This window comes from Gordonia alkaliphila (genome assembly GCF_039542465.1).
In the GTDB taxonomy this organism is placed as follows: domain Bacteria; phylum Actinomycetota; class Actinomycetes; order Mycobacteriales; family Mycobacteriaceae; genus Gordonia; species Gordonia alkaliphila.
In genome coordinates this window covers 1-57,671 of the sequence record NZ_BAABIE010000011.1, presented here as the reverse complement: position 1 = coordinate 57,671, position 57,671 = coordinate 1, and the positions used below count along the sequence as shown (strand labels likewise).

General features: G+C 67.0%; 52 protein-coding genes and 1 rRNA gene (1 of these 53 running past the window's edge). 28 read left to right on the top strand and 25 right to left on the bottom strand.

The features are described from left to right. Positions 1-264, bottom strand: the start of a protein-coding gene (locus ABD989_RS12390) for an aminoglycoside phosphotransferase family protein (RefSeq protein WP_345313787.1). 702 nt of this gene lie to the left of the window's left edge; only the first 264 of its 966 coding nucleotides appear in the window; the start codon lies at positions 262-264; the stop codon falls past the left edge of the window. Positions 265-277: 13 nt separating this feature from the next. On the opposite strand from ABD989_RS12390, the gene ABD989_RS12385 reads away from it, so the two are divergent. The 8 genes from ABD989_RS12385 to ABD989_RS12350 all read left to right on the top strand — a co-directional run bounded on the left by ABD989_RS12385 (position 278) and on the right by ABD989_RS12350 (position 9,191). Continuing rightward, the gene (locus ABD989_RS12385; protein ID WP_345313711.1) at positions 278-886 is read left to right on the top strand and encodes a phosphoribosylanthranilate isomerase; all 609 of its coding nucleotides are present in this window, start codon (positions 278-280) and stop codon (positions 884-886) included. Positions 887-930: 44 nt separating this feature from the next. Next, positions 931-3,159 carry an MMPL family transporter gene (locus ABD989_RS12380; RefSeq protein ID WP_246994522.1) on the top strand — a complete coding sequence of 743 codons (2,229 nt, stop codon included), beginning with the start codon at positions 931-933 and terminating at the stop codon, positions 3,157-3,159. Then, positions 3,156-3,746, top strand: a complete 591-nt coding sequence (locus ABD989_RS12375) for a TetR/AcrR family transcriptional regulator (protein WP_246994520.1) — start codon at positions 3,156-3,158, stop codon at positions 3,744-3,746. The genes ABD989_RS12380 and ABD989_RS12375 overlap by 4 nt, the downstream gene beginning before the upstream one ends. An 11-nt stretch (positions 3,747-3,757) precedes the next feature. Then, positions 3,758-5,251, top strand: coding sequence for a serine/threonine-protein kinase (locus ABD989_RS12370; protein WP_345313710.1), 1,494 nt, complete (start codon positions 3,758-3,760; stop codon positions 5,249-5,251). A 170-nt stretch (positions 5,252-5,421) separates the two neighbouring features. Then, the gene (locus ABD989_RS12365) at positions 5,422-5,583 is read left to right on the top strand and encodes a hypothetical protein (protein WP_246994516.1); all 162 of its coding nucleotides are present in this window, start codon (positions 5,422-5,424) and stop codon (positions 5,581-5,583) included. Between the two features lie 106 nt (positions 5,584-5,689). Next, positions 5,690-6,436, top strand: a complete 747-nt coding sequence (locus tag ABD989_RS12360) for an SDR family NAD(P)-dependent oxidoreductase (RefSeq protein ID WP_345313709.1) — start codon at positions 5,690-5,692, stop codon at positions 6,434-6,436. Positions 6,437-6,449: 13 nt separating this feature from the next. Continuing rightward, complete coding sequence (locus ABD989_RS12355) at positions 6,450-8,231, top strand: acyl-CoA dehydrogenase (protein ID WP_345313708.1); 1,782 nt, start codon at positions 6,450-6,452, stop codon at positions 8,229-8,231. A 123-nt stretch (positions 8,232-8,354) separates the two neighbouring features. Beyond that, on the top strand, positions 8,355-9,191 hold the full coding sequence (locus ABD989_RS12350; protein WP_345313707.1) for a hypothetical protein: 837 nt from the start codon (positions 8,355-8,357) through the stop codon (positions 9,189-9,191). A gap of 104 nt (positions 9,192-9,295) precedes the next feature. Here ABD989_RS12350 and ABD989_RS12345 read toward each other — a convergent pair whose 3' ends face one another. The 3 genes from ABD989_RS12345 to ABD989_RS12335 all read right to left on the bottom strand — a co-directional run bounded on the left by ABD989_RS12345 (position 9,296) and on the right by ABD989_RS12335 (position 11,402). Continuing rightward, positions 9,296-10,120 carry an alpha/beta hydrolase gene (locus tag ABD989_RS12345; RefSeq protein WP_345313706.1) on the bottom strand — a complete coding sequence of 275 codons (825 nt, stop codon included), beginning with the start codon at positions 10,118-10,120 and terminating at the stop codon, positions 9,296-9,298. Positions 10,121-10,134: 14 nt separating this feature from the next. Next, positions 10,135-10,923, bottom strand: a complete 789-nt coding sequence (gene aqpZ, locus ABD989_RS12340; RefSeq protein ID WP_246994505.1) for an aquaporin Z — start codon at positions 10,921-10,923, stop codon at positions 10,135-10,137. Between the two features lie 68 nt (positions 10,924-10,991). Further along, entirely contained in the window at positions 10,992-11,402 is a 411-nt protein-coding gene (locus ABD989_RS12335) for a hypothetical protein (protein ID WP_246994504.1), read from the bottom strand. Positions 11,403-11,494: 92 nt separating this feature from the next. Between ABD989_RS12335 and ABD989_RS12330 the strand changes: the two genes are divergently transcribed. From ABD989_RS12330 to ABD989_RS12315, 4 genes are read left to right on the top strand one after another with little or no spacing between them, the layout of a single operon-like run. After that, positions 11,495-12,469 (top strand): pirin family protein, encoded by a 975-nt coding sequence (locus ABD989_RS12330; RefSeq protein WP_246994502.1) that lies wholly within the window; start codon positions 11,495-11,497, stop codon positions 12,467-12,469. Beyond that, positions 12,466-12,927, top strand: coding sequence for a MarR family winged helix-turn-helix transcriptional regulator (locus ABD989_RS12325; protein ID WP_246994499.1), 462 nt, complete (start codon positions 12,466-12,468; stop codon positions 12,925-12,927). Before ABD989_RS12330 ends, ABD989_RS12325 begins: the two co-directional genes overlap by 4 nt. A gap of 3 nt (positions 12,928-12,930) precedes the next feature. Beyond that, positions 12,931-13,665: a pirin family protein gene (locus tag ABD989_RS12320; protein ID WP_345313705.1), complete on the top strand. Its 735-nt coding sequence runs from the start codon at positions 12,931-12,933 to the stop codon at positions 13,663-13,665. A 10-nt stretch (positions 13,666-13,675) separates the two neighbouring features. Beyond that, positions 13,676-15,010, top strand: a complete 1,335-nt coding sequence (locus ABD989_RS12315; RefSeq protein WP_345313704.1) for a dipeptidase — start codon at positions 13,676-13,678, stop codon at positions 15,008-15,010. A gap of 117 nt (positions 15,011-15,127) precedes the next feature. Here the strand turns inward: ABD989_RS12315 and ABD989_RS12310 are convergent, their stop codons facing one another. Then, on the bottom strand, positions 15,128-16,009 hold the full coding sequence (locus ABD989_RS12310) for a serine hydrolase (protein WP_425556531.1): 882 nt from the start codon (positions 16,007-16,009) through the stop codon (positions 15,128-15,130). A gap of 301 nt (positions 16,010-16,310) precedes the next feature. Here ABD989_RS12310 and ABD989_RS12305 point away from each other — a divergent pair, with 301 nt between their 5' ends. Together ABD989_RS12305 and ABD989_RS12300 are read left to right on the top strand one after the other, a co-directional pair. Further along, on the top strand, positions 16,311-16,880 hold the full coding sequence (locus tag ABD989_RS12305; protein WP_345313703.1) for a hypothetical protein: 570 nt from the start codon (positions 16,311-16,313) through the stop codon (positions 16,878-16,880). Between the two features lie 50 nt (positions 16,881-16,930). Next, positions 16,931-17,722, top strand: a complete 792-nt coding sequence (locus ABD989_RS12300; protein ID WP_345313702.1) for an N-acetylmuramoyl-L-alanine amidase family protein — start codon at positions 16,931-16,933, stop codon at positions 17,720-17,722. 6 nt (positions 17,723-17,728) lie between these two features. Here the strand turns inward: ABD989_RS12300 and ABD989_RS12295 are convergent, their stop codons facing one another. Together ABD989_RS12295 and ABD989_RS12290 are read right to left on the bottom strand one after the other, a co-directional pair. Beyond that, positions 17,729-19,144, bottom strand: a complete 1,416-nt coding sequence (locus ABD989_RS12295) for a serine/threonine-protein kinase (protein WP_345313701.1) — start codon at positions 19,142-19,144, stop codon at positions 17,729-17,731. Then, positions 19,137-19,862, bottom strand: a complete 726-nt coding sequence (locus ABD989_RS12290) for a TetR family transcriptional regulator (protein ID WP_425556530.1) — start codon at positions 19,860-19,862, stop codon at positions 19,137-19,139. The genes ABD989_RS12295 and ABD989_RS12290 overlap by 8 nt, the downstream gene beginning before the upstream one ends. A gap of 48 nt (positions 19,863-19,910) precedes the next feature. Here ABD989_RS12290 and ABD989_RS12285 point away from each other — a divergent pair, with 48 nt between their 5' ends. The 5 genes from ABD989_RS12285 (at position 19,911) to ABD989_RS12265 (ending at position 24,984) form a co-directional block, all read left to right on the top strand. Next, positions 19,911-20,987: a ferredoxin reductase gene (locus ABD989_RS12285; protein WP_246994481.1), complete on the top strand. Its 1,077-nt coding sequence runs from the start codon at positions 19,911-19,913 to the stop codon at positions 20,985-20,987. 31 nt (positions 20,988-21,018) lie between these two features. Then, the gene (locus tag ABD989_RS12280) at positions 21,019-22,200 is read left to right on the top strand and encodes a fatty acid desaturase family protein (RefSeq protein ID WP_345313699.1); all 1,182 of its coding nucleotides are present in this window, start codon (positions 21,019-21,021) and stop codon (positions 22,198-22,200) included. Positions 22,201-22,269: 69 nt separating this feature from the next. Next, positions 22,270-22,479 (top strand): hypothetical protein, encoded by a 210-nt coding sequence (locus tag ABD989_RS12275; protein ID WP_246994478.1) that lies wholly within the window; start codon positions 22,270-22,272, stop codon positions 22,477-22,479. A gap of 7 nt (positions 22,480-22,486) precedes the next feature. After that, on the top strand, positions 22,487-24,310 hold the full coding sequence (gene recQ, locus ABD989_RS12270; protein WP_345313698.1) for a DNA helicase RecQ: 1,824 nt from the start codon (positions 22,487-22,489) through the stop codon (positions 24,308-24,310). A 155-nt stretch (positions 24,311-24,465) separates the two neighbouring features. Next, the gene (locus ABD989_RS12265) at positions 24,466-24,984 is read left to right on the top strand and encodes a DUF4395 domain-containing protein (protein ID WP_425556533.1); all 519 of its coding nucleotides are present in this window, start codon (positions 24,466-24,468) and stop codon (positions 24,982-24,984) included. On the opposite strand, the gene ABD989_RS12260 is transcribed toward ABD989_RS12265, so the two are convergent. The 8 genes from ABD989_RS12260 to ABD989_RS12225 form a co-directional block, all read right to left on the bottom strand. Further along, the gene (locus tag ABD989_RS12260) at positions 24,981-25,967 is read right to left on the bottom strand and encodes an ABC transporter ATP-binding protein (RefSeq protein WP_345313696.1); all 987 of its coding nucleotides are present in this window, start codon (positions 25,965-25,967) and stop codon (positions 24,981-24,983) included. The two genes, ABD989_RS12265 and ABD989_RS12260, sit on opposite strands and share 4 nt — an antisense overlap. Continuing rightward, a complete protein-coding gene (locus tag ABD989_RS12255; RefSeq protein WP_345313695.1) occupies positions 25,964-27,415 on the bottom strand; it encodes an ABC transporter permease in 1,452 nt (483 codons plus the stop codon). The genes ABD989_RS12260 and ABD989_RS12255 overlap by 4 nt, the downstream gene beginning before the upstream one ends. Positions 27,416-27,474: 59 nt before the next feature. Continuing rightward, a complete protein-coding gene (locus ABD989_RS12250) occupies positions 27,475-28,485 on the bottom strand; it encodes an extracellular solute-binding protein (RefSeq protein ID WP_246994469.1) in 1,011 nt (336 codons plus the stop codon). Positions 28,486-28,542: 57 nt separating this feature from the next. Further along, positions 28,543-29,475 (bottom strand): Ppx/GppA phosphatase family protein, encoded by a 933-nt coding sequence (locus tag ABD989_RS12245; RefSeq protein WP_345313694.1) that lies wholly within the window; start codon positions 29,473-29,475, stop codon positions 28,543-28,545. 4 nt (positions 29,476-29,479) lie between these two features. Further along, entirely contained in the window at positions 29,480-30,007 is a 528-nt protein-coding gene (locus tag ABD989_RS12240; RefSeq protein ID WP_345313693.1) for a DUF501 domain-containing protein, read from the bottom strand. Beyond that, the gene (locus ABD989_RS12235) at positions 30,004-30,474 is read right to left on the bottom strand and encodes an FtsB family cell division protein (protein WP_345313692.1); all 471 of its coding nucleotides are present in this window, start codon (positions 30,472-30,474) and stop codon (positions 30,004-30,006) included. Before ABD989_RS12235 ends, ABD989_RS12240 begins: the two co-directional genes overlap by 4 nt. Positions 30,475-30,636: 162 nt before the next feature. Continuing rightward, on the bottom strand, positions 30,637-31,914 hold the full coding sequence (gene eno / locus ABD989_RS12230; RefSeq protein ID WP_345313691.1) for a phosphopyruvate hydratase: 1,278 nt from the start codon (positions 31,912-31,914) through the stop codon (positions 30,637-30,639). 75 nt (positions 31,915-31,989) lie between these two features. Next, the gene (locus ABD989_RS12225) at positions 31,990-32,730 is read right to left on the bottom strand and encodes a lytic transglycosylase domain-containing protein (protein ID WP_345313690.1); all 741 of its coding nucleotides are present in this window, start codon (positions 32,728-32,730) and stop codon (positions 31,990-31,992) included. 246 nt (positions 32,731-32,976) lie between these two features. Between ABD989_RS12225 and efeU the strand changes: the two genes are divergently transcribed. The 4 genes from efeU to ABD989_RS12205 all read left to right on the top strand — a co-directional run bounded on the left by efeU (position 32,977) and on the right by ABD989_RS12205 (position 37,706). Next, positions 32,977-33,855: an iron uptake transporter permease EfeU gene (gene efeU / locus ABD989_RS12220; RefSeq protein WP_345313689.1), complete on the top strand. Its 879-nt coding sequence runs from the start codon at positions 32,977-32,979 to the stop codon at positions 33,853-33,855. Further along, positions 33,839-35,050, top strand: a complete 1,212-nt coding sequence (gene efeO / locus ABD989_RS12215; protein ID WP_345313688.1) for an iron uptake system protein EfeO — start codon at positions 33,839-33,841, stop codon at positions 35,048-35,050. The genes efeU and efeO overlap by 17 nt, the downstream gene beginning before the upstream one ends. A gap of 61 nt (positions 35,051-35,111) precedes the next feature. Then, positions 35,112-36,377 (top strand): iron uptake transporter deferrochelatase/peroxidase subunit, encoded by a 1,266-nt coding sequence (gene efeB / locus ABD989_RS12210; RefSeq protein WP_345313687.1) that lies wholly within the window; start codon positions 35,112-35,114, stop codon positions 36,375-36,377. 129 nt (positions 36,378-36,506) lie between these two features. Further along, complete coding sequence (locus tag ABD989_RS12205; protein ID WP_345313686.1) at positions 36,507-37,706, top strand: Fic family protein; 1,200 nt, start codon at positions 36,507-36,509, stop codon at positions 37,704-37,706. Between the two features lie 102 nt (positions 37,707-37,808). Here the strand turns inward: ABD989_RS12205 and ABD989_RS12200 are convergent, their stop codons facing one another. Next, positions 37,809-38,300: a hypothetical protein gene (locus ABD989_RS12200; RefSeq protein WP_345313685.1), complete on the bottom strand. Its 492-nt coding sequence runs from the start codon at positions 38,298-38,300 to the stop codon at positions 37,809-37,811. Positions 38,301-38,599: 299 nt separating this feature from the next. Here ABD989_RS12200 and ABD989_RS12195 point away from each other — a divergent pair, with 299 nt between their 5' ends. From ABD989_RS12195 to ABD989_RS12175, 5 genes are all read left to right on the top strand, one after another. Beyond that, positions 38,600-39,463, top strand: a complete 864-nt coding sequence (locus tag ABD989_RS12195) for an ABC transporter substrate-binding protein (RefSeq protein ID WP_345313684.1) — start codon at positions 38,600-38,602, stop codon at positions 39,461-39,463. Next, entirely contained in the window at positions 39,463-40,431 is a 969-nt protein-coding gene (locus ABD989_RS12190) for an alpha/beta hydrolase family protein (RefSeq protein WP_345313683.1), read from the top strand. The genes ABD989_RS12195 and ABD989_RS12190 overlap by 1 nt, the downstream gene beginning before the upstream one ends. A gap of 502 nt (positions 40,432-40,933) precedes the next feature. Then, positions 40,934-42,451: an ATP-binding protein gene (locus ABD989_RS12185; protein ID WP_345313785.1), complete on the top strand. Its 1,518-nt coding sequence runs from the start codon at positions 40,934-40,936 to the stop codon at positions 42,449-42,451. Then, positions 42,451-43,434 (top strand): PD-(D/E)XK motif protein, encoded by a 984-nt coding sequence (locus ABD989_RS12180; RefSeq protein WP_345313682.1) that lies wholly within the window; start codon positions 42,451-42,453, stop codon positions 43,432-43,434. Before ABD989_RS12185 ends, ABD989_RS12180 begins: the two co-directional genes overlap by 1 nt. Before the next feature lie 6 nt (positions 43,435-43,440). Further along, positions 43,441-46,413 carry a Z1 domain-containing protein gene (locus tag ABD989_RS12175; protein WP_345313681.1) on the top strand — a complete coding sequence of 991 codons (2,973 nt, stop codon included), beginning with the start codon at positions 43,441-43,443 and terminating at the stop codon, positions 46,411-46,413. A 718-nt stretch (positions 46,414-47,131) separates the two neighbouring features. Here the strand turns inward: ABD989_RS12175 and ABD989_RS12170 are convergent. From ABD989_RS12170 to rrf, 9 genes are all read right to left on the bottom strand, one after another. Next, positions 47,132-48,328, bottom strand: a complete 1,197-nt coding sequence (locus ABD989_RS12170) for a DNA cytosine methyltransferase (RefSeq protein ID WP_345313680.1) — start codon at positions 48,326-48,328, stop codon at positions 47,132-47,134. A gap of 132 nt (positions 48,329-48,460) precedes the next feature. After that, entirely contained in the window at positions 48,461-49,984 is a 1,524-nt protein-coding gene (locus tag ABD989_RS12165) for a nucleoside triphosphate pyrophosphohydrolase (RefSeq protein ID WP_345313679.1), read from the bottom strand. Between the two features lie 147 nt (positions 49,985-50,131). Then, positions 50,132-50,461: a hypothetical protein gene (locus ABD989_RS12160; protein WP_345313678.1), complete on the bottom strand. Its 330-nt coding sequence runs from the start codon at positions 50,459-50,461 to the stop codon at positions 50,132-50,134. A 24-nt stretch (positions 50,462-50,485) separates the two neighbouring features. Continuing rightward, a complete protein-coding gene (gene mfd / locus ABD989_RS12155; protein WP_345313677.1) occupies positions 50,486-54,043 on the bottom strand; it encodes a transcription-repair coupling factor in 3,558 nt (1,185 codons plus the stop codon). A gap of 21 nt (positions 54,044-54,064) precedes the next feature. Next, a complete protein-coding gene (locus tag ABD989_RS12150; RefSeq protein ID WP_345313676.1) occupies positions 54,065-55,282 on the bottom strand; it encodes a Dyp-type peroxidase in 1,218 nt (405 codons plus the stop codon). Then, the gene (locus ABD989_RS12145; RefSeq protein WP_246994424.1) at positions 55,279-55,800 is read right to left on the bottom strand and encodes a copper chaperone PCu(A)C; all 522 of its coding nucleotides are present in this window, start codon (positions 55,798-55,800) and stop codon (positions 55,279-55,281) included. Before ABD989_RS12145 ends, ABD989_RS12150 begins: the two co-directional genes overlap by 4 nt. Positions 55,801-55,875: 75 nt before the next feature. Next, entirely contained in the window at positions 55,876-56,409 is a 534-nt protein-coding gene (locus ABD989_RS12140) for a hypothetical protein (protein ID WP_345313675.1), read from the bottom strand. A 55-nt stretch (positions 56,410-56,464) separates the two neighbouring features. Continuing rightward, the gene (locus ABD989_RS12135) at positions 56,465-57,154 is read right to left on the bottom strand and encodes a TetR/AcrR family transcriptional regulator (RefSeq protein WP_246994420.1); all 690 of its coding nucleotides are present in this window, start codon (positions 57,152-57,154) and stop codon (positions 56,465-56,467) included. Positions 57,155-57,552: 398 nt separating this feature from the next. After that, positions 57,553-57,669, bottom strand: a 5S ribosomal RNA gene (gene rrf, locus ABD989_RS12130). Positions 57,670-57,671: the final 2 nt, after the last annotated feature.

The window sequence follows — 57,671 nt, the reverse complement described above, 5'->3', positions numbered from 1 at the left end:
GCTGCCGTCGAAGCCCACTTTCAGCACCGAGGCGCGGCCGTCGGACTCCCGCACCGGCACGACGATCGACGCGAATCCCTGCATGGGATCGCCGGTGGGCGTCAGCTCCCACTCCGCCACCAGGTCGTCGCATCGCCGTCCGAGTCCGTCCAGCCACGCCGCCCAATCCGGTCCCAACGCACGCTGTTTCGCTAGGCCCGCCGGAATCTCCACGACGACAGCGTAGTGCTGCCACAGGCCGCTGTCGGATCGCGGCACCGGCATTAGAATCGGTCCCATGCTGGCAAAGGTGTGCGGACTGACCGCGGTCGACGACGTCGAGGTGGCGGTGGGCGCCGGGGCGGACGCCATCGGTGTGGTGATGAATCGCACCAGCCCGCGCGCGGTGGACGCGGACCTGGCCCGGCGCATCATCGCCGCGGCCGACGGCGCCGTGGACACCGTGCTCGTGGTGAACGACATGCCGTCGGCCGACGCGGCCCGCCTCGCCCAGGAGATCGGCGCGTCGATCCTGCAATTGCACGGCACCTACACCGAAGCGGACTTCGCCGCGGCCGCTGCGATCTTCCCGCGGCTGTGGCGTGCCACGTCGCTCGCCCACTCCCCTGACCTGCGCGTCGGCGCCTACGGCGAGGAGGCGTTACTGCTCGATGCCCCGCGCCCGGGCTCCGGTGAGCAGTGGGACCTCTCCGCGCTCACCGGCCGCGCACCGGACGGCCACTGGCTCCTCGCCGGCGGCCTGCGACCGGACAACGTGGCCGCGGCCATCGCCGCCGTCGTCCCCTGGGGCGTCGACGTCTCCAGCGGCGTCGAGTCGTCGCCCGGCGTCAAGGACCACGGACTGATCCGCGCTTTCCTGGCCGAGGTGTGCGCGGCCTCACGCTGAATTCTCCTTGCCGACAAAAGTGTTAGTCAGTAACACTTGTTGGCATGTCCTCTGCACTCTTTCGGCTCGGCCGCTTCTCGTTCCGCCACAAATGGTGGGTGATCGGCACCTGGGTGGCGCTGCTCGCCATCATGGGTGGCCTGGTCGCCGGGCTCAATCCCAAGTTCGCCAAAGACTTCGAACTGCCCGGCACCGACGGCGGCATCGCCATGGAGCAGATGCAGGAGAAGTTCCCGGCATTGTCCGAACAGCAGATGAAGGCGCGCACCACCGTCGTCATCGCCGCCGACGACGGCCTCGCCGCGCACACCGCGCAGATCGAGACTCTGACCACAGAGCTCGCCGCCCTGCCGTCGGTGACCGATCCGAAGCAGATCGTCGATCCGGTCCTCGTCGCCCAGTCCGATCCGGCGATGGCCTCGCAGGTGCTGTCCGACGACGGCAAGATCGGCCTCATCAGTGTCGGCCAGGACATCGACCTAATGGAGCTCGAACCCGCCGACAAACAGGCCCTGCTCGACGTCCTCGAACGCAACAGCGGCAACGGCCTGCAGGTGGAGGCCACCAGCGGCGTCATGGGCGCCATGAGCGGCGGCGGTACCGCTGAAGCACTGGGCTTCGGCGTCGCCTTCGTGGTGATGATCGTCGCCTTCGGTGCGCTGATCGCGGCCTTCATCCCGCTGATCACCGGCATCGTCGGTGTCGGCCTCACCATGCTGATGCTGATGGTCTCCGCGTCGTTCATGACTGTGAACCAGGCGGCCACCGGCATCGTCCTGATGCTCGGCATCGCCGTCTCGATCGACTACGCGCTGTTCATCGTGTCCCGCTTCCGCAATGAGGTGCAGCGCGGCGGCTCACCCGCCGACGCGGCCGGACGCGCGGTCGGTACCGCCGGTACGGCGGTGGTCTTCGCCGGCCTCACCGTGATCATCGCGGTCGTCGCCCTGATGGTGATCGGGATTCCGCTGATCACGCAGATGGGCATGGGCGCCGCCGTCGCGGTCCTGGTGGCTGTGCTGTCGGCCATCACGCTGATCCCGGCCATCCTCGGCGCCGTCGGACGCTTCGCGTTCACGCCGCGGATCCCGTGGATCCGCCACGCCGAACCGTCCGACGACGTCGACACCCTCGGCGTGAAGTTCGGCCGCGCGATCGTCGCCAAACCGATCCCGTTCATCGTCGTGGGCCTCGCGATCCTGGTGGCCGCGGCCATCCCGGTCAAGGGCATGGAGCTGGGCCTGGATATGACCGCCGACGACGAGATCGCCGCGCAGCAGCTGGTCAAGAAGGGCTTCGGCGAGGGCATCAACGGACAGCTGTTCGTGGTGGTCGCCGCCGACGACGACGCCGACGTGGCACCTGCCGCCGAGCGCACCGTGGCCGACATCAAGAAGCTGCCCGACGTCTACCAGCCCGAGTCCGTGGCCTGGATGGGCAACGGCACCGACCCGGCCAATCCCAACGCCGGCGCGAACACCGCGCTCATCGTGGTGACGCCGCTCAGCTCGCCGTCGTCCACCGAAACGCACGACCTGATGGAGTCCATTCGCGCACTGAGCCCGACTCTGGAGCAGCAGCGCGCGCAGCTGCACGTGGGCGGACAGACCGCGATCATGTCCGACCTGTCGACCAAGCTCGACAAGGCGCTGATCCCGTACATCGCAGTGGTCGTGGGCCTGGCGTTCCTGATCATGATCGCCGTGTTCCGCTCCATCTGGGTGCCGCTGATCGGCACCATCGGATTCGTCTTCTCCGTGCTGGCCACGTTCGGCATCACCACCGCGGTGTTCACCGACGGATGGCTGGGCCTGATCGAGAATCCGCGTCCGCTGCTGAGCTTCCTGCCGATCTTCCTGGTCGGCGTGGTCTTCGGCCTCGCCATGGACTATCAGGTGTTCCTGGTGACACGTATGCGTGAAGAATTCCTGCACGGCATGTCGCCCAAGGACGCGATCGTGGCCGGTTACCGCCACGGCGGTCGCGTGGTGACGTCGGCCGCGATCATCATGATCAGCGTCTTCGCCGCCTTCATGCTGTCCCCGGAGACCACCAACAAGATGCTCGGCTTCGCGCTCGCCATCGCCGTGTTCTTCGACGCCTTCATCATCCGCATGATCGTGGTGCCCGCGGTGATCTCGCTGCTCGGCGAGAAGGCCTGGGGTCTGCCGCGCTGGCTCGACAAGCTGGTCCTCAACTTCGACGTCGAGGGCAGTTCCGTCCGCCACCGCGGTGTCGGCACCACGGCCGAAGAAGAGGTCGCCCTGACATGACCGGAGAATCCCGGCTCGGGGTGCGCGCCCAGAACAAGGCGCGCACCCGGAGCGCGATCCGTTTCGCCGCCCTCGACCTGGTGACCAAACAGGGCTATCACGCGACGACGGTGGCGCAGATCGCCGAGGCTGCCGGCGTCTCGCATACCACCCTGTTCCGCTACTTCGAGTCCAAAGAGCAGGTGCTGATCAGCGACGACCTGGTCGAAGCACGGTTGGAGATCTTCGAGAACGCACCCGCCGGCCTCAGCCACTTCGATCTGCTACGGCACATCCTGCGCGAGCTGTTCGCCATCGGAATGGCCGACGAGTGGGCGGCGAACCCCGATCGCGCACACCTGCTACGCAGCGAACCCACGCTCCGGATGGCCAACCAGCTCGCCCTGGACGGCATGCTCCAGGAAGGCATCGCCCTCATCGCCGCATACACCGGCACCGATGAGTCGAGCCTGTCGCTGCGGGTCTTCATCGCCGCCGTCTCCGGGGTGCTGATGCACATCGTCGAGCGTGCCACCCTCCCCGACGAGGAGACCCTCGCCGAGCTCCTGGAGGCCATGGACCTCCTGGAGCGGGGGCTGCCGCTGTAACCTCACTCAGCATGACCGTTCCGGGGGATCGCAGTGGCACCATGCTGGGCCCGTACCGCCTCGTCCGACTGCTCGGGCGCGGCGGTATGGGCGAGGTGTACGAGGCGGTCGACACCGCCAAAGACCGCACTGTGGCACTCAAGCTGCTGCCACCGCAGCTGGCGCACGACGACGAGTACCGGACCCGCTTCCTGCGCGAATCGCAGACCGCGGCGCGCCTCAGCGATCCGCACGTCATCCCGATCCATGGCTTCGGGGAGATCGACGGCCAGCTGTTTCTGGACATGCGGATCGTCGACGGCCAGGACCTGCGCGCCCTGATCCGGCAGGGCCCGGTGCCCGCCGACCAGGCGGTCGCGATCATCGAGCAGATCGCCGGTGCGCTCGACACCGCCCACCAGGCCGGGCTGACACACCGCGACGTGAAGCCGGAGAACATCCTGCTCGACCGCCGCGGGTTCGCCTACCTCGTCGACTTCGGGCTCGTGCAATCGGCCGGGCAGACGTCGCTGACCTCCACCGGTTCGGCGATCGGCTCGTTCAACTACATGGCGCCCGAGCGCTTCGGCACCGGCGCGCCGGTGGGCCCGCCCGCCGACGTCTACGCGCTCACCTGCGTGCTGTACGAATGCCTCACCGGAGCGAAGCCGTTCGGCGACGACAGCATGGAACAGATCATCGCCGGGCACCTGCACCGGCCGTTGCCGCCGACCGGCGGACCGCTGGACGCGGTGATCGCCCACGGCACCGCGAAGGATCCGGCGCAGCGCTTCGCCTCGGCCGGCGCGCTCGCCACCGCCGCGCGCCAGACCCTGAACGGCCGGCCGCCCGTCCTCCCGCACGCGACGACCCAGGTGGCGCCGGTCGGCGCCCTGGGTACGCTGCCGCCGCAGCCGCCGATTTCGCCGCAGCCGGTCCCGCCGCAGGGGTCGAACCGCTCGATGAACCTCGTTCTGGCCGGCATCGCCGCGGTCGCCGTGTTCGCCGCCGTCGGAACTGCGATCGCGTTGTGGCCCAGTGGAAACGACGACGATCCAGACCTCGCCGCCACATCGGTCACCACCACGATCGAGGCGAAGACCACCACGATCACCGAATCGGCGGCCGACGAACCGTCGACCACCGCAACCAGCGCACCGAGCAGGACGACGACCACGCTCACCCCGACGTCGACGCGCGGCACCGGCGACCTCGGCCTGTCGACGCCGATCACCACGCCGAGTTGCACGGGCGAGACCGTCACCTTCGTCTACAACGCGATCACGCCGGGCGCGTACGCACAGGAGGTCGCCGCGGCGCTGCAGCAGTACCCGGGAGCGTCGTACTTGCGCACCGACCAGGCCTGCGCGTCGCTCAAGCAGTCCCAGGACGGTAACCCGATCTACGCCGTCTACTACCCCGGCGCCACGGTGTCGGAGACGTGCGCCATCAAGTCCCGTATCGGCGGCGGCAGCTACTCGCGGCGACTGGATCACTCCACCGCGGTCGGCACCGAGATCTGCTGACCGGGCAGCGGCGCCGGGCGAGCTCGATTCCGACTGTGATGTTGGCAACTCCGAGCCCGGACAGCCTGGCCCGGTCGGCCCTGAAATGCCGGGTGGCAGCACTGATGTCTTCAACCCAACGCTGAGGCGAACGGTCCGAATCGTTCACCTTGAGGCGCTACCATCCAGTCGTGCTGGAAAACCTGAACAAGAAGGCCAAGAGTGTCGGCCTGCACATCGCCGATGCGAAGAAGCCGAAGCTGTACACGATCCGCAAGATCAAGAACGGCAAACTGGTCGCGAAGAACGTGTCCGGAGACGAGGCACTGCAGATCATCAAGAAGTACAAGTGATCCCAGGCGCCAGGTTCGTCGCGCAGGCTGCGTTGCGACCCGCGCGATTCCTACTCGACCTTCCCGACGGTTCACGTCCCAGCACCGTGACCTGACCGGCCACCTCGTGGTGATCACCGGCGCCTCCTCGGGCATCGACGAAGCCGCCGCCCATCAATTCGCCGACGCGGGCGCCGAGGTGATCGCCGTCGCGCGCGACCTCGACCGACTCACCGCCGTCTGCGATGCGCTCACTCGGACCGGTGCCACCGCCCACCCGATGACCGCGGACCTGTCCGACGTCGACGCCGCCGCCGACCTCGCCGCGCAGATCCAGGCTCGCTTCGGTACCCCGGACGTGCTCGTGAACAACGCCGGCCGTTCCATCCGCCGCTCGGTCCTCGACACCGTCGACCGCTTTCACGACTACGAGCGCACCATGGCGCTGAACTACTTCGGCGCGGTCCGCCTGACCACCGCGCTCCTGCCCGCGATGCAGAATCGGGGCCGCGGCCGCATCATCAATGTCGTGACCTGGGGCGTCGCCGCCGGTTCCATGCCCAAGTTCAGCGCCTACCACGCATCCAAGGCCGCACTCGCCGCCTTCGGCCGCAGCCTCGACGACGAGTGCCGCGGCACCGGCGTCACCGTCAGCAACGTGGGCTTTCCCCTGGTCCGTACCCCGATGATCGCTCCCACCGCCGACTACGACGACGCCGTCGCGCTGTCCGCGGAGGAGGCGGCGAGCTGGATCGTGCAGACGGCGAAGACCGGCGAGGCCGAAATCTATCCGCGCTACGCGGTGGCCCTGCGCGCCGTCGCCGAGGTGTCGCCCCGCTGGGCGGGCGATCTGATCCGACGCGCGGGAATCTGACACACTAGCGGGCATGGCCGACTTCATGTCCCGCGCAGACCTCGACTTCCTCCTCCACGACTGGCTGGACGTCGCCGCACTCACCGAACGGCCGCGCTTCGCCGAACACTCGCGCGAAACCTTCGACGCGGTCCTCGACCTCAGCCACGACATGGCCGCCAAGCTGTACGCGCCGCACAACAAGAAGTCGGACCAGACCGAACCGCAGATCGGACCGGACGGCAAGGTAGTCCTGCTCGACGAGATCGCGACCGCGGTGCACGCGTTCGCCGAGGCCGGCCTCAACGCCGGCTCGTTCGACGAGGAGCTGGGCGGAATGCAGTTGCCGCACACCATTTCTCGCGCGTCTATGGTGAACTTCCAGGCCGCAAACGCGGCGACGTCGTCGTACAGCTTCCTCACCGTCGGCAACGCGAACCTGCTGGCCAAGTACGGCTCACCCGAGCAGATCGACACCTGGGTGCGCCCCATGCTCGAAGGCCGTTTCTCGGGCACCATGTGCCTGTCCGAGCCGCAGGCCGGATCGTCGCTCGCCGACATCACCACCCGCGCGGTCCCCCAGGGCGACGGCACCTACGCGATCACCGGCACCAAGATGTGGATCTCGGCCGGCGACCACGAGATCACCGAGAACATCGTGCACCTCGTCCTTGCCAAGGCACCCGGCGGCGGCCCCGGCACCAAGGGCATCTCGCTGTTCGTGGTCCCCAAGTTCCTCACCGACGGCACCCGCAACGACGTCGCACTGGTCGGCCTCAACCACAAGATGGGCAATCGCGGCACCACCAACGCGCTGCTCAACTTCGGCGACGGTAGTTTCCCGGTCGACGGCGTCACCGGTGCCGTCGGCTATCTGGTCGGCGAGGAGCACAACGGCCTCCGGTACATGTTCAACATGATGAACGAGGCCCGGATCGGCGTCGGCTTCCTCGCCACCGCCCTCGGTTACGCCGGCTACCTGCAGTCGGTGGAGTACGCGAAGACCCGCGAGCAGGGCCGTCCCGTCGACGCCAAGGGGCCGGACGTGGCACCGGTGCCGATCATCGAGCACGCCGACGTGAAGCGAATGCTGTTGGCGCAGAAGGCCTACGCCGAAGGTGCACTGGCACTCGGTCTGTACGCGTCCCGGTTGGTCGACGACGAGATGACCGCACCGGACGAGGCCGACCGCGCGCGGGCACACACCCTCCTGGAAGTCCTCACCCCGATCGTGAAGAGCTGGCCCAGCCAGTGGTGCCTGGAGGCCAACAGCCTCGCGATCCAGGTGCACGGCGGGTACGGCTACACCCGCGAGTTCGATGTGGAGCAGTACTACCGCGACAACCGCCTCAACCCGATTCATGAAGGCGCACACGGGATTCACGGGCTCGACCTGCTGGGCCGCAAGGTGATCATGAACTCCGGTGAAGGCTTCGCCGTGCTGGCCGACGCCGTCGGCGCCACGGTGGCGCGCGCTGCCGAGGCGGGCGGGGACGCCGCGGTCTACGGCGACGCTCTCGCCGCGTCGCTCGCGCGCCTCGCCGAGGTGACCGCGGCGGCGTGGGCGTCGGGCGACCCGGCACTGGCCCTGGCGAACGCCACCGCGTACCTCGAGGCCGCGGGGCACATCGTGATCGCGTGGATGTGGTTGGAGCAGCTGCTGGCCGTCGGCGACCGCGCGGGCGACTTCTTCAGCGGCAAGCGTGCCGCGGCCCGGTACTTCTTCACCTACGAGCTCCCGAAGACCGGCCCGCAGCTCGACCTGGTGGCCGCCGGCGACCGCACCACGCTCGACGCCGACCCCGCCTGGTTCTGAGGTCGTTCGAACGGTTGAACCTGTGTCCTCCATAACGGGGAAACGCTCGGTATCCGCACCGACCGGCCGCAACCCTGAACATAACCTGAGCGCGCATTAACAACTTCTGAGCATTGGAGACACATGCACGCTCTTCGCCCCACCCTCCGCCAGACCGCGGCCGCGGTCGGCACCGCCTCCGTCGGCGCCGCGATCATCGCCGGCAGCACGCTGGCACCCCTGCCCACGGAAGCGCCGGCTTCAGCACCCGCCGTCGTCGAAGCCTCCCCCGAACTGTCCGCGGCCTTCGGCATTCTCGGTGGCGAGGCCTACGACACCAGCAAGGTCCTCAACGTTCCGGCGGGGACCGACCTGGCGATCGCGCTCGGGCCGGGCGGAGCCAGCGCGGTCGGCACCAAGGGCTCGGTCAGTCTCGCCTTCGCGCTCGGAGGTCTAGCAACTGCGACTTCCGTGGAGATCCCGGAGTACAACCTGAAGCTGGCGAATTCGGCATGCGTTGGAATGCTGACCTTTGCGGTCGCCTCCGGCGGGGCCGGTTGCTTCAACGTGCTCGGCCTCGGCGCGAACCTCAATGTCCCCGCGAGCACCCTGGCGCTGAACCTGTTCAACCCGCTGGCCCTCATTCCGACCCTGCTCGGCATGGATCCGATCGAAGGCATGAAGCCCAACATCGCCACCGTCACGCTGGGCGGCGACAAGGGCATCGAGTTCAGTTCGGACTACTTCGGCAAGAAGGACACGGCCGCGCCGACCCAGCTCGCCGGCGGCGACACGACGAGCCGCAACGCCCTCAGTTTCGGGGTTACCGACACCGACACCGGCACCAACGCCGACACTAACATCAACATCAACATCAACACCAACACCAACGCCGACACCGACACCACGACGGCGATCGAACTGCCCGCGTCTGGCACCACCAGCAGCCAGAGCAGCAGCAACAATCTCGACCTCGAGTGATCTCACCGAGATCGTAAAGAAAAGGGTTTCGACTCGCTGCCATGCACGCAGCGAGTCGAACCTTTTTCGATGGTAGACCCGGTCGGTGAAGCTGACCGGCCCGGTCAGTGCTCGGCGAGCCAGGCCATCACGTCGTCGAGCACCTGCTCCTGCTCGGGCTCGTTGAAGATCTCGTGATAGAGCTCCGGGTAGATCTTGGTGGTCACGTCCGAGCCGCCGCCGAGTTCCCCGATCAGTCGGGTGCCGTCGGCGTTGGCCAGGACATCGCTGCCGCCGTGCAGGGCCAGCGTCGGGACGCTCAGCGTGGGCAGACGTTCGGGGAACGACGCCATGGCGCCGACCAGCGCGCCGCCGAGGCCGGCCGGAATCTTGCCGTGCCACACCAGCGGATCGGCCTCGTACGCGGCGACCACCTGCGGATCGCGGCTCACCCCGGAGGCGGGCAGCGCAGTGGCGGGCAGCCCCGGCAGCAGTCGGCCCAGCACCGGCGCGAGCTTCACCATCACCGGCGGCAGATCGTCGCCCGGGACCACGGCGGGCCCGGACAGGACCAGCCCGGTGAGCTGATCGGGGTGGTTGAGGGCGTAGTCGAGCGCGATGGCGCCGCCCATGCTGTGGCCGAGCATGTACAGCGGCAGGCCGTCGCGCTGCACGCTCGCGATGACCCGTTCCAGATCGGCGCCGAAGTCACTGAAGTCGCTGACGCCCAGTCGCTTGCCGCCCGAGCGCCCGTGACCCGCGTGGTCGGGGGCGATCACCACGTAGCCGGCGGCGGTCAGCCGGTCGATCACGTGGCCGTAGCGGCCCGCGTGCTCGCCGAGACCGTGCACCAGCGCGACGACGCCGATCGGGTCGTTCTCCGGGCGATGCACGTCGTAGACGATGGTGCGTCCGCGACGCCCCTGCAACGAACGCTCTTCGGAAATCATGCGACTGCTCCTTCTTACTGTTCTGCCGCGGTGGGCTCGGGGCCGCCGACGATGTCGGGGCGGGCGAACGGAAGCCGTTCCCACATCAGCGGGAACAACACTCCGGCCAGCAGACCGCCGATCAGCGGCGCCAGCCAGAAGACCCACAGCTGCGGCAGTGCGCCGTCGCCGTTGAAGAACGCGACCGCCGTCGACCGTGCCGGATTCACCGACGTGTTGGAGATCGGAATCGAGATGAGGTGGACCAGCGTCAGCGCGAACCCGATCGCCAGACCCGCGAAACCGATCGGTGCCCGACCGTGGGTGGCGCCCAGAACGATGAGCACGAAGAATCCGGTCAGGATCACCTCGGCGACGATCACCGACCCTAGGGAGTACAGTCCGGGCGAATGGTCGCCGTAGCCGTTTGCCGCCATGTTGCCGGTCGCACTGAAACCGGGCTTGCCGTTGGCGATCAGGAACAGCGCGGCACCGGCCAGCAGTCCGCCGATCACCTGGGACAGCCAGTAGCCGGGCAGATCCTTCCAGGGGAAGCGCCCGCTGACCGCGGCGCCCAGGGTCACGGCCGGGTTGAAGTGGCCGCCGGAGATCCAGCCCACGGCGTAGATCATGGTCAGCACCGAGAGACCGAAGGCCAGCGAGACGCCGAGGAAGCCGATGCCGAGTTGGACCTTGCCTACTGCACCGTCCTTGTCGACCAGGAAGGTGGCCGCGAAGATGGCGCTGCCACAACCGCCGAATACCAGCCAGAACGTGCCAAATGCCTCGGCCAACCACTTGGCGGGCTTGGAGTCAGAACTCACACAGGCTCCTCAATCGATGAATGCTCTTCGTCAATCGTAGGAGACAAGCCTCGTCGGACGGCGGACGGTCAAGCCCTGCTCCGGTCCGGCTTGTCGCCGAAGCCCAGCAGACCCACCACGCCGCGGCCGGCCGACTCGATCACCCCGAGCGGGCGCATCGCGACCTCGCCCAGCGCCACCAACTGCTCCACCTGGCCGACGACCCGTTCCAGACGCGTCACCACACCGGCCATACGGTTGACCGTCGTGTCGACTTTGTCCAGGGAGGTGTTGAGCCGTTCCAGGGTGGTCTCGAGATTCTCGATCGCGCCGTCGAGCTCGCCGATGGTGCCGGTCAGCCCCGCCAGCACCGGGCCCATGTCGCCGAGAATGCCCTCGACCTGATCCACCGTCTGGTCCGCGTTCATCGCCGCCTGTGCGAGCTTGCGCAGTCGTTGCCGCTCGCGGGCAGGTCGGTCATTCATGGGATTGATGGCCATACCGTTGATTATGACCGGCCGGGAATAGGTTTCGGTTGCGTTCGGTTACACGGGTTGCGATACTTCAAATCTGAACTAGCTGGAGGAACCCCATGCCCGCCGTGACCGCAGACACCCTGTCCCTGCCCCGCCTGACCGAGGCCGGCCCTGCCGACTCCGAGCGCACCGTCGTCTCGGTGACCAGCGGGCCGCGCTCCTACGAAGGCGAAGGCTTCCCCGTGGTGCGCGCCTTCGCCGGCGTCTCGGCGGCCGCCCTCGACCCGTTCATCCATATGGACCAGATGGGCGAGGTGGAGTACGAGCCGGGCGAACCGAAGGGCACCTCCTGGCACCCGCACCGTGGTTTCGAGACCGTCACCTACATGATCGACGGCCTGTTCCAGCACCAGGACTCCGCCGGTGGCGGTGGCCTGATCACCGACGGTGCGACGCAGTGGATGACCGCCGGATCGGGCATCCTGCACATCGAGACCCCGCCGGCCGAGCTCGTGGAGTCCGGCGGCACGTTCCATGGCATTCAGCTGTGGGTCAACCTGCCGGCCAAGGACAAGTTCCTCACGCCGCAGTACCAGAACCTCGAGGGCGGACAGTCGGCACTGGTCTCCTCGTCCGACGGCGGCGCCCTGCTCCGCGTCATCGCCGGCGACATCGACGGCCACGCCGGTCCGGGATCCACCCACACGCCGATCGCGTTCGCGCACGCCACCATCGCACCGGGCGCTCAGCTGTCGGTGCCGTGGCGCGAGGACTTCAACGGGCTCGTCTACGTGCTCTCGGGCAACGGCACCGTCGGCGCCGAGCAGCGCCCGATCACCGGCGGACAGCTCGCCGTGCTGGGCAAGGGCGACCGCATCACCGTCGCCGCCGACGCGCACGGGCAGGATTCGCACCGCCCCGCGATGGAGGTCCTGCTGCTGGGCGGACAGCCCATCCGCGAGCCCGTCGCCGCCTACGGACCGTTCGTGATGAACACCCGCGAGCAGTTGGTCCAGGCCATCGAGGACTACCAGGCCGGCCGTCTCGGCGTGATCCCCGACGACGCGCTGATGCCGCACGTCATGCGATGAACCTGACCATCGACGACGCCGATCCGCGGAGTCGGGCGTGGCGCCTGTTCATCGAGACCAGCGCACGCCTGACCACCGCGATCGACGAGCAACTCCGCAGCGAATCGGAGATGACCCTCTCCGACTTCCACGTGATGCTGATCCTGTCCGAGGCGCCCGACCAGCGCCTTCGGATGAAGGAGATCGCGCAGCGGATGGTGTTCACCGCCTCCCGTCTGACCTATCAGGTGGACAGTTTGTGCAAGCGAGGGTGGGTGCGCCGCGAAAAGGTCCCCGAGGACGGCCGGGGCAGCTACGCGATCCTCACCGACGAGGGACGCGCAGCCTTCGAGGCCGCCGCCCGCGGCCACCGCGACCTGGTGAACCACCTGTTCTTCACTCCCCTCTCCCGCAATGACGGTCAGGAGCTGGTCGACATCATGACCCGGCTCGCTGAACCTCTCGACCGAATGGAATAGAGCATGTCCGTCGAACTACGCCCCGCCGCCGACCGCCACTACTGGGCCAACGAATGGCTCACGTCCTGGCAGAGCTTCCCGGCCACCGGCAACTACGACCTGTTCGGCAATGCGCACGGCGTCCTGGTGGTGCACAACGACGACGTGGTGGCCGCCGGCGAAGGCTTGGACGCGCACCAGCACCAGAACATGGAGATCCTCACCTGGGTCCTCGAAGGCGCTGTGCGACATAAGGATTCCCGCGGCCACGAGTTGGTCATGCAGCCGGGCACGCTCGGCTACATGCGCGCCGGTAGCGGCATCACGCACTCGGAGAAGAACGCCGACACCAGCCACCGCGGCGAGCGGCTGCGCGTGGTGCAGATGTGGGTGGCCCCGCACAGCGACGGACTGGAGCCGTCGCACGCCGAACGCGACCTCGCCGCGGCGCTGGCCTCCGGCGAGCCCGTGGTGGCCGCGTCCGGTCGGGCCGAGCATCGCGACTCGGGCGCCATCGAGATCGCCAACCGCTTCGCCGCGCTGCACCTGGCCCAGCCGCGCGCCGGGCAGACCATCGAGTTGCCGGCCGCGCCGTTCGGCCACCTGTACGTGGCACGCGGGCAGGTCTCGGTGAACGGCGCCGAGCCGATCGTCGAGGGCGACGCGCTGCGCACCACCGACGCCGGTCCGCTGACCGTGACCGCCGTCGACGACGCGGAAATCGTCTACTGGGAGATGCACGCGGCCTTCGACGTGTGACAGTGGAGGTATGACCCAATCGCCTCTCGCCGACCACGTCGACGCCCAGATGCCCCTCGCCCGCACCGACCTGGCCGAACTCGTGAGCTTCGCGTCGGTGCACGGCGACGCCACCCGCGTCGACGCCAACCGGTCCAGCGCCGAGTGGGTGGCGGCGCAGTTCGCCGAGCTCGGCTTCGACTGCGAGGTGGTCGACACCTCGGACGGATCGCAGGCGATCGTCGGCCACCGGCCGGGGCCGGCCGGCAGTCGTACCGTGGCGCTCTACAGCCACCACGACGTGCAGCCCGCGGGCGACGAATCCCTCTGGACCACACCGCCTTTCGCACTGACCGAACGCGACGGCCGCTGGTACGGGCGCGGCGCCGCCGACTGCAAGGGCAACCTGGTGGCCCACCTGACTGCGTTGCGCGCGGTCGGCGCCGACGCCTCGTGTGGAGTCCGCATCATCATCGAGGGGTCGGAGGAGTCCGGCGGCGAGGGCCTGGAGGATCTGGTCCGGACGCGACCGGAACTGTTCGACGCCGACCTCATCGTGATCGGCGACGCCGGGAACATCGAGGTCGGCGTCCCGACGCTCACCACCAGCCTGCGCGGCGTCGTGAACGTCCGCGTACAGATCGACGCCCTGCACACCGCGGTGCACTCCGGCCAGTTCGGCGGCCCCGCACCCGACGCGATGGCGGCCCTGATCGCTCTGCTCGCCACCCTCCGCGACGCCGATGGCAACACGACGATCGACGGACTGCCCGCCGACCAGCGGTGGACCGGCGCCGAGTACCCGCCCGAGCGGTTCCGCCCGGACGCCGGCGTGCGGGACAGCGTCGACCTCCTGGGATCGGGCACCCCGGCCGACATGGCCTGGGCGCGACCGGCGGTCACCGTCATCGGCGTCGACGCCCCGAGCATCGACGAGTGCGCGGCCGCGATCATCCCGTCGGCCGCCGCGCTGCTCAACCTGCGGATCCCGCCCGGCATCGAGCCGGCCCAGGCCTACGACGCGCTGGTCGCCCACCTCGAGCGCCACGTGCCCTGGCACTGCTCCATCGCGATCAGCTCCGACGCCGCAGGCTCACCGTTCGCCGCGCGCACCGACGGACCGGGCTACGCGGCCCTGACCGCGGCGATGACCCAGGCGTACGACGGCGCGACCGTGGTGCATTCGGGTCAGGGCGGCTCCATCCCCCTGTGCAACGTGCTGTCCGAGACGGTGCCGCGCGCGGAGATCGCACTGCTCGGCGTGGAGGAACCGCAGTGCCGGATCCACGCCCCCAACGAGAGCGTCGACCCGGCGGAGATCCGTCGGACCGCGCTCGCTGAAGCCATCCTGCTGACCAGCTTCTAGTCTCCGTCGTCGCGGCGTCCGCTCCGCCGTACAGGCGGCAGTCCCACACATCCGCGGCAGTCGGCTCCACAGGCTGCAGCCGGGGCTGCCTCCTCTGGGGCGGACTGCCGCCTTCGGCTAGCAGCGCCCGGCGGGGAACTTGTCGAGGTTGCGCAGCAGCCACTTGCCCACGCGCGTGACCATCGCGGTGCCGTCGCTGAACGATCCGCTGCGCGGTAGGGCCGCCACACTCACGCCGTACTGACCGCGCGGGGTGGTGATCACCGCGAGTTGGCGGACCACCTCCCGGCCGTCGGTGTCCGACGACGGACCCCACCCGCCCTTGACCGCGGCCCGCACTCCGCGCGTGCGGGGCTTCGCGACGCCCCACTGCTGGTTGGGCGCCACGTGGCTCATGTAGTTCAGCACCTGCCCGCTATCGGGCAGGCACGGCAGGTGCGCGGCGAAGATCGACTGATCGGTGAGTGCCCACGGCGTATGGCCGGGGTAACTGCGCGGGCGGTCCACCTCGGACGACACCTGGGTGATCAGGTCATGCCCCTCGCGCAGCACCACGGTGACCGCATCCACGGACCGCTGACCGCCGCCGAGCACGGCCCACAGGTCCTCGGCGGCGGCGTTGTCGGAGAACTCGATGGCCTTCAGTTCCTGCGGAAGCGCCTCCGCGCCGACGTGGCGCTGCGCCGCGATGGACACCGGCACCTTCAACGTCGACCACGCCCGCGCGGTCTTCAACGAGCCGAACGAGATCGGCACGTCCCCGCCCACCGGGGTGATCGCGACGCCGACCTTCCCTGGCAACGACTTGGCCATCGACTTAGTGAGACTACGAAAGCTCTTGTCCAACTGGGCCTTCGGTACCGTCGCCGCGCCGAGACTCCCGTTGCCGAGGCCGAACGGCAGATCCAATGCGTCGGCGGCCCCCGCCCCCGACATCGTCGCGCAGGTCACCGTGATCGTGACGCCCACCCCGAGCAGAAACCGCCGCACCTTAACCACACAAGCCCCTTACGCCTCACCAGTATCAGAGGTAACACTAGGGATCCCGCGGACGACGGCCAAGCCGTGCCGCCCGCCTGAGACCACGACGTGGCCCGGCCGTTATGCATCGAGCGCAGTGACCGAGCCGACCGACTGCACCCTCTTGCACATGGCTTCGACAAGGGCCAACGACAGGTGGCAATTCATCCATTCGGCGGATACCAACTATTCGCCACCATTGATAGGACACTGCAGAACGCCAGATATCGCGATTCGGCACCATCGTTCGGGCACTTGACCTTGGTCTATAGTTCCAGGCATGTATCCAGGCGATGGGCCAGATTTCAGCGGTCAAACGCAGCCACTGCAGACCGGGGGCAGCATGCAGAGTCAGTACCCACAAACCCAGCAACCGCAACGACGGTCCCACACCGCCGTGATCGTGGCTTCCATCGTCTGTGTCAGCCTCGTGGTGACTGCGATCGCATTGGCACTAATCTTCACGGGCAACGATTCCCCGGACTCCACCGCCGCACCTGTGTCCGACGAAACGACGACAGTGATCGAGAAGCCGGGCACTACCCTGACGCAGACCCAAACGGTGGCGCCGGCGCCACCTCCCGCCCCGATGATCAACAACGCACAAGCGGCCCTGAACGCCAACGGATTCGTCTATCCCTGCACCTCGTCGATATACCGCCAGCGCACCGGCACGACGTGCGCCTGGGCCCAGGACGTCCAGTATGAGGTTCAGCGTCGCGGCGGAACCTTCAGCAGCGTGCCGATCTACAGCGCCGGGGCAGGCACCACCATCTATACGAGTTGCCACGACGCAGGCTACTTCTACCAGTGCACCGGCCGAAACTCGACCATCGCCATCCTGAAGTGAAAGCGACGATGCGTCGCCGGATGGCAGTAGTGTTACCCGCCATCGCCGCCATGGCAGCACTGCCGTCTTGCGCGACATCGAACGATTCTGCCGCTGGGTCCAGTGTTGTCACGCAGGTGGTAACAGAGATGGTCCCCGGCACCCCGACCACCACCAGCCAGGCCGCCGAAGTAGGCTGCACCGCACCGGTCATCGCAATCGATCCGGGACACAATCCGACGCCGATCGACATGTACGATCCGAAGACCGGGGCATACATGAGCGACTATTCCAATGGCGCGGAGGACGCCGACACCATGGAGGTGTCTCGCCGACTACGTGAGGATCTGGTCGCCGACGGATACACGGTCGTGCTCCTCAAAAAGGGCGTCAATGAGAGCGTCTCTTATCGCGATCGAGTCACTCGGGCAGAGAAGGCCAACGCCGATCTCGCGATCAGCGTGCACACCTATACCGACGACCATCGGATTTTCGTTCAGCGCGTGGGCTTATCGCGCCAAGGCACCGGCGCCGACGGCCAGCCGCACCAAGTCACCTACACCAATCGCGCGACCGCGGCCGAAAGCCAGAAGCTGGCCGCAGACTTCGCGGCTGCACGCGGCAAGGTCGAAGGCCGGACGGTAGAGATCACCGATAACAGCTTCGATGGTCGACCTCCGCTGTGGGCGGGCAGCATTCCGATTATCGCGCTCATCTCCGATAAGGTCCCGTGGATTTACAACGAGTTCGGAACCCCCACCGGAGGTGGATCCGTGCCCATCGGTGAGCAAGGCATTGCGACATACGCGCAGAGCCTTGCCGCGGGGGTCCGCGCGGCCGTGCCCAACAAGTGTAAGAGCTGACACCGATTAATAGATGTGCACCACTGCGTCATTGCCACCACGGCAAACGATAATCCCCGACTCGGCGCTGCATGCCATCTGATAGGACTGCCCAGTGACCGGACTGAAGGCCGTAATCACGCGGGACTGCCCAGCTGGACCGGCGGCAAGATAGCTGCTGAGTACTGACTGCGCGAAATCACAGCTGGTAACACTGCTCCCGATGCCAACCGCCGAGTTGCAGGCGGTCGTGGCCAATTGGGTGGGCTGGCCGCCGGGTTCAGTAGTCATAGTCGAGGTCAGAGTGGTGGTCGACGGCGACGCGGCAGTGGCGTCGTCGTTCTTGTTCGCGAAGCCGAAGTAGTAGACGGCCAGGCCGATCAGCGCCGCGACCAGCAATCCGATGAAGCCGACCAGCACCATTTGAGTGGTGCGGCCACCACCCGAATCCGTCGCCTGCGACGACGGATAGCCGACCGGCTGCGGGTAGCCGAGCGGCCCCGACTGCTGCGTCGCCGCGTAGCCGAGCGGTTCCGAGTACACCGGCGTCTGCGCCACCTCGGTCCCGGCGTAGGGCTGCGTCGGCGGCGCGACCTGAATGAACTCCGTCGCCGATTCCTGGCTCAGCGCGGCGCGGGCGGCCGCGGTGAGTTCGGCCGCCGACGCGTAACGGCGCGCCGGGTCCTTGGCCAATCCGCGAGCGAGGACGGCGTCCAGTGCAGGCGGGACGTCGGGGTTCAGGGAACTGGGCGTCGGCGCGTCCTGGAGGACGGCGGCCTTGATGATCGAGCTGACCGTCTCCCCGCCGAACGGCGGCCGGCCGGTAAGCATCTCGAACAGCACCGCGGCCAGCGCATAGACGTCCGACGACGGCGCGACGGGAGCGTTGTCGAAGTGTTCCGGCGCCAAGTAGGCCGTCGACCCGATCGCCGTGCCCGCCTTGGTCAGCCCGGAGTCGGTGCCGTCGTGCGCGATGCCGAAGTCCACGAGGTAGGCGAAACCGGTCGGCGTCACCAGGATGTTCTCCGGTTTCACGTCACGGTGGACGAGATGGGAAGCGTGCGCCGCAGAGAGCGCTTCGCCGACCTGCTCGGCGAACGCCACCGCGTCCTCGGCGGGCAGCGGCCCGACCCGACGCAGCACCTGACGTAGGTTCTCGCCCTCCACCAAGCGCATGTCCAGGTACAGGGTGCCGTCGATCGCACCGAAGTCGTGGATCGGAATGATGTGCGGCTCACCGAGTCTCGCCACCAGCCGACATTCGCGGCGGAAGCGCTCGGCGAAAGTGCCGTCGTCGGTTCCGGTGCCGCCCAACAGTTTCAGCGCCACTTCGCGGTCGTGCACGGTGTCGTAGGCGCGGTACACCGCACCCATGCCGCCGCGGCCGATCAGTGCTTCGATTCGATAGGGACCGAAGACCGTCCCCACGCGCGAATCAGTCATCAGTCTTCCACTGCCCCATTCCGAGAATCACCATCACCAGCTGCCTCTCAGCGCGCCGGATCAGCTGATCAGCTGCCCCTGGACGACCGTCTCCGTCGAGCAGGTCTGCCACCGCCGTCATCATAATCGTGACGAACAGGTCCGCGGCCGTTTCCAGGTCGTCCGCCTCCCACCGGACCAGGGCCGGCACGCGCGCCAGGTCGATGGCCAACTCACGGGAGAACAACCGCAGCTCGGTGTTGATCGCGCGCCGAACCTCGCTCACACCGCCGTGCTGCTCGCGGATCAGGAACCGGAACTTGGCCTCGTCCGAGCGAACATGGCGGAACAGAATGTCCAATGACTCACGCGCACTGGGCATTCCACTCTTGACCAGATCTCGTCGCCCCTCGCGCAGCGCACGCCGGAGCACCCGCATCGAGTCCTCCACCAGGGTGACTCCGAGATCCTCCATCGAGGCGAAGTGTCGATAGAAGGCGGTCGGCACGATCCCGGCCCCGCGCGAGACCTCACGCAACGACAGGCTTCCGAAAGAACGCTCGTCCACTAATTCGATGGTCGTGTCGAGCAGCGCCTGCCGCGTCTCTTCCTTCTTCTCCGCCCGGGAACGACGACGCGCGTCCCCACCACCACCGGAATCCTTCGACGAAGCCACGTCGAACAGTCTAAGCGGTGACCGGCGCCACACTGCCCGACACTTGCCCGAAGCTCGCCGCATGTGTCATCGTTCTTTGTGTACACCCGTGCACTGAAACAGGAGGGAACCATGGCTTCTCGAATCGCAGGTCTGCTCGAAAACCTCGTCGAAGCGACCGCCACTCCGTACCCAGTGGATCGCTACCTGGAGTTCGTCAACCCGATGCTGACCTGGCGCGAGACCCGCGCCAAGGTGGTCGGCCGCACGCGCCAGACCGACCGCACAGTGACCCTCACCCTGGCCCCGACCCGCCAGTGGAAGGGCCACCTACCCGGCCAGTATGTCGAGGTCAGCACCGTCGTCGACGGCGTTCGCCACCGGCGCTTCTTCTCGCCGGCCAATGCCGCCCAGACCACCGGCACCCTGGAACTGACCATCACCGCCCACGCCGACGGCCTGGTGTCCCGACACCTGCGCGAGCACGTCGAGATCGGCGACGTGGTGGGCCTCTCCGCCCCCGCCGGCGACTTCGTCCTGCCGGCCCGGCGCCCCGAGCGGACCGTCCTGGTGAGCGGAGGTTCCGGTATTACACCCGTCCTCTCAATGTTGCGCACACTCGTGGCAGAAGGTCATTCCAAGCCCGTCACACTCGTGCACTACGCACGGTCCGAGCAGGACGTCCCGTACCTGGCCGAGCTGCAGTCGATCGCCCACATGCTGGGCAACGTCGACGTGGTGGTGCACTGCACCCGCACCGACGCCGACGGTCGCTTCACCGCTGCACATCTCGACGGCCTCGCCGACGCCGACGGTGCACAGGTGTTCCTGTGCGGGCCGTCGTCGTTGATGGACGCGGTGCGCGAGTATCACGACGAACGCGGCCTCACCGATCGCCTGCACAGCGAAGCGTTCACCCTCAATACCGCCCCGGTGCTGGATCCGAACCAGCCGATCACCGGCACCGTCGAGTTCGCCGCCTCCGGTACCGCCGCCGACAACGACGGCCGCACCCTCTTGGAGCAGGCCGAGGCCGCCGGGCTCAATCCCGAGTACGGCTGCCGCATGGGGATCTGCTTCTCATGCACCAAGGTCCGCACCTCCGGCTGCACCCGCAACATCCTCACCGGCGAACTCGACTCCGAAGCCGACCAGCCCATCCAGCTCTGCGTCAACGCGCCGGTCGGCGACGTCGTCGTCGATCTCTGAGACCACTCGCACTCTCGAAAGGACATTCGCCATGGCCATCAACCTCACCACCGCGAAGCGGACCGAAGCCGACCGCACCGAAGTGAATCTCTCGGCCGAACAGGTCGAGGCGATCGGCCGGGAACTCGACGAGTTGCGCGCTCGCATCGTCGCCGACCTGGGCCAGTCCGACCGCGACTACCTGTACAAGGTCATCGGCGCGCAGCGGAAGCTCGAGTTCGCGGGCCGCGCCATGATGTACGCCCCGTTCCTTCCGCCGATCTGGCTGGCCGGTGTCGGCGCCCTCGGCGCGGCCAAGATTCTCGACAACATGGAGATCGGCCACAACGTGATGCACGGCCAGTACGACTGGATGCGAGAGGACACGTACAACTCGCGTGAGTTCGACTGGGACACCGTGTGCCCGGGCGAGCAGTGGAAGCACAGCCACAACTACCTGCACCACACCTTCACCAACGTGATCGGCGAGGACCGGGACATCGGCTACGGCATCCTGCGCATGTCCCGCGACCAGAAGTGGAACCCCTACTTCCTCGGCAATCTCGGATACGCCACCGCGCTCATGCTCCTGTTCGAGTGGGGCGTCATGCTCCACGACCTCGAAGCCGAGAACGTCCTCGCCGGGCGTCGCAAGTGGTCCGACGTCAAGGGCCTGGTGAAGGGCATGTGGCGCAAGGCCAGCAAGCAGGTGGCCAAGGACTATCTGATCTGGCCTGCCCTCACCGGACCGTTCTTCGTGTCCACGCTGATCGGCAACGCCGGGGCCAACCTGATCCGGAACGTCTGGACCTACTCGATCATCTTCTGCGGCCACTTCCCCACCGGCGCACAGACTTTCACCCAGGAGGAGACCGCCGACGAGACCAAGGGCGAGTGGTACCTCCGGCAGATGCTCGGTTCGGCGAACATCGAGGGCAGCGAACTGTTCCACATCATGAGCGGCAACCTCAGCCACCAGATCGAACACCACCTGTTCCCCGACGTCCCGGCCCACCGCTACCCGGAGATGGCCGTCGAGGTCCGCGCGATCTGCGAGAAGTACGGATTGCCGTACAACACCGGCTCGCTGAGCCGCCAGCTCGGCTCGACGTGGAAGAAGATCGCCAAGCTGTCGCTGCCGAACTCGTTCACCCGCGACGACAACGACATCGTCCTCAACATCGAGCGCTGCGGCGACGCCGCCAAGGCCACCCGCTCCACCAAGGCCGCATAGCGGTCGGGGTCGCCGTCGGCCCCGGTCGGTATCGTCGGTGCCGACGGGCAAGGACGAGAAGGAGTCGACGTGGTGGGCAAGCTGGAACGTAACAAGGACCTGGTGCAAGACATCGTCGAGAACACCGCCCACCGCGTCGGCACCATCGCGTCGATCATCACCACGGCCATCGTCGACGTGACCCGCGAGATCGGCGACCTGGTGACCGACGGCTTCGAGATGCGCGAGGCCGCGAAGGCCGCCCGCAGCGCCGAGACCACCGACGAGGACGCGCAGTAGATCCTCGATGTCCGACCCGCACGAGGTGCTGCGCACCGTCTTCGGTTACGACGCTTTCCGCGGCGACCAGGAACAGATCGTCCGCCAGGTGATCGACGGCGGCGACGCCCTGGTCCTGATGCCGACCGGCGGCGGCAAGAGTCTCTGTTACCAGGTCCCGGCCCTGGTGCGCGACGGCTGCGCCGTGGTGGTGTCCCCGCTGATCGCGCTGATGGCCGATCAGGTGGGCGCCCTGCAGCAGCTCGGCGTCCGCGCGGCGTACCTGAACTCCACCCAGAGCTTTCCCGAACGCATCGCCGTCGAAGAGGCCTACCTCGCCGACGAGCTGGACCTGCTCTACATCGCCCCGGAACGACTGAGCCAGCCGCAGATGCGCGAATTCCTCAGTCGCGGAAAGCTGTCGCTGATCGCGATCGACGAAGCGCACTGCGTCAGCCAGTGGGGCCACGACTTCAGGCCCGACTACCTCGCCCTCGGCGAACTCGCCGAGATCTGGCCCGACGTCCCCCGCATCGCGCTCACCGCCACCGCGACCGACCGGACGCGCCGCGAGATCGTCGACCGCCTCCACCTCGGCGGCGCAGAGCAGTTCGTCTCCAGCTTCGACCGCCCCAACATCAGCTACCGCATCGAAGCCAAGGACCGCGTCGCCGGCCAGCTGCTGGACTTCATCAAGACCGAGGGCTTCGACGACGGGGTGCCGCTGACCGGCATCGTCTACGCGCTCAGCCGCAAGAGCGTCGAGAAGTACGCGAAGTACTTGAGCGACAACGGGATCGACGCGATGCCATACCACGCCGGGCTCCCCGCCGAGGAGCGCGCGGCCACCCTGCGACGGTTCCTGGCCGAGGACGGCACCGTGGTGGTGGCGACCATCGCCTTCGGCATGGGCATCGACAAGCCGGACGTCCGCTTCGTGGCGCACGTGGATCTGCCCAAGAGCGTGGAGGGCTACTACCAGGAGACCGGACGTGCCGGCCGCGACGGCCTGCCGTCGGTCGCCTGGATGGCGTACGGCCTGGCCGACGTGGTGCAGCAACGTCGCATGATCGACATGTCCGACGGCGACCAGACCCACAAGATGGCGCAGGGCCGACTCCTCGACGCCATGCTCGCCCTCTGCGAGACGGCCACCTGCCGCCGCGTGCAGCTGCTGCGGTACTTCGGGCAGGAGATCGCGCCGTGCGGCAACTGCGACACCTGCCTCAGTCCGCCCGCCACCTGGGACGGCACCGTCGCGGCGCAGAAGGTGCTCTCCACCGTCTGGCGGCTCGACCGCGAATACAACGGCCAGCGCTACGGCGCCGGGCACCTGGTGGACATCCTCCTCGGCAAGTCCAACGCCCGCATCCAGCAGCTGGGACACGAGCAGCTGAGCACCTTCGGGATCGGCACCGAACTCGATCAGACCGGCTGGCGCGGCGTGATCCGGCAGCTCATCGCCCAGGGCTTCCTCGCCCCGCACGGCGAGTACGGCGTGCTGACCCTCACCGAAGCCTCCGGCAGCGTGCTCCGCGGCGACACCACGGTGACCTTCCGCGAGGAGGCCAAGCGGGTCCGCTCCTCGGCCGGTCGGCAGGCCAAACGCGCCGCCACCGACCTGTCCGAGTGCGACGGCGAGGTGTTCGAAGCGCTGCGCAGCTGGCGGACGTCGGTGGCCCGCGAACTCGGTGCCCCGCCGTACACGGTCTTCAACAACAACACCCTCGAGGAGATCGCCCAGCGGCGGCCCGTCGACCTGGACGCTCTGCTCGACGTCTCCGGCGTCGGCCAGGGCAAGCTCGCCAAGTACGGCGACGCCGTCCTCGAAGTACTCACCGAATTCCGCTGACGCCGTACCGACGGGACCTCCCCACGCCCGTTGCCCAGAGTTCGCTGGCGGCGTTGAAATCACGGCGGTTTCAATTGTGTCGCCGCCGTTGCCCCGCGACGTAGCCTGAGTCGTCCGGCGGAAGTCCGGCGACGATGGAGGCAGTGGTGACAGACGTGTTCACGAAGGTCGAGACGACGATCGCGGTGGAGGCGACCCCGCTCAGCGGTCCGCGCGCCTGGTTCGCCTTCCCGAACCCCGTCAACGACTACGCCGCGCGCACCACCGCCGGCCTCGTGATCGCCCTCGCGGTCGCCGCCATCGCCGTCGACCAGTGGTGGCTGTACGCCGTGCTGGCCGTCGGGTTCGTTCTCCGCGTAGCCGGCGGTCCGCGCTATTCGCCGTTCGGCCGTCTCGCCGTGCACGTGATCGTGCCCAAGGTGGTCAAGAAGGAGAAGATCGTTCCGGGGCCGCCGAAGCGATTCGCGCAGGCCGTGGGCGTGGCCTTCTCGGTCACCGCGCTGATTCTCTCGCTGGTCGGCCTGGGCCTGGCGGCGCAGATCGTGGTCGGCGTGCTGATCGTCGCCGCGTTCCTCGAATGCGCCTTCGGCTTCTGCCTCGGCTGCTACGTCTTCGGCCATCTGCAGCGCGCCGGGGTCATCCCCGACTCGGTCTGCGAGGCCTGCGCCCGCTAAAGCGGAGGCAGCGCAGCCAGCTCGACGGCCGTCTCGTCGCCCAGCGACGGGACGGTCTCTGCTGCCGGCACCACCACGGAGATCACCGTCTCCGCCTCGAATTCGGCGCCGCTCGGTTCCACGACCACCAGGTGGTACGAACCGCGGAACTCGATCGCGGCCACCCGGCCGACAGCCTGCTGTCCCGCACGCGACGCGCTGACCGGCGCCAACCGCACCTCGTGCGGACGGACCACGTGCACCTGGCCGTCGAGCGCCACGCGATTCAGGTCGCCGAACAGCTCCCCCACGCGCGCGTCGGCCGGATTCACGTAGACGTCTTCGGGCGTGCCCGACTGCCGGACCTTGCCGTCGAGCAGCACCACCACCTGATCGGCCAACGCCAGTGCTTCCACCGGATCGTGGGTCACCAGCAGCGCGGTGGCACCGTACTGCCGCAGCAGTCGCCCCACCTCGGTGCGCAGCCGCGTGCGCAGCCCGGCGTCGAGCGCCGAGAACGGTTCGTCCAGCCCGATCAGCGACGGCGCCGGTGCCAGCGCTCGGGCCAGCGCCACGCGCTGCCGCTGACCGCCGGACAGCTTCGCCGGCCGACGATCGGCGACGTCGCTCAAGCCCACCAACTCGACCATCTCCTCGACCCGTCCGGCGCGCCCGGCACGGCTCCGGATACCGAAGCCGATATTGCGGCGCACGGTCAGGTGCGGGAAGAGTGCGCCGTCCTGCGGGACCAGGCCCACATCGCGGTGTTCCGGCGCCACCTGGCGGCGATCGTCGGAGACCACCTCCCCGGCGATCGAGATCTGCCCGGCGGTGATCGGTTCCAGTCCGGCGATGGCGCGCAGCAGCGTGGTCTTGCCGCACCCGGACGGCCCGAGGACTGCGGTGATCGATCCGGCGGGCACGGTGAGGTTCACGTCGTCGAGGACGGTCCGGTTGCCGTAGGCCACCGACACCCCCGCCACGTTCAGCATCGTCTCGGTCAACGTCGGCCTCCGTTCGAGAGGAGCAGGGTGGAGAGGATCGCCGCGGGCACCGCGGCCACGGCCATCAGGATCAGGCCGAGGACGGCCGCTTCCCCGGACGCGCCGTCGTTGGACAGGCTCCACATGTGGGTGGCCAGGGTCGACGTCCCGATGGGTCGCAGCAACAGGGTGGCCGGCAGTTCCTTGGCGATGGCCAGGCCGGCGAGCATGGCACCGGCGGCGATGCCCGGCGCCACCAGCGGGAGGCGGACCCGCCACAGCACCGACCAGGGGCTCGCGCCCAGGGTGCGGGCCGCGTCGGACAGCGACCCGGCGGTCGCGTCGAAGCCGGTGCGGATCGGGGCGACGGCCATCGGCAGGAAGAGCATGGCGTAGCAGGCGATGAGCAGGCCGGGCGTGAGGTAGAAGTCGCGGCCGAGGCGAATGCCCAGGAACACGACGGCGAGACCGACGGTGACGCCGGGCAGCGTGTAGCCGAGGTAGGAGACCTGCTCCACCAGGCCCGCGCCGCGGCGCGGCGGTTTCGCGGTGTACAGAGCGATCGGGAGGGCCAGGACCGTGACCACCAGCGCGCCCGCCCCGGCGTAGCCGAGGGTCGCGGCGACGTCGGGCCAGGCCCAGGCCAGGATCTCGCCGACGGACCGACCGGCCAGCCGGCGCGACTGCGTGATCTCCCGAATCAGCGACACCACCGGGATCACGATGGCCACCGTCAGTGTGCCGACCATCGCCACCCACGCCAGCGTCCGCGCCCACGGACCGGCGCTGCGCGACCCGGTCTGCACCCCGCCCAGCGGTCGGCTGTCGGTACGACGGGCACGACGCTCCAAGCCGGCCAGAATGAGTGCCGCGGCGATCAGGATGACGCTGTAGACGGCCGGGAGCACCCGGTCGAACGCGCCGTTGTAGGCGTTGTAGATGCCGACGGTGAACGACTCGAAGCGCACCGACGCGGGGCCGCCGAAGTCGCCGAGTACGTAGAGCGCCACCAGGAGCGCGCCGCCGACGGCGGCCGGGCGGACCTGACGCAGCGTCACGGCTGTGAAGGTGCGCATCGGACCGCGTCCGAGGGTGCGTGCGACGTCGTGCAGGGAGCGGCCCGATCCCGCCAGTGCCGCCGCCACCGGCAGCAGGATCAGCGGGTAGCAGGCCACGGTCATCACCAGCACCGCGGCCCAGAAGCCTTCGAACCCGGGGAACAGCCGGGTCCAGGCGAAACCGGTCAGGTACGACGGCACGGCCAGCGGGGTGGCGAGCACGCCCACCATCCACGACCGACCGCCGCTGACCTGCGCGGCGGCCACCGCCAGGCCCACGCCGAGAATCAGCGAGAAAGCCGTGACGGTGAGCGCGAGACCGACGGTGGCCAGGGCCAGTTCGGCAGTGCGAGCCCGCCAGATGATGCCCCAGACGTCGTCGGCCTCGGCCACGCGAATGACCAGATACACCAACGGCACCGCGACCAAAAGGCAGATCGCGGTGACGATGAGTGTGAGTGCGGCCTTCCTTACAGCGCACCGACCTGAGTCAGGAGCGCTTCGGTGCCGTCCAGATCAGCGAGATCGTCGAGGTCCAGCTTCGGCGGGGAGAGCTCGTTGAGTCGGGGCAGGCCCGGGACGGTCAGCGGCACGTCGACGGCGATCGGGTACTCCCCGGTCTCCTCGGCGAAGTAGCGCTGCGAATCGTCGTTCAGCAGGGCGCGGATCACGTCGAAGGCGGCGTCCTTGTTCGGCGAGGACTCCAACACGCCGACACCGGCGACGTTCACCAGCGCACCGGCGTCGTTCTTGAAGAAGTGCAGGCGAGCGGGAACGTTCTCCTCACCCTTCTCCATCACCGCGGCAGCCCAGTAGTAGTGATTGATCAGGCCGGTCGCGACGGTGCCCGCGTTCACGGCGTCCAGAATCTGACCGTTCTTCTCGAACTTCTGCGGATCGTTGGCGAGGAAGGCGGTGAGCCAGGCGCGGGCGCCGTCCTCACCGCGCAACACGCGCAGCGCGGTCACGAACGACTTGAACGAGGCGTTGGTCGGCGCGTAGCCGATCTGGCCCTTGAACTTGGGATCGAGCAGCCCGTCGATGCCCTCGGGCAGGTCGGCGGCGGCCATCTTCTCCGGGTTGAAGGCCAGCACGCGCGAGCGCGCGGTCACCGGGGCCCAGTTGCCCTCGGCGGTCCGGTACTGCGGGTCGGCCACCTCGGTCAGGTCGGCCGGCAGCTTGGCGAGCAGGCCCGCATCCGAGAGGCGACCGAGCTCGCCCGCGTCCTGCGCGAAGAACAGGTCGGCCGGCGAGGCCTCGCCCTCTTCGAGGATCTGGGTGGCCTTGCGGTCGTAGGAGACCTGGATGTTCATGCCATCGGACTGATAGCGGGTGATCAGGGGGCCGACGAGCTCTTCCGAGCGGCCCGAGTAGAGGGTGACGGCGTCGGAGCTGTCGTCGCTCGAACCGCATGCGGTGAGCAGGCCTGCCGCCATCAGCATGGCGGCGCCCGCCGCCAGAGCCTTCATCGATCGCTTCATGGAGAGGTATTCCCTTCGTGGTGCCAGTTAGGCGAGCGTAGCCTAACCGGGAATCCCTCAGTCCAGCAGGCCCAGTGCGATGCCGTCGAGGATGTCGTGCTCGCTCACCACCAGTTCGGAGATCCCGGCCCGACGCGAGAACTCCTGCGCGAGCGCGATGGTCACCAGCGCTCCGCCACCGATCACGTCGACGCGGCCCGGGTGCATGGGACCCATCGCGGCGCGGACGGCCCGCGTGTCCGCCACCAGATCGCGGCAGATCTTCTCTACGTCAGTGAACGCATGGCGGGACAGATGGATGGCGTCCGAATCGTACTCGGTCAGGCCCAGGTCGAGCGCGGCGATCGTCGTCAAGGTACCGGCCACCCCCACCCAGGTCCGCGCCCGCTCCACCGCAACCGCCTCGAAGGCCGGCGCAAGGCGCTGCGCCACAAAGGTTTCCGCACTCTCCACCTCGGCCGGGGTCGGCGGATCCGAGTGCAGCGAATGTTCGGTGAGCCGCACGCAGCCGATGTTCGCCGAGTAGGCGGCGTCGGTCATGACCACCTCGGTGCTGCCGCCGCCGAGGTCGGTGACCACGAACGGGCCTTCGGCCGGGTCGAGCCCGCCGACCGCCCCGCGGAAACTCAGGTGCGCTTCCTCGTCGCCGGAGATCACTTCGGCCACCGCGCCCGGGACCACCTGACCGAGGAGCTCGGCGGTCATGGCGAAGAACGCGTCGCGGTTGCTCGCGTCCCGCGTGGCCGACGTCGCGACCATCCGAACCCGGTGCACGCCATGGGTTCTCATCGCGTCGACGTAACCGGCGAGGGCCACCCGCGTCCGCTCGATGGCGTCGTCACGGAAGCGCCCGGTGGCGTCGACCCCTTCACCGAGGCGAACGATCACCATGTCCCGCACCACGTCGACGAGGCCGCCGGCACCGTCGGAGTCGGCGATGAGCAGACGAATGGAATTGGTGCCGCAGTCGACGGCGGCTACGCGGGCCATCGGCTCAGGAATCCGAAGCCGCAGAAGGCGTTTCCAGGGCCGGCCAGTCGGCGGGCACCGCGATACCGCGCAGCTTCTCGACGTCGGCGAGCAGCGCCACCGTCTCGTCGCCCAGCGGATTCACGCCCGGCCCCTTGGCCAGCGAATGCGCGGCCAGCACGTGCAGGCACTTCACCCGGTCGGGCATGCCGCCGCCGGCGAAGTCGGTGCCGAGCGACTCGATCGCGTCGCGTTCGGCGAGGTAGCTCTCGTAGGCGCGTCGGTACCCGGCGGCGAGCTCGGCGTCGTCGAGCAGTCGTGCCGACATCTCCCGCATCACGCCGCCGGATTCGAGGCGGCTGCACGCACCGGTGAGGCGCGGATCGGTGAGGTAGTAGAGCGTCGGGAAGGGCGTGCCGTCGGGCAACCGCGGCGCGGTCTTGACCACGGCGGGCCGACCGTCGGGCGTGGTGTAGCTGACTTCCAGCACCCCCCGCGGTTCCCGACCCAGCTGGTCGGCGATGGCGTCGAGTTGCGACTGGGGAATGCTCACTTGTCCTCCGGCGGTGTGGACACCGCGTCCCACAAATTCTGGTACCAGGGATTGGACGCGTACTTGCGTTCCTTCTCCTGTGCTTGTTCTTTTTGCTCGCGCGACGGATACGTCAGCACGAGGGGCTTCTCCCCCGGCATCACGTACTGCAGCTGCTCGCGCGCCGCGGCCTCGATGTAGGCGGGGTCGTTCTGTTCGGTCACGCGACGCTGATAGTGCTCGACGTCGCGGGCCAACTGTTCGTTGGCGGCCTGCAAGCGGTTGAACTCGCCGCGCTGCGACCAGTAGGTGCGCACCGGGACCGCCAGCGTCACCGCCAGCAGTACGAGCACCAGCGCCATGCCGAGTACCCGTCGCGAGTTCACCGAGGTGAACCGGGAGAAGATCGCCGGCAGACGCAGACCCGCGGATTCCGGCGCGTCGTCGAACACCTCGTCGTCGATGCTCGGTGCGTCGACGACGGCCACCGACCCGGTCGACGTCGTCGACCCATCGGTGTCCCGACGGTAGCGAGTCCGAGTTCGACGGACCGCGGGCCCGGCCGCTCTGGACGTGCGTGCACGTCCAGAACCCCGCGCCCGGCCGTCTCGCCCGGACTCGCTCGTCGCCATCGTTCTAGCTAATCACGCTCACGCGCCGAAACGCGGGAACGCCTCGGCACCCGCGTAGCGTGCCGCGTCGCCCAGGCCCTCTTCGATCCGCAGGAGCTGGTTGTACTTGGCCACGCGTTCCGAGCGAGCCGGCGCGCCGGTCTTGATCTGACCGCTGCCGCAGGCGACGGCCAGGTCGGCGATGGTGGTGTCCTCGGTCTCGCCCGAGCGATGGCTCATCATGGTGGCGTACGCCGAGTTGTGCGCCATGGTGACGGCGTCCAGGGTCTCGGTGAGCGTGCCGATCTGGTTGACCTTCACCAGCAGCGCGTTCGCGACGCCCTTCTCGATGCCTTCGGCCAGGCGCTCCGGGTTGGTGACGAACAGGTCGTCGCCCACCAACTGCACCTTGTCGCCGAGCGCCTCGGTGAGCGACGCCCAGCCGGCCCAGTCGTCTTCCGCCAGGCCGTCCTCGATGGAGACGATCGGGAACTCGCCGACCAGCTTGGTGTAGAAGTCGATCATCTGATCGGCCGAGAGGTCCTTGCCCTCGAGGCGGTACTTGCCGCTGCTGAAGAACTCGGTCGACGCCGAGTCCAGCGCGATCGCGATGTCGCTGCCGAACTTGTAGCCCGCCTTCTCCACGGCCTCGGCGATCGCGGCGATGGCCGACTCGGTGTTCGGCAGGTTCGGGGCGAAGCCGCCCTCGTCGCCGAGCGCCGTGCTCATACCCTGCTTGTGCAGCACCGACTTGAGGGAGTGGTACACCTCGGCGCCCCAGCGGAGCGACTCGGCGAAGGTCGGCGCGCCGATCGGCGCGATCATGAACTCCTGGAAGTCGATGCCGTTGTCGGCGTGCTCGCCACCGTTGATGATGTTCATCATCGGGACCGGCAGCAGGTGCGCATTGGCACCGCCGACGTAGCGGTAGATGGGCAGACCGGCCGACTCGGCGGCGGCGCGCGCCACAGCCAGCGACACACCGAGGGTGGCGTTGGCGCCGACGCGGGACTTGTCCGGCGTGCCGTCGGTCTCGATCAGGATCTGGTCGATGGTGCGCTGGTCGTCGGCGTCGTAGCCGACCACCTCCGGCGCCAGGTCGTCGAGCACGGCCTGCACGGCCTTGGTGACGCCCTTGCCGAGGTAGCGGTCGCCACCGTCCCGCAGTTCCACGGCCTCGTGCTCGCCGGTGGAGGCGCCCGACGGCACCGCTGCCCGCGAGAACGTGCCGTCGTCGAGGAGAACTTCCACCTCGACGGTCGGGTTACCGCGCGAATCCAGAATCTCCCGTGCGCCGACCTGCTCGATAATTGCCACTGCCCAGCCCCATTCGCCAGTCGTGCCGACGCCCGGTGTTGGCGTCGACGAGTTCGGGGTCCAGCCTAATGGAGGTCAGTAGCGCACGTTGACGGAGTAGGCATTGGCGTGGTTGCGCACCCGGATCACGTACGACATGGAGTTGTTGTACGTGAGGACCGCCTTCTCCCAACCGGCCGGCGTCGTCATGTCGCCGCCGGCGGACACGCACAGGTAGCGCGCCGCGGACAGCGCGGCGTCATCGATGTTGTCCGGGTCGGCCACACCGTCGCCGTTGGCGTCGACACCGAAGCGCTGCCAGGTCTCCGGAATGAACTGGAACGGGCCCATCGCACGGTCGTAGACCGTGTCGCCGTCGAGCTTGCCGCCCTCGGAGTCGCGGATCTCCCAGTTGCCCTTGGTGCCGTCGAGCGCCATGCCGCGGATCTCCGGCCGGACGTCGCCGTTGGCGGCCACTTCCGCGCCGCGATGCTCGCCGTGCTTGCTCTCCACCCCGGCGATACCGGCCAGCGTGGTCCAGGCGAGGCCGCACTCGGGGTGCTGCTGCCGCTGGATCTCCGCGGCGTTGCCGTAGGCCTCGAGCGAGGTGACCGGAATCCCGGTGGCCTCGGCGATCGGCTCGGCCCACTCGCGCATCTTGTCGGCAGTGCGGCCGGGCTGATTGATGTCGATGTACGGCTGCTGCACACCCGGGCCGGGCGGGATGCCTTCGGGAATGTCCGGCTGATCCCACGGCATGGAGACACACGCCGAGGCGGCCAACGCGACGCTACCGAGGAGCAGCGGCGCGACCAGGCGCCGTCGCAGAGTAGTCATATCGCAGTCGTTCCTTTCACCGATGGGTCAGGATGCCACACCAAGGGGGTAACGCCGCAATCTCGCGCGGAGTTCCCGACGTCGGACGTCGCCCGCCCGCAACGAGGTCTTCCGACCCCGATTCGGTTGCTCCGACCCCCGATTTCTGCAGTCCGACTTTGTACGCTCCGACGGCCCGCGTTAGTGTTTTCCGAGGCAACTTAGGGTTGCCTACCCGAAACGGACAAACAGTAAGAAGTCACTTTCATGACAGTTCTCGCCGACGCAGCGCCGTCCGTTGTCACCAAGATGGTCGGCAGCGGCCTCATCGGTGTACGCGAGGGACTCGAAGCCGGGATCGTCGTGATGATTCTGATCGCCTTCGCCGCCAAGTCCGGTCGCCGGGATGCCCTGCGCTGGCTGTGGGCGGGTGTGATCGCCGCGCTGGCCATGACCATCGGCACGTTCCTGATCATCCAGTTCGGCACGTCGACCGTCTCCAATCTCACCGCGGAGCTGATCGCCGGAATCGCCTCGCTGGTCGCCGTGGCGATCGTCACATCCATGCTGCTGTGGATGCGCAAGGCGGCCGCCCACATCTCCGGTGATCTGAAGTCGGGGCTGGCCTCGGCGTTGGAGATCGGCGGGATCGCCGTGTTCAGCGTGGCCTTCCTCGCCGTCGGCCGCGAGGGATTCGAGACCGCCCTGCTGATGGTCGGCTACGCCGAGAACGTCTCCGGCGGCATCTGGCCGCTGGTGGGGTTGCTGATCGGCATCGCGATCGCCGCCGGACTCACCACCCTGCTGTACTTCGGCACCGTCTCGCTCGACTTCAACAAGTTCTTCACCTACACCGGCCTGTTCCTGATCGTGGTGGCCGCCGGCATCCTGTCGTACGGCGTCCACGCCCTGCAGGTCTACGGCTGGCTGCCCGGCATGAACAACGTCGCCTACGACATCAGCTCCTGGTACGACACCAGCAGCTGGTACGGCGCCATCTTCTCCGGAATCTTCAATTTCTCGGCGAACCCGTCGTGGCTGCAGGTCATCGCCTGGGTCGCCTACGTCGGAATCGTCACTCCCCTGTTCCTGCTTCGCGGCCGGATCCCCTCTCGAAAGGTAGTCGCCGATGGCGCATCCGTTTAACGTCCGACGAGTGGCCGCCGTCGGCCTCGCACTCACCGTCCCGCTGACTCTGGCTGCGTGCCAGGCGAAGTCGTCGGCCGACGCGATCGCGGTCAGCTCCACCGACGACAAGTGCGATCTGACCACCAGCGAGGCGGTGACCGGCGACGTCAGCTTCGCCATCACCAACAACGGCAGCAAGGTCACCGAGTTCTACGTCTTCGGCCAGAACAACCGCGTCCTCGGCGAGGTGGAGAACATCGGCCCCGGGCTCAAGAGCACGATGACCGTGCGGTTCACCGAGCCGGGCACCTACCAGGTGGCCTGCAAGCCCGGCATGGTCGGCACCGGAATCCGCAGCGACCTCACGGTGACCGGTGAGGCCAAGGAGAAGTCGCAGGCGCCGGCCGACGTCGAGCAGGCCAAGGAACGCTACCTCACCTACGTGCGCGGGCAGCTCGACGGCCTGGTGGCCCAGACCGAGATCTTCGTCAACGCGGTGAAGTCCGGGAACCTGGACGCCGCGCGCGCCGATTTCGGCCTGACCCGCACCTTCTTCGAACGCGTCGAGCCGGTGGCCGAGAGCTTCCAGGACCTCGACCCGAAGATCGACATGCGCTGGGACGACACCGAGGACGGCCAGCAGGAGTTCACCGGTTTCCACCGCATCGAGAGGTACCTGTGGGCGCCCAAGCCTGAGCAGATCGGCGACGCACCCGGCCAGGTGGCGCCGGCCGACGCCGCGCACGCCGCCAAGAACGACGACAAGGCATCCATCGACAAGATCGCCGACGGCCTGCTCACCGACGTCAAGACCCTGCAGGCCGAGGTCAACAAGCCCGACTTCGAGTTCGAGACCCGCATGTTCGTCCAGGGCCCGCAGGCGCTGATCGACGAGATCGCGGCCACCAAGGTCGGCGGCGAAGAGGACCGGTACAGCCACGCCGACCTCTGGGACTTCGCGGCCAACGTCGACGGCGCCGAGACGCTGATCGCCGAGATGGCGCCGATCATCTCCGCGCGCAACCCCGCCCTGATGGACAAGATCACCGAGCAGTTCGGTGTGGTGCGCGGCGAGATCGACGCGCTCCGCTCGGGTGACGGCTACGTCTCCTACGACACCGTCTCCGAGGCCAAGCGCCGCGAACTGTCGGACACGATCGACGCGCTGAGCTCCACCCTGTCCCAGGTGCCCGGCATCGTGATGCAGGAATGAGCGCCCGGTAGGGCCGGCAACGGACCCGGTACCGCAGGAATTCGAACGAGGTGAAGCAGGAATGAGCAAGGTCAGTCGTCGCGCGGTGATCGGCGGTGCCGCCGGCGTGGGCGCGGCCGCCGTCGGGTTCGGCGGGGGCTACGCCCTCGCCCGCGACGCCGACGTCGAGCGCTCGCACGTCGTCCCGTTCCGCGGACCGCACCAGGCCGGCATCGTCACCGAGGCCCAGGACCGACTGCACTTCGCCGCCTTCGACGTCATCACCGACAAGCGCGAAGACGTCGTCGACATGCTGCAGAAGTGGACGGCGGCGGCCGAGCGGCTGACCCACGGCCACGAGGTGACGCCCGACGGCGCCGTCGGCCTCGGCGACTACGTGCCGCCCAGCGATACCGGAGAAGCACTCGGACTGTCGGCCGCGCACCTGACCCTGACCATCGGTTTCGGGCCCGGCCTGTTCGGCCCGAGCGCCGCCTACCCGGACCGGCCCGATCGCTTCGGTTTGGCCGCGCGTAAACCGGCCGGGCTCACCGATCTGCCCGCCTTCGCCGCGGAGAAGATCGAGCCGCAGCGCAGCTACGGCGACATCTGCGTGCAGGCCTGCGCCGACGACCCGCAGGTCGCCGTACACGCCATCCGCAATCTCGCGCGGATCGGCGTCGGCGTGGTGTCGGTGCGCTGGTCGCAGCTCGGCTTCGGCCGTACGGCGTCGACCACCCGCGCGCAGGACACCCCGCGCAATCTGTTCGGCTTCAAGGACGGCACCGCCAACATCCGGGCCGACGAGACCGACGACCTGAACAAGTGGGTGTGGGTCGACGAGGCCGACAATCCGCCTGCGGCGCAATGGATGACGGGCGGCACCTACCTCGTGGCCCGCCGGATCCGGATGGACATCGAGCCGTGGGATCGGGCCAACCTGCTGGAGCAGGAGCTGATCGTCGGACGCACCAAGGGGCCCGGCGCTCCGCTCGGGCAGGTCGGCGAGTTCGACGAGCCCGACTTCCAGGTGACCAGCGGTCGCGCACCGGTGATTCCGCGCAATTCCCATGTGGCCGTGACGAATCCGAAGAATCGCGGCGGCGTCCGGATCCTGCGGCGCGGCTACAACTTCACCGACGGCTCCGACGGTTTCGGCCACCTCGACGCCGGACTGTTCTTCATCGCCTTCAACCGCGACTCGCACTCGCAGTTCATCCCGATGCAGCACGACATGTCCCGCAAGGACGCGATGACCGAGTACCTGATCCCGAACGGCTCCGCGCACTTCGCTGTGCCCGCCGGCCTCAAGCCCGGCGAATACTGGGGCCAGCACCTCTTCTCCTGACAGCCCGCCTCCGCCGGCTGAGCAGTCCCGCCGGCTGAGTCGTCCCCGCCGGCTGAGCAGTCCCGCCGGCTGAGCCTGTCGAAGCCTCTTATCTTCACTTAACCCCGTAAGTGAAGATAAGATCGACCCGTGACGTCACCCGACGGAAGCACCTGGCCGAGCGTCGACCTCGAGCAAGTCGACTGGAACCCCACCGTGCCGTCGGAACTGCTCACCCGGGCACAACGCGCACGCTATCGCGGACCGTACCTCGCGGCCGCCGTAGCGCCGATCGCCGACCGCACCCCGTATCTCACCCCCGAGCTCCACAGCCTCGTCGACGACGCGAGCACGCTGATCACGCGATTCGATGCAGAACTCGGCGCCGAGCTCGCCCCGTTCGCCACCGTCCTGCTGCGTTCCGAAGCGGCCGCGTCGTCGCAGATCGAGAATCTGTCATCGGGCGCCAAACAGATCGCCCTCGCCGAACTCGGCAGCCGCGAGAAGCGGAACGCCACCGAGATCGTCGGCAATGTCGCCGCCATGCGCGCCGCGCTGGCGCTCGCCGACAACCTCGACGCCGACGCGATCTTGTCGATGCACAACGCGCTGATGGCCCACCACGCTCCGGACATCGCCGGACGCTGGCGCGCCGAAGCCGTGTGGATCGGCGGAAGCAGTATCGGTCCACACGACGCCGACTACGTCGCGCCACAGGCCGCGCACGTGCCCGACCTGATCCACGATCTGATTCACTTCACTCGGCGCACAGATCTTCCGGCGCTCGCTCAGATCGCCCTAGCCCACGCGCAATTCGAGACGATTCACCCGTTCCCCGACGGCAACGGCCGCACCGGGCGCGCACTGCTCCAAGCGATGCTGATGGCCCTCGGACTCACCCGCAATGTCACCGTCCCGGTGTCCGCGGGCCTGCTCACCGACACCGATGGCTACTTCCGCGCCCTGGACTCCTACCGCCACGGCGACATCACCCCCATCATCGAAGCCGTCGCGACGGCCGCGCAGACCGCGGTCGTCAACGGCAGTCGCCTCGTCGCCGACATTCGCGCCATCCGCACCGACTGGGATTCGCGGGTGAAACTCCGCGCGGACGCCCGCGCCCGGGACCTGATGGAGGTCCTCGTGCGCCAGCCGGTGGTCGACGGTGCAAGCGCGGCGGAAGCACTGGGGATCTCCCCGGCCAATGCCGCACGCGCGATCGGCCCCCTGGTCGACGCGGGGATCCTGCGCGAGTTCACCGGATTTCGACGCAACCGGATGTGGTGCGCCACCGACATCACCGACGCGCTCGACGACTTCGCGCGTCGCGCGCTGCGGAAGAGCCCCTGATCCTGCTGCATTCCTACCCGCAGAACAACGATGGCGCCGATGTCCATAGGCGGCGCTGAGCTGCTGATACGAACAATCTACGTAGATTCCTTGGTGGCCGGCCTACGCCTGCACCCCGCCCTCGGCCCATCGCGTGACGGCGGCGCGCAGTCTCGCCGCTTGCTCGGCGGTCATCGACGACGACCAGTCGATGTACTCCTCGGCAGCGAGCTTCACTGCCGCAGTACTCACGATCGAAAGGTCAACACCGGTGGCAGCGCTGATCTCCGCGATCCACGGCGCAGGATCAGTACCGTAATCCTGGTCCCGCGGCCAGATGGCTTCGGTGTGCGTGCCGTCGACGAGCGCGGCGTCCGGTCGGTGGAAGCACGTCCACAGGTGGACTTGAGTCAGCGATCCGCCCTCCGCCGCGAGCACGAAGACCTCGCTGCTGTGGAGCGTCGGGTCGGACCGGTCGTGGCCTCCCGGAGGGCTTCGCCGATCCCGAACCCAGTCGATCACCTCCACCACGCTCGACGCATCTGAGACCACCAACGAGCTCCGTGCCAGCGTCGCCTGAGCGGGGTTCCCATACCAGTCGTAGACGTAGTACACCGGATTAGCGTCGACACGTTCCGACAGTCGATCTTGAACTCGCGTGACATACATAGCGGTCCCGCTCCTGTCGTTGATGGAGTCACTCACTTGCCGACGACGTCACTCTCCCGCCCCCTAGTGAGGGACGCCCGTCAGCGAAAGTGCGCCCCAGGGCGCTGCACACAGCCCGAGTGCGTCGGAACCCCAGTGTGACAACCTCCCCGACAACCGCAAGGCATGTGTGACACCCACCACCCCACGAGCGCGCCGAATAGTAGGGTCAAGCGATCGGGGGCGGCAGACATGAGGAGTGCTTGGTGAAACTCGGACGACGCGGAGCCGCATTGACGGGCGCCCTACTTCTGACAGCCGCCGCGCTCGCCGGCTGTTCGTCGTCGGACGACTCCGACGACGCAGCTCGGGCACTCAGAAACGAGCTGCCCCAACAGATTCGGGACTCCGGCAAGCTCACCGTCGGCACCGACGCCCCGTTCGCGCCGATGGAGTTCGACGAGAACGGCAAGTTGGTCGGCTTCGACGTGGACGTGCTCAACGCCGTCGCCGACGACCTCGGCCTCACGACCGACTTCCGCCAGACGCCGTTCCCCGCGCTGCTGTCCAGCGTCGCCGACGGCAGTAACGACGTCGCGGCCCGCGGCCTCTTCGACACCGTCGCGCGGCAGAAGCAGGTCGACATGGTGACCTATTTCAGCGCCGGGACGCAGTGGGCGCGCAAGGCCGGCACCGACGTCGACCCCAACGACGCGTGCGGCATGAAGGTCGGCGCCGAGACCGCCACCACCCAGTTCCTCATCGAGCTGCCCGCCAAGAGCGACGCCTGCACCGATACCGGCAAGAAGGCCATCGAGGTGGTGGGATTCGACAGCCTCGACGCGGCCTTGACCGCACTGCGCGCGGGCGACATCAACGCCGTGTCGGCGGATTCACCGGCCATCTTGTGGGAGGTCAAGAAGGACCCAGACGCGCTCAGCACCGCCGACGCACCGTTCGATACCCAGCCCTACGCCTTCGCCGTCGCCAAGGGATCCGCCCTCGGACCGGTGCTGCAACAGTCGATCCAACGCCTGATCGACGACGGCGAGATCAAACGGATCGCGGAAAAATGGGGCTTGGCCGACGGTCTGATCCAGACGTCCCTGCTCAACGGAGCGATGAACTGATGTCGACGCTGCGCCGCACCGCCGGCGGTCTGCTCGCCGCTATGACCGCAATGACCCTGGTCGCAGGCTGCTCCAGCGACACCGACGGCAGCGCCGTGCCCGCACCGATTCCGGCGAGCGAGGCCCCGGATTCGTTCGCGCAGGTGATCGCGTCGTCGAACGTCGATGCCGAACGCTACGTCTATCCGGTCGCCGAGGGCGAGAGCGACCACGACCAGAACTGGGTGGACCTGTTCATGCCGAAGGGCGACCACCCCGACGGCTCGGTGCCGTTGGTGGTGCTGATCCACGGCGGCTCGTGGCAGTCGCAGATCGGTGCCGACACCTTCGTCACCTTCGCTCGGCGGCTCGCCGAGCGCGGGCTCGCGGTCTACAACGTCGAGTATCGGCGTCTCGGTTCCGGTGGCGGGTATCCGCAGACCTTCGCCGACGTGGCCGCCGCCATCGACTTCGCGCCGCAGATCGGCAAGGCCAATCCCGCCATCGACATGGACAACGCCGTGGTCGTCGGGCATTCGGCCGGCGGGCAGCTCGCCATGTGGGCGGGGACGCGACACAAGCTCGACGACGACGAGGTCGGCGCGAAGCCGAAGTACCGGCCCACCAGCGTGGTGTCGTTGGCCGGCCCGCTCGACATGCGCACCGCGGTGAAGCTGGGCGACGACCGGATCGTCCGCGCCCTCGGCGGCATCCCCGAGGAAGTCCCCGAGCGCTACACCTCCGTGGATCCGATCCAGAACATCGACCCGTCCATGCCGACAATCGCGATGGTCGGCGCCAAGGATCGCGTCGTGCCGCCGGTGGTCTCGCGCAACTACGTCGACGCCGCCACCAAGGCCGGCGGTACCGCGAACTTCGTGCTGCTTCCGGACACCAACCACGTGACCATCGTCGACCCGGCCGCCCCGGCCTTCACCCGCGTGCTGGAGACGATCAGCCGAGCCGCGCACAACGCCCACCACGACTGAACAATCCAGCGGTGATGTCAGCAGCGACCTCTACGGTCCTCGCATGACCACACCCAGTACGACGCTGTTCGCAGCCGACGCCGCGTCACCGGTGATCCTTCACGTGCCACACGCTTCGCGACACATCCCGGACGCGTATCTCGTCAAACTGGAGCAGCCAGCGTCCGGGCCTGGAAGCAGGAGACACAAATTCCGCGACGGATCCTGTCCAGGTTACTGCTCGACCTACACATGTCGGCATTCAAGAAGGTTATGTCAGAATCCTCTGGTAGTCGTTGGTTGCGGACCGGTCTCGGATCGGCAGTGAGATCTTCGAGGGGAACAGGTTGAATCAAAAGGCCATCGCAGGGTCGTTGCAGTTGGAATCGATTAGTCGCGAGCCCGCGCGCGGATTGTCGACTCCGTGGCAGAGATACCCAGCTACGATCTACTCTCAGGGGCGATCACTGACTGCAGCACAAGTCCTCGGCTTCAATAAATGCGACTGCAAGGACGCTGAGTGATGCATGTATCGAACGACGTCGTCGAGAGAATTAAACTCGCCCCCGATGCCGGACTTGTCAAGAGCCTGGGCGCCAACCACACCCTCGAATCGGCGATCGCAGACCTTGTCGACAACAGCATCGACGCCGGGGCGTCACGCGTATCGGTCCGGCTCCTGACCCGCAACGATCGCCTCACCCAAGTCGAGGTACTCGACAACGGAAAGGGCATGGACGCGGCTGCAGCCAACGCAGCGATGACGATCGGACACCAGCGCGACTACTCAAACGGCGAACTCGGCCATTTCGGAATGGGACTGAAGGCGGCCGCGTTCGGACACAGCGATGTCCTTACCGTATGGTCCACCCGGTCCGGGGCGTCTCCGGTCGGTCGGCGAATTCGACGCGCAGACTTCTCACGAGACTTCACCTGTGAGGTACTGTCTGCCGACAAGGCAGCCGAACGCGCTGCTGACCGGCAGTTCATCCTCGGCTCCGATGAGGGCACATCAATCGTATGGACCGAACTCAGGAACGCTTATCGAGGACATGACAGAGACGAGGCGCGGAGTTGGCTATCCGCACGAAATGATGTTCTCAGGTCGCACCTAGGCGTAACATTCCACAGGTTGCTGGCTGCCAAACGGCTCCAAATTGACGTGCTGATCGACGAAGTCGGGGAATCCCTCGCCGGGCCCGGGGTACCGATCCTGCCCATTGACCCGTTCGACTATGCCAAGTCAGGACATCCTGAATACCCGAAGGACCTGATCGTAAGGGCCAACGAGACCCGGGTGAAGCTGGAGTGTCACATCTGGCCCGCTAAATCGGATGTGACCGGATTCAGGATAGGCACCAAGAACGGCGAAGGCTTCCAAGGATTCTACATCTACCGGCACGACCGCCTGCTCCAGATCGGCGGCTGGTCGGACACTGCAACGCCGACGCCCGCGCGCCAACTTGCCCGAGTCATCCTCGAAGACACCGCTGCCATCGGCCCGTTCGTGACCATGAACCCGGAGAAGAGCGGGCTGAAATTCGAGCCGGTCTTCCATGACGCAATCAACAAGGCAGAGGCATCGGACGGCACGACGTTCTTGAAATTTCTTCAGGATGCCGAGTCCATCTACACCGACGCGAACAAGCGGAAACGTCAACGCAAGCCGGTCATCAGACCAGACAAGGGCATCGCGCCAGCGGTCCGCAAGCAGATTGGAAGTGAGCTACCGCTCCTCGACGGGGATGCCGTGCACATAAAATGGGCGCGTATGCCCAGCGGCGAGTTTCTTGACGTCGATCACCCCGGTAGAACCTTGTGGCTCAACAGCCGCTACCGCGCGCTATTCGCTCCCGGAGGCGGCAGCCTCAACGACGCCCCTGTGCTCAAGGCACTACTCTATTTGTTGACGCACGAGGTATTCGAGGGACAACACCTCGGCCCACGAGATAAGGACGAGATCGCGCTGTGGAAGAGTGTCATTGGCGCAGCCGCAGCCGCTGAACAACACATGCGTGGCGACAGTAAAGAAAAAAATTGATGACGAACTCACCTGAAGATGCGAGGCACTTGACCTTTGCCACGCTGGACACCCTCTGGAGTACCTGTGCGCCCATGGTGCTGCCTATCAAGGGCGAGCCCGAATGCCGACTCCAAATCGATCCGAAGAACGGTCTAATCACTCTGGTGACGACCTACGATACGCCTGAGCCCGACGTCTCCAATCTCAAGAACGTGGGGTTGACTGCGGTCTCCGTCGGCGATGACCAACTGGCTGAACTCACAGTACGGGTCGAGGACAATGTTCACGGCGCTTATGGGCTCCTCGCGACCATTGCCGATGAGCTTCAGATCGAGAAGATGCCACTCGCCGCCGCAGTCGCTGCAGGCGTCGCCCGTCATCGAAACGTATTCGCCACCCGTGGGGCCATGACTACCGAGAAGGAGATCGGGCTGTTCGGGGAGCTACTCTTCCTGGAGTACCTCATCCATCAGATCGGGGCAGGGCCAGCGATTTCCAGTTGGAAGGGACCGCTCGCGGAGGAACACGACTACACATTCGCCTCCGTCCACATCGAGGTAAAGACCACGAGCGGCGAGCGCCGCCGGCACGTCATCCACGGACTCAACCAGCTGGTCCCGCTGCGTGGTGTTCCCCTGAGCGTGCTGTCTATTCAGCTGACCCGCACGTCGCGGGATGGCGGGCGCACACTTCCGCAAGTCGTTAGCCAGGTCCGCGCGACCGCGGGCGGGCACCAGGTGGCCGTCGACGCAATGCTCGACAGCTTCGGGTGGCAAGACGACGATGCGGACCTGTACTCGACTTCGTGGACGCTTCGCTCCCAGCCGCGCGCTTACTACGTAAGAGGCGGTTTCCCGGCCATGACACCAGATCTGGTCGGCCCGGTCGTCCCGAACTACCCGCTACTGTCGGAGGTCTCGTACAAAGTGGACCTGACTGACCTGCCCTATGACACCCTTCCGGATCCCCTCGGAGGATTCGTGGAGTCGAAAGAGAGCTGACTAACCGTGACCGATCAACGCCCCGCCTGGGCAGAAGCCCTGGCCAACGCCTTCATCGCTCTAAAGCACCAGCAGCCCACCCAGCCACTTGCCCCGGTCTTGGCCGCTCTGGCAGGTACTGCGATAGACGACAAAGAACTCGTCGAGTTCGTCCTAAACGCCGATGAGAACGAGCCCGCCCTGACCCATGCTCGCATCGCGCTTGCGAAGTGGGACAGCCAGGATGAGTACCTCGGTCCGGACGACACGAAGCCTCCCCGGCACTCGCAAGAACGTCGCAATGCGATCTACGCCAGGCTCGGACTTTCGCCAGAATTAGCGCAAGCGTTCACCGAGCGAATCGGGGTCTTCGAGAAGCCGTCGACAACTATCTCGAAGGTCTTTGAACCTTGGTACGCGGCCGAAAGGAAGCTTCGGAGCAGCGTCTACTGGGATCATTACGAGGCATACCTTCGCGACGTCAAGGGATGGCCAGCATCGTCCATCTCTTCCTTGGACGAGACGACGACCGAGGTCATCGAGCGACTCAGCCGTCCAACGCGACCAGAAGCGAAGCAGACCAAGGGTCTGGTTGTCGGCTACGTCCAGAGCGGAAAGACTGCCAACTTCACGGGGGTGGTCGCCAAGGGCATCGACGCTGGCTATCGCCTGGTCATCGTGCTCACTGGCACCATCGAGATCCTTCGCGCTCAGACCCAGCGCCGTATGGATATGGAGCTCATGGGCGTCGAGAATATCCTCGCTGGCCAGGACCCCGCGGACCCGGACGTGGCCAAGGAACTCGACTACCAGCAAGATGACAAGTGGCCAGACGCATTCGTCAAACACGGCGACGTACTCAATTTGCCGGGCGTCGTCGAGATCGCTCGCGTGACGAGTCATCGCAGCGATTACAAACGTCTACCTCAGGCGATGACCAAGCTGAAGTTCGCACGAAAAAACAAGCAGAAGCCTCTCAATGACGAAGAGAACCTGTTCCACTCGGGCGCCTACGTCGCGGTGATCAAGAAGAATCCAGCGGCGCTTCGGAAGTTGATCCAAGACCTGAAGCCGTTGAAGAACGACCTCGATGAGCTGCCGGTTTTGATCATCGACGATGAGTCCGACCAGGCATCTGTGGACACTACGAACCCGGCCAAGTGGAAGAAGGGATCGGCAGAGAATCGCAAACGCACGAAAATTAACGAGCTCATCACAGATATACTCGCGCTCTGCAAGCGCGCACAGTACGTAGGCTACACTGCGACGCCCTTCGCGAACGTGTTCGTCGACCCTGATGACCAGCGCGACCTGTTCCCGGCTGACTTCGTTCTCTCACTCCACCGTCCGCCCGGCTACATGGGCGTTCAGGAGTTTCACGACGTCGGAAAGCGCTGGGACGACGAGAAGAAGACCGTCGCGAACTCCAACGAATTAGCGCACATCCGGCCCCTCGCTGGCGATAAGGACACCGCCCCCATCAAGCGGCGCGAGGAACTCCAGGAGGCGCTTGACTCGTGGGTACTCGCTGGCGCTCTCAAGAAGTTCCGAGAGGCCGATGACACGTATTTGAAGGCCAACCCGGGCGTGAGCTACCGCCATCACACGCTCCTTTTTCACGAGTCGGTCAAGCGCGGCGATCACGCGGACACAGCCGCGGATGTTCGGTCACTCTGGGCCACGGCAAATTTCAACTCCACTGAGGGATTCTCCCGGCTCGAGAGGCTCTACAACCAGGACTTTCTACCCGTGATGCGTGCCCGCGCTGCCGGCGCCCCCGTCCCCGCCAGCTTCGATGCTTTAAAGCCCTACATCGGAGAGGCGCTAGCCCAGATCACCGTCGATGGAGACCCCGTTCTCATCGTCAATTCTGACAAGGAGATCCAGGCACAGCAGAAGAAACTCGACTTCGAAGTGGACAAGGTCTGGCGGATTCTCGTCGGAGGAACCCAGCTAAGCCGAGGGTTCACGGTCGAGGGTCTAACAACCTCATACTTCCGCAGAAAGGCCGGTCAGGCCGACACGCTCATGCAGGCTGGCCGCTGGTTCGGGTTCAGGCCGGGATACCAGGACCTCGTCCGCCTATATATCCGTCGCGACTCTCAGGTGGACCTCTACGAGGCGTTCGAGGCACTGCTCATGGACGAAGAGGCGTTCCGAGCCGAACTCAGTCAGTACGCAGGCTTCGACGAGCACGGCATGCCCATGCTGGAGCCGCGTCAGATCCCGCCTTTAGTGAGCCAGCACCTTCCCTGGCTAAAGCCGACTGCCCGCAACAAGATGTGGAACGCAGTAATCGCCAACAAAGCTCCGACCGACATCCAGGATCTCTATGGTCTTCCCGAGCCTGGAAGCGGCGATCACGGCAAGAACTTCGACGAGATCATCGTGCCGCTTCTCAAACACGCAGACAGTGACGCACTACTCCCGTACGAGCTCGACGGTAAGACTGGTTTCCAGCAACGCGCTCGTGTCGGACTCATCGGCGCGGCGGAGTTCAACCAGTTGTTCGAACAGCTGACCTGGCACCCTGATTATGAAGCCAACATCAATGCCTTCAGCGGTTTCATCAACAAGGCGACGGACAACGGGAAGATCACCGACTGGGCGGTAGTGTGGATGCAGCCAAGCACTGGTGGCCGGACCTTCCACATCCCTGAACTCGGCGGCGATATATCGATCGTGAAGCGCAAGCGGCGTGCTGGCCGCATCGACTTTGTCGGTTCGGATCGGAAGCACCGCGCCGCCGCGCGACCCATCGCCATCGGCGAGGCGGTGGCACCTCTCGGTGAATCGGCAACGCGTGGCGTTGTGCTGGTGTCCGTCGTTCCTGACCGCGAGCCAGACGAGGTCACGAAGCCTGTCGATCGGAAGGATCTGGTGGGACTCATCTCCATCGCAGTACCTGCGAAGGCGGTACCTAGGAGCAATCTCATTCAATGGACTGTCATCAACTCGGCGAAGCCAGACGAGGTCGTCGCCGATCCGCCAACCGATTGAGCGCCGAGTGGTCTGGGTCCCGCAGGGTCCACAGCCCAGGTCAACACGGATCGTCTCTCCGCAGACTCCGATTGTCACGTGCGTGATGAGCGCGTCACCGCTTGAGGTGCGGAGAGGCAGACCCGTCCGACCACGATCGCCTATCACGGAATGCAGCACGCCAGCGACCTGGTCAATTGGAATTTCACACCACGGGCGCTGGCCCGGTTGCGAGTTGCAACTTCCACATGTGTACCGGCCTCGTCCGTGCAGCATATCTCGGTTTATCGTCGGATGTGTTTCGCCCGTTGGATCCTCGGGTAGGCGACCGTGATGACGCTGCCTACCGATTTCGTGCTCCACGTGTTCACCCAGGCGGCATGGACCCGGTGACGGGACGGACACGGAGATTCGTCGGGATGATCAACGAGCCACGATAAGACAGCATCTGCACACCTCGATTCGTCACGGCCAAACACCCGGGGGGAGAGAGACCGGTGTTGCCGACTCGATAGGCAACACCGGTCACTCGTACGAAATGCGTGGCGGCTCAGACCATCAGCGGGCTCTGCAAGACGGAGCTGATCAAGCCCCACAAGCTGTGGTGGCCGTCGTCGAGGTCGCGAGCGCCACTGCCGCATGGGTCGATTGGTTCAACCACCGACGGCCCTCTATCAGCACTACGGCGACATCCCACTGGCTGAAATGGACCCTCGCACTATGCTCGGATCCCTGCCTATCAACTCGAGGTGTAGACCGTTTGAGACAGTCCCCCAACACCCCAGGGCGATTCACTTAGAGAAGTGCCCACGACCGTCTGAAGAGTGTCTCCGAGCACCCCCACCCTTGCGATTTCGGAGCGAACTCTGAAGTGCTCGGCAGGTCCGGGACCTTGCCATTTTGCGCCGCGACCATTGAAAAACTCATGGTCGAGCACTTGACCAAGCCCCAGCAAATGGTTTAGAACATGTGCCCCGAGTCGGGGCGGAATAGCGTTTCCGACTTGTTGGGAGATGTCCCGCCCACTCCAGGGATAGCCGTCCGGAAAGGTCTGCAGACGCCCAGCCTCCCGCGGGCCGAAGCGACGGGAGTCGTCGCCGGTCCGGGTGATCACGATCTTGTTCCGTGAGGCCTTCCCCGTAACGGTGAACGCGGGACGGTCGTGGCGTCTCTTGCTGCGGTTCTTCGGGTCACCGCCGCTGCCGTAGTTCGAGACGACGATGAAGGGCTCACCGACGTCGAGCACCTCGCCCATCGAGACCCACTGCGGCAGTCCGGCGTCGAAGTCGAGCACGGGATCCGCATCCAACGCGGTGCCGACGTACTTTTGGTGCGTAGGCGAAGGAAGCACCACTTCTGCATCATCGACGCTGCGTCGGGCGATCAGCACCGCACGGCGTCGGGTCTGAGGCACACCGAACTCCTCGGTCCGAAGCACGTCGACGTCGGCTCCGTAACCTCGTTCCCTGAGTACCTTCGCCATCGCTTCCCAGACAGGTTTCACGGCAGGCACCTGTTCGAGCATGATCGCTTCAAAGGGCCGATTCGCCTCGATTGCCTTGAGTGCCCAGATCAGCGGTTGAAGAACGAGTCCGGTCCGCGGATCTGAGTGCGTGGAGACTTCGTTTAGAACCTCGTCGACGCGACCTTCTCCCAGGAGTTCGACCAACTTGATCACACGCGTTAGAGCACGACGTCCGTGTCCATTGCCAGCGACGGTGTAGGTCTGGCACGGGGGCCCACCTGCCAGGACGTTGAAGGCAGGGGTGAAGTCGGTTGGGCTCCAGCTGGTGACATCCGACCAGATCGTGCTCAGACCAGCGGCTTCTCGGGTATCGACGGCGGACTCGTCGAGTTCAATGCCGATCGATGGGACCCCGAGCCAGTGCGCCGCCACATCCAAGCCGCCTGGACCCGCGAACAGGTCGACGATCATCGGATTCTCAACCGGCGGGAGCGGTCGACGGACAGGCTGGATCACGAACTAGACACTAGCCGGCGCCACCGTCAATCGCAGAATGTCCGGCGCGTTGCAGGCGGTACTGGCCGGTATTTGGCCGAGTGATTGTCAGTCCTCGTCGTCCCAATGATTGCGGACCACCATCTGGGGGACGTCGACGTTGTAGGACACGGCGACGTCGCGCTCGGTGACCTCGATCGGGTCTGCGTCGACGATGCGGTGCTTCGGCGGCGGGCCGGGGAAGTCTTCGGCCTCGGGGAACCCGGAGTCGGACTTCGGCTGCGACGGTTGGCCCCAGACCGGAGCGGCGAATTGGAAGTCCTTCGCCTCCGGCAGGTCGGGGGTGACCGGGATCGGGGTCGTGGTCTCGACCAGCGTCGGCTCAGGGGCCTGCGCTTCGGCGTCGAGTTCGAAGTCGAAGTCGTGACGGGTGTCTGCGGTTGAACCGAGCCCGGCAGTCGCGTTGCCGGAGGTGCTCTCGGCTGCCCACGGGTTGTTGTGCTCGTGGTCGTCGTCGGCGGGCCAGACGGGCTCGACGGGCCACGGGATCGCTGCGGCGCGGGGGACTTCGACGGGCTCAGCTGGCGGGGCGGGCTCAGCCGGCGGAGTGGTGGCTTCGACAGGCTCAGCCATCGGGGACGGCTCAGCCGGTGAGGCCGGGGCTTCGACAAGCTCAGCCGGCGGGGTTGGCTCAGCAGGCGGGGGCGGAGGGACGTCGTCGTGGGTCATGCCCAGGTACTTGCGCCAGGTGTTTTCGTCGCGGGGGTGGATGCCGTCGATGCCGGCGGCGTTCTCGGCGGCGCGGACCTGGTTCATCAGCTGCAGGACGAGGCGGCGCTGGGTGTCTTCGACGCTGTCGCGGGCGTGCTTGCGGATCGGGACGTCGATCCGCGTCAGGGACGGGCTGATCGCGTCGCGCGGGAAGTCGGCGCCGGCGAGGCGCTCGAAGAGCTTCTGCGTCAACGACAGCACCGGCTGCTGGGTCACCACACCGTCGAGCACGCTCCCCCGATTGCGCTCGGCAGCCTTGCGCTCCTCCCACTCCTGGATCTGTCGTTCCAGGTCGGAATGCTCCCCGGACAGCACGCCCGGCGTCCGGTACGAAACCTTGTCGACGAAGCTCTGCGCCACGTCGTCGATGGTGAACGCGTCGACGGCCGAATCCTGCGCGATCCGCGCGTGGAACAGCACCTGCAGCAGCAGGTCGCCCAGCTCCGAGCACAGCTCCTTCGAGTCGCCCTGATCGAAGGCGTCGAGCAGCTCGTAGACCTCCTCCAGGAGGTACCGGCGCAGCGAGTCGTGCGTCTGCTGCTGCTCCCACGGCCCGGTGCGCCGCAGCTGATCCATCAGGGCGACGGCCTCGAGCAACCGCTTGCCCGCGACGCCGTCACCGGCGATCACCTCGGCGCCGCGCGAAATCTGCTGCTGCACAAGCGAATGCCTGCGGTCGGAGGTGAGCAGAACAGCATCGAGCGGCAGGTTGCGCACCGCGCTGGCGAACTCGTACGACGGCAGGTTCCAGAGCAGTGACGGGTGCACGTCTTCGGTCACGTAGACGTGGCCGCTCATCGAAGACACCGCGCGCACCGGAATCAGGTCGGGCAGCGCTGGATCCAACAGGATCACGGGCATGGTGGCACCTCCGCAAGTAGATAGGCAGAACCATACTCAGTGGGGGTCGACGGTGCCCGCACCCACACTGTGATTCCACCGATCGGAATGGACGGAATCCGACAAAGTCGTCGCGACGTGGGTGCTGTAGCCACGTGACCAGGGCGGTCAGGAACCGATCTGGACGGTTCGGACCTCCGCGCGCACGCCGCGCCCGCGAGCAGTGGCCCCAGGCTCCACGGCGAGCTCGAAGATTCCGCTGTGCGGCGACGGCCCCACCATCATCGGCCCGCGCCGGTAGCGTTCCAGCAGTTCCTCATCGGTGCGGCGTTCGACGAAGGTCAGCGAGTAGCGCACGCCCTCGTCGTCCCAGGCGTACGACTCCCCCGGCGCCAGCCGGATCTCCTCCCCGGGACCGTCGACGGCACGCACGAACAGCGCGTCGTCGCAGTAGCTGAACGAATAGTTCGGCGAGATCGGGAGCGGTGGCAGCGCCACGTCGCACCGTCCTTTCGAGTTCGGTCAGCGCGGCTCGGGCAGCATCTGGGTCAGGAACGTCACGAGGTACGTGATCAGCTCGTCGTCGCGCAGTCGCGGCGACCCCATCCCCGCGGTGCGCGGGATCGGCAGCGTCACGGTGTGCGTCGTCGCCCGGTAGTTGGCCGACGAATATAGGCGCGCCAGGCGAACCTGCTCGCTGTCGAGCAGCACCATGGGCGCCAAGCGGATCGACGTCCCCGCCAACGTCACCTCGGTGATCCCGCGCTCACGGCAGCGCAGACGCAGCCGGGCGATCGACGCCAACCGCTCGGTCTCCACCGGCGGCGGACCGTAGCGGTCGTTGAGCTCGCTGAGGACCTCGTCGACGTCGGCGTCGGAGGCGGCCGACGCCAGCTTCCGGTACGCCTCCAGTCGGAGCCGGTCGGCTTCGACGTACTCGACCGGGATGTGCGCGTCGACCGGCAGATCGATCCGCACCTCCTTGGTCTCCTCCTGCGAGACGGTCTCGCCGTCGGCGGCGGCGCGATAGGCCTCCACCGCCTCGCCGACGAGGCGCACGTAGAGGTCGAAGCCGACTCCGGCGACGTGCCCGGACTGCTCGGCGCCCAGCACGTTGCCCGCGCCGCGCAACTCCAGATCCTTCAGTGCCACAGCCATTCCCGCGCCCAGCTCGTTGTTCTGGGCGATGGTGGCGAGCCGGTCGTAGGCGGTCTCGGTCAGCGGCTTGTCCGGGCTGTAGAACAGGTACGCGTAGCCGCGCTCACGACTACGCCCGACGCGCCCGCGCAGCTGGTGCAGCTGGCTCAGACCGAAGTTCTCGGCCCGGTCGACGATCAGCGTGTTGGCATTCGAGATGTCCAGACCGGTCTCGATGATCGTGGTGCACACGAGCACGTCGAACTCGCGGTTCCAGAACGCGTCGACGGTCTTCTCCAGCAGCTCCTCGGGCATCTGGCCGTGCGCCACGGCCACCCGCGCCTCGGGCACCATGCGCGCGATGTCCTTGGCCATCTTGTCGATCGACGACACACGATTGTGCACGTAGAAGACCTGACCGTCGCGCAGCAGCTCGCGTCGGATGGCCGCACCGACCTGCTTGTCGGAGTAGGCGCCCACGTAGGTGAGGACCGGATGACGCTCTTCGGGCGGCGTCAGAATGGTCGACATCTCGCGAATGCCGGCCATCGACATCTCCAGCGTTCGCGGAATCGGCGTCGCCGACATGGTGAGCACGTCGACGTGCGTACGCAGCGACTTGATGTGCTCCTTGTGCTCCACACCGAAACGCTGTTCCTCGTCGACGATCACCAGCCCGAGGTCCTTCCAGACCACGCCGGTCTGCAGCAGTCGGTGGGTGCCGATCACGACGTCGACGTCGCCGGTCGCGAGGTCGGCGATGATCTGCTTGGACTCGGCGGGATCGGTGAAGCGCGACAGCCCGCGCACCTTGACCGGGAACCCGGCCATGCGCTCGGTGAACGTCTGAAGGTGTTGTCCGGCAAGGATTGTGGTGGGCACCAGGACCGCGACCTGCTTGCCGTCCTGCACCGCCTTGAACGCCGCGCGGACCGCGATCTCGGTCTTGCCGTAGCCGACGTCGCCGACGATCACCCGGTCCATCGGGACCGGCTTCTCCATGTCGCCCTTCACCTCGGCGATCACCGTCATCTGATCGACGGTCTCGGTGAAGTCGAACGCGTCCTCCATCTCGCGCTGCCACGGACTGTCCGGGCTGAACGCGAAGCCAGGTGCCGAATGGCGCGCCGCGTACAGCTGCACCAGCTCGCCCGCGATCTCGCGAACGGCCTTGCGCGCCTTGCGTTTCGTGTTCGACCAGTCCGAGCCGCCCAACTTGGACAGCGACGGCTGCTCGCCGCCGACGTACCGCGACAGCTGATCGAGCGAGTCCATCGGCACGTACAGCCGGTCCCCCGGCTGGCCCCGCTTGCCCGGCGCGTACTCGATCACCAGGTACTCGCGCCGCGCACCGGAGATGGTGCGTTCGATCATCTCGACGAACCGCCCGATGCCGTGCTGGTCGTGCACCACCATGTCGCCGGCGACGAGCGCCAACGGGTCGACTTGGTTGCGGCGCTTGGCCGGCAGCTTGCGGCCGTCCTTCACGCCCACCACGCGGGCGCCGGTCAGGTCGGCCTCGGTGATCACCACGAAGGTCCCCACGAGCAGTCCGTGACGCAAGGTGCCGTGGTACACCGCCACGGCGTCAGCGGGCGGCTCGTCGCCGTCGCTCATCAACCGCGCGGGCACTTCGGCTTCACCGAGACGTTCGACGAACCGCTGCGCCGTCCCCTTGCCCGCCGCCACGACCGCGGCACGCCCGCCGGAGGCGAGCTGCGCCCGCAGGCTCACCAGCAGGTCCGCGATCGCCGCGTCGTCACCGTGCGGGGCCGGCCCGGCCTGCAGGTTCAGTTCCAGTTCCTCGCCGCTGCCGGACGACAACGGGCTCACCGTCCACCAGGAGCGGCCCGCGTCGACGGTGGCCTGCTCCACCTCGGCCACCGGCCGATACGAGCTGGCCTGCAGGTCGACACTCTCGGCCTGCACCGGCGCACCCGCCCCGAGCGCGGCCGCATTCCACGACGCCTCCAGGAACTCCGCGCCGGTGCGCGCCAGATCCGTTGCGCGCGTGCGGACTTTCTCGGGATCGAGCACCAGCACGCGGGTGTTCTCGGGCAGCACTTCGGTGAGCAGTTGCATCTCGCCCTCGACGAGGGCGGGGATCATCGCCTCCATGCCGTCGACCGGAATGCCCTCGCCCAGTTTGGTCATCATCTCGGCCAGTGCTTCGTCGGCGGTGGTCTCCGCCAGCTCGGCGGCCCGCGCCCGCACCTGCTCGGTGAGCACCAGTTCTCGGCACGGATGGATCTGCACTGAGGGCGTCTCGATCTCCGGCTGGGTGCGCTGGTCGGCGACGGAGAAGGCGCGGATGTCGGTCACCTCGTCGCCCCAGAACTCCACGCGCACAGGGAAATCCGCGGTGGTCGGGAACACGTCGAGGATGCCGCCGCGGACGGCGAACTCGCCGCGTCGACCGACCATGTCGACGCGCTCGTACGCCATCTCCACCAGCTGGGCCACCAGGGCGTCGAAGTCGGAGTCCTCGCCCTCGGTCAGGGTCACCGTCCGCAGGGAACCCAGACCCGGCGCCATCGGCTGGATCAGCGACCGCACGGTGGTGACCACCACGCGCAGCGGCGCCGCGTCGGGATCGGCCAGCCGGTGCAGCACCGCGAGGCGCTGGCCGACGGTGTCCGCGCTCGGCGACAGTCGTTCGTGCGGCAACGTCTCCCAGGACGGGAACTGCGCGACCACCGCAGGACCGTCGTCGAGCAGCTCGCCGAGCTCGGCGGTCAGGTCGTCGGCCTCGCGGCCGTTCGCCGCCACCACCAGCAACGGTCCGGCATCCCGTGCGGCGAGGGCGGCGACGATGAACGGCCGCGCGGCGTCCGGCGCGGTCAGGTCCAGGCGGACCCGGTCGGCGTTCTGCGCCAGTTCGGCGAAGGCGCCGTCGCGCAGTGCATAGGCGGCCAGTCCGGACAGCGAAGGTGAAGTCGACACTCCAACCATTCTAGTGACCCGCTACCGACCGTTCAGCAACGAACCTCCCAGCGGAACCTCCTCGGTCGCACCCGGCAGAATCGCGTACACCGACGAGCCGATCGGCGTGGTCCACACGTTGAGGTCGTCGTGCTCGGCGAGCCGCTGCTGCGACGGCAGGAACTGCCGCACCGGGTCGCGCTGCACGGTGGAGAAGATCAACCCCGTGTTCGACGTATCCGGCTCCTGCCCTGGCAATGCAGGCGCAGGCGGCTCGTCGTAGTTGTACGCGCGCCGCAGGTACTGCTCGTGGTCCGCGCGCCGATGCGCACGGGCGATGTGCGACGACGCCGGGATCACCGGCAGACCGCCTTCCGTCTTGGCGAAATCGACGGGATCGTGCTCGTTCGTCCCGGTCAACGGTGCGCCGTTGGTCAGGTTCCGCCCGATCACCAGTTCCCGGTTGCCCCGGTCGAGCTCCTCCCAGGTGTCCATGTGCATGGCGATGCGCCGCACCACCATCGAGGTGCCGCCGGCCAGCCAGGGCTGTTCGGCGCCGTCGTCCCAGATGAGGTCGTCGTAGCGACTGTTCCCCGGCTGCTCGGTGCCGTCGACCTGACCGAACAGATTGCGCTGCGTCTGACTCTCGGGTTGCGTGCCGCGTGCGGTCCGGAACCCACGCTGCACCCACCGCACGCGGGCGATGGTGCGCACCTCGGCGGTGAGGATCCGTGTGGCATGCGCCAGCGTCACCGGGTCGTCGGCCGCGATCACCAGCAGCAGGTCGGTCTGGCCCCACTGGTCTTGCAGTCGGTCGATGCTGAACGCGGGCAACGGCTTCAACCACGACGGTCGACGACCGGCCAAGCGTGGATCGTCGAACACCCGCGGCCCCACCCCCACCGTCACGGTGAGGCGCGACGGCGCTGTGGCCAATTCGGGTTCCGGGTCGGCCAGCGCCGGGACGCCTTGGGTCAACCGTGCCCCGTCCTGCGTCCATAGGGTCAGTACCCCGGACAGCGAACTGAGATCGATCAGATCCACGCCGATGTAATTGGCGAACGCTGCCGGAGCGGTGATCACACCCGCCTGGTGGCGCCCGTAGAACTCCACGGTCTGCCGCGCCGGCTCGGCGTCGGACGATTCACGTTCGACGCCGAGACCGACTGCAGCAGCACCCACACCGACGCCGGCGAGGCCGGCCATTCCGGTGAGGAGTCCTCGGCGCGAGATCCGGGCGGATCCGCGCGAGGTGGTCACGGCTGGTAGTTCTCCTGGTTGCCCGCGAAGTCACGTGCCGTCGCGGTCACCGGGACCGTCGAACCGTCGGACATCCGCAGTTCGACGGTCACTTCCTGGCCGGCCGCGATGGGTTCCTTCTGGTCCATCAGCATGATGTGATCGCCGCCCGGCTTCAGCGTGAGGCTGCCGTGTGCGGGGATGACGTAGCCGTCCTTCTTCTCCTTCATCACGTTGACGCCGCCTTCGGAGACGGTCTCGTGCAGCTGAACTTCCCCGGCGACGGGCGTGCTGCCGGAGACGATCCGGATCTCGCTGTCGCTGTTGTTGCTCAGGGTCCCGAAGAGCGCGGTCATGTGCTCGTCGGAGGCCTTGACCCACTGATCGGTGATCACAAGCGCACTCTTCTGTTCCTGCGAGGCGCTAGCCGACGACGACGTGCTGTTGTCGGAGCTGCTGCTGCATCCGGTCAGGATGAGCAAGGGAGCCGCGGCGGCGATGAGAGCGACGGCGGGACGATGCATACGGCGAATTGCCATGGTGAAACTGCCTTTTCTGGCGTAGGGATAGTCACTTCCGGACTCGGGCCGGAGGTGCGAATGTCGTGGCGGAACTCAACCCAAAACGGGTGGAGCGCGCATCCCTACGGACAGTCGGGGCGTGAGGTCATGGAGAGCGACGGCGGGTTCTGCGGGAGTCACCGACGCCGTGAGTTCGGATCGCGCAGGCAACGCGACGCGAAGCGCGGCGACGGTCGAGACCAGCAGCCGAAGCACGGCGCTGATCGCGCACAGTGCGATCACCGCGGTCGGCAGGGCGGCCAGATGCCACCCGATCATGGCGGCCGAGTTCATGGTGTGGTGCCCGGACGGCATCCCGAGCAGAGAGAGCGACAGGTGCGACGCGAGCTGCCCGCCGGCCACCACCCCGGTCACCGCGAGCCACTCCGACGTCGAGCGGCCGCGGGCCCGATGCTGCTGTGCGCGATCGACCTGCGCACCGCGGATCGCCGCGACGCCGAGTCCGATGGCTGCGAGCAACAGCAGCTGACGCCCTTCCGGCCGATAACCACCGGCCAGGCCATGCGCTGCGATACCGAGGATCACGGAAACGGCACCGGCCAGCAGGCCGTTCGCTCGCGTGATCATGGCTCCAGTCTACTACCGGCGGTCGGAGCCGCCCCCATCGCAGCTGTGCGGACGGCTACTCCTGCACCGGTTCGACATAGTCGTGCTCGACGAGCACTGGATCGGGGTCCAAGCGGGTCAGTCCGTTCCAACACAGGTTCACCAGGTGGGCGGCGACCACCTCTTTCGGCGGTTCCCGGACGTCGAGCCACCATTGCGCGGTCACCGAGACCATGCCGACGAGCGCCTGCGCGTACAGGGGGGCAAGCGAGGGATCGAACCCTCGCCGCTCGAAGTCGCCGGCAAGGATGTGTTCCACCTGGCTGATGGCGTCATTGAGCAGGCTCCCGTAGCGCGTGCTCTCGCCGTCTTCTCCGGTAACGATCGACTCTCCGCGCACCAGGATCTGGAAGCCGTCCGTCCGCTCCTCCATGTAGGTGAGCAATGCGAGCGCCACCTGCTGGATCCGGTACAGCGAGCGGTTCTGTGTCAGCGACTTGGTGACCATCTCCAGGAGGGTCTCCATCTCGCGGTCGACGACCACCGCGTACAGGCCTTCCTTGCCACCGAAGTGTTCGTAGACGATGGGCTTGGAAACACCGGCGCGTTGCGCGATCTCCTCGATCGAGGTCCCTTCGAAGCCCCGCTCAGCGAACAGGCCACGGGCCACTTCGATCAGCTGAAGTCGACGCTGCGCGCCCGTCATCCGAGCCCGCGGTGCGCGCACCACTTCGCCACTGCCGTCACCGGGCCGATTCACTGCCATATCTCCACCTTAGGCGTGCGATTGTCGGTCGATGACCACCCCGCCGAGCGCGAGTCCACCACACGCGCACAGTCCCGCGGCGGCAGACAGTTGCCACTTACCCCATCCCCAACGAGGCACGACGACGCACCGACGGCGCCGCACACCAAAGCAGGACTGCCACCGACTCCATCCCCCGAGGGGGTACGACGACGCACAGGCGGCACCTCGCTGCAAAGGCGGCAGGCCACACCAGAGGAGACGCCCCCGGCTGCCGCTTCTGGTGCCCGCTGCCGCCCCTGTTTGGGTACTGCCGCCTTTACCGTCGACGACCGGGGGTGTACCCGCGGTGTCGGTAGAGCCTGCAGATGCGAAATGGCCCCCGAACCACAAAGGGTCCGGGGGCCATTCCAAGTAATGTTCGGCGGTGTCCTACTCTCCCACACTGATTAGGGTGCAGTACCATCGGCGCTGGTGGGCTTAGCTTCCGGGTTCGGAATGGAGCCGGGCGTTTCCCCACCGCTATCGCCGCCGTAAC

Excerpts from the sequence above, each read along its gene's own strand:
- ABD989_RS12375 (WP_246994520.1), top strand. The coding sequence starts at position 3,156 with ATGACCGGAGAATCCCGGCTCGGGGTGCGCGCCCAGAACAAGGCGCGC.
- ABD989_RS12180 (WP_345313682.1), top strand. The coding sequence starts at position 42,451 with ATGACGAACTCACCTGAAGATGCGAGGCACTTGACCTTTGCCACGCTG.
- efeO (WP_345313688.1), top strand. The coding sequence starts at position 33,839 with ATGGCGCATCCGTTTAACGTCCGACGAGTGGCCGCCGTCGGCCTCGCA.
- ABD989_RS12225 (WP_345313690.1), bottom strand. The coding sequence starts at position 32,730 with ATGACTACTCTGCGACGGCGCCTGGTCGCGCCGCTGCTCCTCGGTAGC.
- recQ (WP_345313698.1), top strand. The coding sequence starts at position 22,487 with ATGTCCGACCCGCACGAGGTGCTGCGCACCGTCTTCGGTTACGACGCT.
- ABD989_RS12325 (WP_246994499.1), top strand. The coding sequence starts at position 12,466 with ATGAACCTGACCATCGACGACGCCGATCCGCGGAGTCGGGCGTGGCGC.
- efeB (WP_345313687.1), top strand. The coding sequence starts at position 35,112 with ATGAGCAAGGTCAGTCGTCGCGCGGTGATCGGCGGTGCCGCCGGCGTG.
- ABD989_RS12185 (WP_345313785.1), top strand. The coding sequence starts at position 40,934 with ATGCATGTATCGAACGACGTCGTCGAGAGAATTAAACTCGCCCCCGAT.
- ABD989_RS12290 (WP_425556530.1), bottom strand. The coding sequence starts at position 19,862 with ATGCGGCGAGCTTCGGGCAAGTGTCGGGCAGTGTGGCGCCGGTCACCG.
- efeU (WP_345313689.1), top strand. The coding sequence starts at position 32,977 with ATGACAGTTCTCGCCGACGCAGCGCCGTCCGTTGTCACCAAGATGGTC.
- ABD989_RS12295 (WP_345313701.1), bottom strand. The coding sequence starts at position 19,144 with ATGACTGATTCGCGCGTGGGGACGGTCTTCGGTCCCTATCGAATCGAA.
- ABD989_RS12145 (WP_246994424.1), bottom strand. The coding sequence starts at position 55,800 with ATGGCAATTCGCCGTATGCATCGTCCCGCCGTCGCTCTCATCGCCGCC.
- ABD989_RS12190 (WP_345313683.1), top strand. The coding sequence starts at position 39,463 with ATGTCGACGCTGCGCCGCACCGCCGGCGGTCTGCTCGCCGCTATGACC.
- ABD989_RS12305 (WP_345313703.1), top strand. The coding sequence starts at position 16,311 with ATGTATCCAGGCGATGGGCCAGATTTCAGCGGTCAAACGCAGCCACTG.
- ABD989_RS12380 (WP_246994522.1), top strand. The coding sequence starts at position 931 with ATGTCCTCTGCACTCTTTCGGCTCGGCCGCTTCTCGTTCCGCCACAAA.
- ABD989_RS12320 (WP_345313705.1), top strand. The coding sequence starts at position 12,931 with ATGTCCGTCGAACTACGCCCCGCCGCCGACCGCCACTACTGGGCCAAC.
- ABD989_RS12250 (WP_246994469.1), bottom strand. The coding sequence starts at position 28,485 with ATGAAGCGATCGATGAAGGCTCTGGCGGCGGGCGCCGCCATGCTGATG.
- ABD989_RS12170 (WP_345313680.1), bottom strand. The coding sequence starts at position 48,328 with ATGATCGTCGACCTGTTCGCGGGTCCAGGCGGCTTGGATGTGGCGGCG.
- ABD989_RS12355 (WP_345313708.1), top strand. The coding sequence starts at position 6,450 with ATGGCCGACTTCATGTCCCGCGCAGACCTCGACTTCCTCCTCCACGAC.
- ABD989_RS12335 (WP_246994504.1), bottom strand. The coding sequence starts at position 11,402 with ATGGCCATCAATCCCATGAATGACCGACCTGCCCGCGAGCGGCAACGA.
- ABD989_RS12385 (WP_345313711.1), top strand. The coding sequence starts at position 278 with ATGCTGGCAAAGGTGTGCGGACTGACCGCGGTCGACGACGTCGAGGTG.
- ABD989_RS12165 (WP_345313679.1), bottom strand. The coding sequence starts at position 49,984 with ATGCCCGTGATCCTGTTGGATCCAGCGCTGCCCGACCTGATTCCGGTG.
- ABD989_RS12245 (WP_345313694.1), bottom strand. The coding sequence starts at position 29,475 with ATGGCCCGCGTAGCCGCCGTCGACTGCGGCACCAATTCCATTCGTCTG.
- ABD989_RS12280 (WP_345313699.1), top strand. The coding sequence starts at position 21,019 with ATGGCCATCAACCTCACCACCGCGAAGCGGACCGAAGCCGACCGCACC.
- ABD989_RS12285 (WP_246994481.1), top strand. The coding sequence starts at position 19,911 with ATGGCTTCTCGAATCGCAGGTCTGCTCGAAAACCTCGTCGAAGCGACC.
- ABD989_RS12330 (WP_246994502.1), top strand. The coding sequence starts at position 11,495 with ATGCCCGCCGTGACCGCAGACACCCTGTCCCTGCCCCGCCTGACCGAG.
- ABD989_RS12135 (WP_246994420.1), bottom strand. The coding sequence starts at position 57,154 with ATGGCAGTGAATCGGCCCGGTGACGGCAGTGGCGAAGTGGTGCGCGCA.
- ABD989_RS12140 (WP_345313675.1), bottom strand. The coding sequence starts at position 56,409 with ATGATCACGCGAGCGAACGGCCTGCTGGCCGGTGCCGTTTCCGTGATC.
- ABD989_RS12370 (WP_345313710.1), top strand. The coding sequence starts at position 3,758 with ATGACCGTTCCGGGGGATCGCAGTGGCACCATGCTGGGCCCGTACCGC.
- ABD989_RS12345 (WP_345313706.1), bottom strand. The coding sequence starts at position 10,120 with ATGATTTCCGAAGAGCGTTCGTTGCAGGGGCGTCGCGGACGCACCATC.
- ABD989_RS12350 (WP_345313707.1), top strand. The coding sequence starts at position 8,355 with ATGCACGCTCTTCGCCCCACCCTCCGCCAGACCGCGGCCGCGGTCGGC.
- ABD989_RS12315 (WP_345313704.1), top strand. The coding sequence starts at position 13,676 with ATGACCCAATCGCCTCTCGCCGACCACGTCGACGCCCAGATGCCCCTC.
- ABD989_RS12300 (WP_345313702.1), top strand. The coding sequence starts at position 16,931 with ATGGCAGCACTGCCGTCTTGCGCGACATCGAACGATTCTGCCGCTGGG.